Annotated in this window: 46 protein-coding genes, 3 tRNA genes and 1 riboswitch; of the genes, 28 read left to right on the top strand and 21 right to left on the bottom strand. The window is 39.6% G+C overall.

Going from position 1 to position 46,851, the window contains the following annotated elements:
- Positions 1–26 precede the first annotated feature (26 nt).
- The 3 genes from B4N43_RS12130 to B4N43_RS12120 are packed head-to-tail and all read right to left on the bottom strand — an operon-like array spanning position 27 to position 3,102.
- Positions 27–1,106 (bottom strand): DUF3810 domain-containing protein, encoded by a 1,080-nt coding sequence (locus tag B4N43_RS12130; protein WP_075993397.1) that lies wholly within the window; start codon positions 1,104–1,106, stop codon positions 27–29.
- A gap of 21 nt (positions 1,107–1,127) precedes the next feature.
- A complete protein-coding gene (locus B4N43_RS12125; protein WP_075993398.1) occupies positions 1,128–2,186 on the bottom strand; it encodes a nucleoid-associated protein in 1,059 nt (352 codons plus the stop codon).
- 10 nt (positions 2,187–2,196) lie between these two features.
- The gene (locus B4N43_RS12120; protein WP_075993399.1) at positions 2,197–3,102 is read right to left on the bottom strand and encodes a histone deacetylase family protein; all 906 of its coding nucleotides are present in this window, start codon (positions 3,100–3,102) and stop codon (positions 2,197–2,199) included.
- Positions 3,103–3,260: 158 nt separating this feature from the next.
- Between B4N43_RS12120 and B4N43_RS12115 the strand changes: the two genes are divergently transcribed.
- Genes B4N43_RS12115 through B4N43_RS12105 form a run of 3 tightly spaced genes read left to right on the top strand, consistent with a single transcriptional unit; the run spans position 3,261 to position 5,988 of the window.
- The gene (locus B4N43_RS12115) at positions 3,261–3,902 is read left to right on the top strand and encodes a YceH family protein (RefSeq protein ID WP_075993400.1); all 642 of its coding nucleotides are present in this window, start codon (positions 3,261–3,263) and stop codon (positions 3,900–3,902) included.
- Between the two features lie 6 nt (positions 3,903–3,908).
- Entirely contained in the window at positions 3,909–5,099 is a 1,191-nt protein-coding gene (locus tag B4N43_RS12110; RefSeq protein WP_286734911.1) for an MFS transporter, read from the top strand.
- Between the two features lies 1 nt (position 5,100).
- The gene (locus B4N43_RS12105) at positions 5,101–5,988 is read left to right on the top strand and encodes a DUF72 domain-containing protein (RefSeq protein ID WP_075993401.1); all 888 of its coding nucleotides are present in this window, start codon (positions 5,101–5,103) and stop codon (positions 5,986–5,988) included.
- A 113-nt stretch (positions 5,989–6,101) separates the two neighbouring features.
- Here B4N43_RS12105 and eno read toward each other — a convergent pair whose 3' ends face one another.
- From eno to B4N43_RS12060, 9 genes are all read right to left on the bottom strand, one after another.
- Positions 6,102–7,397 (bottom strand): phosphopyruvate hydratase, encoded by a 1,296-nt coding sequence (gene eno / locus B4N43_RS12100; RefSeq protein ID WP_046675452.1) that lies wholly within the window; start codon positions 7,395–7,397, stop codon positions 6,102–6,104.
- Positions 7,398–7,608: 211 nt separating this feature from the next.
- Positions 7,609–8,709, bottom strand: coding sequence for a glutamine-hydrolyzing carbamoyl-phosphate synthase small subunit (gene carA, locus B4N43_RS12095; RefSeq protein ID WP_075993402.1), 1,101 nt, complete (start codon positions 8,707–8,709; stop codon positions 7,609–7,611).
- Positions 8,710–8,935: 226 nt separating this feature from the next.
- Positions 8,936–9,247 carry a DUF2752 domain-containing protein gene (locus B4N43_RS12090; protein WP_286734907.1) on the bottom strand — a complete coding sequence of 104 codons (312 nt, stop codon included), beginning with the start codon at positions 9,245–9,247 and terminating at the stop codon, positions 8,936–8,938.
- Positions 9,247–9,603, bottom strand: a complete 357-nt coding sequence (locus B4N43_RS12085; protein WP_075993404.1) for an NINE protein — start codon at positions 9,601–9,603, stop codon at positions 9,247–9,249. Before B4N43_RS12085 ends, B4N43_RS12090 begins: the two co-directional genes overlap by 1 nt.
- Before the next feature lie 177 nt (positions 9,604–9,780).
- Positions 9,781–10,779 (bottom strand): GTPase ObgE, encoded by a 999-nt coding sequence (gene obgE, locus B4N43_RS12080; protein WP_046675449.1) that lies wholly within the window; start codon positions 10,777–10,779, stop codon positions 9,781–9,783.
- Between the two features lie 36 nt (positions 10,780–10,815).
- Positions 10,816–11,385, bottom strand: coding sequence for an adenylate kinase (locus B4N43_RS12075; RefSeq protein ID WP_046675448.1), 570 nt, complete (start codon positions 11,383–11,385; stop codon positions 10,816–10,818).
- 74 nt (positions 11,386–11,459) lie between these two features.
- Positions 11,460–11,533 (bottom strand) — tRNA-Arg (locus B4N43_RS12070).
- 172 nt (positions 11,534–11,705) lie between these two features.
- Positions 11,706–11,779: transfer RNA gene (locus B4N43_RS12065), tRNA-Arg, on the bottom strand.
- Between the two features lie 29 nt (positions 11,780–11,808).
- Positions 11,809–11,882 (bottom strand) — tRNA-Arg (locus B4N43_RS12060).
- A gap of 187 nt (positions 11,883–12,069) precedes the next feature.
- Here B4N43_RS12060 and B4N43_RS12055 point away from each other — a divergent pair.
- The gene (locus tag B4N43_RS12055; protein WP_088163631.1) at positions 12,070–12,903 is read left to right on the top strand and encodes an alpha/beta fold hydrolase; all 834 of its coding nucleotides are present in this window, start codon (positions 12,070–12,072) and stop codon (positions 12,901–12,903) included.
- Between the two features lie 104 nt (positions 12,904–13,007).
- Here B4N43_RS12055 and B4N43_RS12050 read toward each other — a convergent pair whose 3' ends face one another.
- The gene (locus tag B4N43_RS12050; RefSeq protein WP_075993406.1) at positions 13,008–13,343 is read right to left on the bottom strand and encodes a DUF3276 family protein; all 336 of its coding nucleotides are present in this window, start codon (positions 13,341–13,343) and stop codon (positions 13,008–13,010) included.
- A gap of 266 nt (positions 13,344–13,609) precedes the next feature.
- Between B4N43_RS12050 and B4N43_RS12045 the strand changes: the two genes are divergently transcribed.
- From B4N43_RS12045 to B4N43_RS12020, 6 genes are all read left to right on the top strand, one after another.
- Positions 13,610–14,491, top strand: coding sequence for a LiaF transmembrane domain-containing protein (locus B4N43_RS12045; protein ID WP_120332609.1), 882 nt, complete (start codon positions 13,610–13,612; stop codon positions 14,489–14,491).
- A 3-nt stretch (positions 14,492–14,494) separates the two neighbouring features.
- Positions 14,495–15,541, top strand: a complete 1,047-nt coding sequence (locus B4N43_RS12040; RefSeq protein ID WP_120332608.1) for a sensor histidine kinase — start codon at positions 14,495–14,497, stop codon at positions 15,539–15,541.
- Positions 15,534–16,274, top strand: a complete 741-nt coding sequence (locus B4N43_RS12035; protein WP_115050661.1) for a LytR/AlgR family response regulator transcription factor — start codon at positions 15,534–15,536, stop codon at positions 16,272–16,274. Before B4N43_RS12040 ends, B4N43_RS12035 begins: the two co-directional genes overlap by 8 nt.
- 31 nt (positions 16,275–16,305) lie before the next feature.
- A complete protein-coding gene (locus B4N43_RS12030; protein ID WP_286734900.1) occupies positions 16,306–17,736 on the top strand; it encodes a serine hydrolase domain-containing protein in 1,431 nt (476 codons plus the stop codon).
- A gap of 153 nt (positions 17,737–17,889) precedes the next feature.
- Positions 17,890–18,864: a 2-hydroxyacid dehydrogenase gene (locus B4N43_RS12025; RefSeq protein ID WP_286734897.1), complete on the top strand. Its 975-nt coding sequence runs from the start codon at positions 17,890–17,892 to the stop codon at positions 18,862–18,864.
- On the top strand, positions 18,861–19,019 hold the full coding sequence (locus B4N43_RS12020; RefSeq protein ID WP_167450500.1) for a hypothetical protein: 159 nt from the start codon (positions 18,861–18,863) through the stop codon (positions 19,017–19,019). The genes B4N43_RS12025 and B4N43_RS12020 overlap by 4 nt, the downstream gene beginning before the upstream one ends.
- Here B4N43_RS12020 and B4N43_RS12015 read toward each other — a convergent pair.
- Complete coding sequence (locus B4N43_RS12015) at positions 19,016–19,873, bottom strand: mechanosensitive ion channel family protein (protein ID WP_205400902.1); 858 nt, start codon at positions 19,871–19,873, stop codon at positions 19,016–19,018. The two genes, B4N43_RS12020 and B4N43_RS12015, sit on opposite strands and share 4 nt — an antisense overlap.
- 143 nt (positions 19,874–20,016) lie before the next feature.
- On the opposite strand from B4N43_RS12015, the gene B4N43_RS12010 reads away from it, so the two are divergent.
- The 6 genes from B4N43_RS12010 (at position 20,017) to B4N43_RS11985 (ending at position 25,713) form a co-directional block, all read left to right on the top strand.
- On the top strand, positions 20,017–20,883 hold the full coding sequence (locus B4N43_RS12010; protein ID WP_120332603.1) for a helix-turn-helix domain-containing protein: 867 nt from the start codon (positions 20,017–20,019) through the stop codon (positions 20,881–20,883).
- Between the two features lie 2 nt (positions 20,884–20,885).
- Positions 20,886–21,311 carry a DUF983 domain-containing protein gene (locus tag B4N43_RS12005; protein ID WP_046675442.1) on the top strand — a complete coding sequence of 142 codons (426 nt, stop codon included), beginning with the start codon at positions 20,886–20,888 and terminating at the stop codon, positions 21,309–21,311.
- 26 nt (positions 21,312–21,337) lie between these two features.
- Positions 21,338–22,516 carry a cysteine desulfurase family protein gene (locus B4N43_RS12000; protein WP_286734893.1) on the top strand — a complete coding sequence of 393 codons (1,179 nt, stop codon included), beginning with the start codon at positions 21,338–21,340 and terminating at the stop codon, positions 22,514–22,516.
- A gap of 81 nt (positions 22,517–22,597) precedes the next feature.
- Positions 22,598–22,924: a HesB/IscA family protein gene (locus B4N43_RS11995; protein WP_046675441.1), complete on the top strand. Its 327-nt coding sequence runs from the start codon at positions 22,598–22,600 to the stop codon at positions 22,922–22,924.
- A 252-nt stretch (positions 22,925–23,176) separates the two neighbouring features.
- Positions 23,177–24,223, top strand: coding sequence for an aspartate--ammonia ligase (gene asnA, locus B4N43_RS11990; RefSeq protein ID WP_286734891.1), 1,047 nt, complete (start codon positions 23,177–23,179; stop codon positions 24,221–24,223).
- Positions 24,224–24,459: 236 nt separating this feature from the next.
- The gene (locus B4N43_RS11985; RefSeq protein WP_236590099.1) at positions 24,460–25,713 is read left to right on the top strand and encodes a DEAD/DEAH box helicase; all 1,254 of its coding nucleotides are present in this window, start codon (positions 24,460–24,462) and stop codon (positions 25,711–25,713) included.
- Between the two features lie 476 nt (positions 25,714–26,189).
- Here the strand turns inward: B4N43_RS11985 and B4N43_RS11980 are convergent, their stop codons facing one another.
- The 4 genes from B4N43_RS11980 to B4N43_RS11965 form a co-directional block, all read right to left on the bottom strand.
- Positions 26,190–26,918: a menaquinone biosynthetic enzyme MqnA/MqnD family protein gene (locus tag B4N43_RS11980; protein WP_115050651.1), complete on the bottom strand. Its 729-nt coding sequence runs from the start codon at positions 26,916–26,918 to the stop codon at positions 26,190–26,192.
- A complete protein-coding gene (locus tag B4N43_RS11975) occupies positions 26,911–27,537 on the bottom strand; it encodes a histidine phosphatase family protein (RefSeq protein WP_088162238.1) in 627 nt (208 codons plus the stop codon). Before B4N43_RS11975 ends, B4N43_RS11980 begins: the two co-directional genes overlap by 8 nt.
- 12 nt (positions 27,538–27,549) lie before the next feature.
- On the bottom strand, positions 27,550–28,749 hold the full coding sequence (mqnE, locus tag B4N43_RS11970; RefSeq protein ID WP_286734887.1) for an aminofutalosine synthase MqnE: 1,200 nt from the start codon (positions 28,747–28,749) through the stop codon (positions 27,550–27,552).
- Between the two features lie 103 nt (positions 28,750–28,852).
- A complete protein-coding gene (locus B4N43_RS11965; RefSeq protein ID WP_120332599.1) occupies positions 28,853–30,688 on the bottom strand; it encodes an ABC transporter ATP-binding protein in 1,836 nt (611 codons plus the stop codon).
- 266 nt (positions 30,689–30,954) lie between these two features.
- On the opposite strand from B4N43_RS11965, the gene B4N43_RS11960 reads away from it, so the two are divergent.
- Both B4N43_RS11960 and B4N43_RS11955 read left to right on the top strand, forming a co-directional pair.
- Positions 30,955–32,115, top strand: coding sequence for a pyridoxal phosphate-dependent aminotransferase (locus tag B4N43_RS11960; protein WP_286734884.1), 1,161 nt, complete (start codon positions 30,955–30,957; stop codon positions 32,113–32,115).
- A 131-nt stretch (positions 32,116–32,246) separates the two neighbouring features.
- Positions 32,247–33,086, top strand: coding sequence for a prephenate dehydrogenase (locus tag B4N43_RS11955; RefSeq protein ID WP_286734882.1), 840 nt, complete (start codon positions 32,247–32,249; stop codon positions 33,084–33,086).
- A gap of 56 nt (positions 33,087–33,142) precedes the next feature.
- Here the strand turns inward: B4N43_RS11955 and B4N43_RS11950 are convergent, their stop codons facing one another.
- The 3 genes from B4N43_RS11950 to B4N43_RS11940 form a co-directional block, all read right to left on the bottom strand.
- On the bottom strand, positions 33,143–34,363 hold the full coding sequence (locus B4N43_RS11950; protein WP_286734880.1) for a tetratricopeptide repeat protein: 1,221 nt from the start codon (positions 34,361–34,363) through the stop codon (positions 33,143–33,145).
- Positions 34,364–34,412: 49 nt separating this feature from the next.
- Complete coding sequence (locus B4N43_RS11945) at positions 34,413–34,796, bottom strand: hypothetical protein (RefSeq protein WP_088162243.1); 384 nt, start codon at positions 34,794–34,796, stop codon at positions 34,413–34,415.
- Positions 34,797–34,898: 102 nt separating this feature from the next.
- Positions 34,899–37,511, bottom strand: coding sequence for a TonB-dependent receptor (locus tag B4N43_RS11940; protein ID WP_286734877.1), 2,613 nt, complete (start codon positions 37,509–37,511; stop codon positions 34,899–34,901).
- Between the two features lie 429 nt (positions 37,512–37,940).
- Here B4N43_RS11940 and B4N43_RS11935 point away from each other — a divergent pair, with 429 nt between their 5' ends.
- The 10 genes from B4N43_RS11935 to B4N43_RS11890 all read left to right on the top strand — a co-directional run bounded on the left by B4N43_RS11935 (position 37,941) and on the right by B4N43_RS11890 (position 46,716).
- Positions 37,941–38,570 carry a Crp/Fnr family transcriptional regulator gene (locus tag B4N43_RS11935; protein ID WP_075993423.1) on the top strand — a complete coding sequence of 210 codons (630 nt, stop codon included), beginning with the start codon at positions 37,941–37,943 and terminating at the stop codon, positions 38,568–38,570.
- Positions 38,571–38,630: 60 nt separating this feature from the next.
- Positions 38,631–39,476: an NAD(P)-dependent oxidoreductase gene (locus tag B4N43_RS11930; protein ID WP_286734874.1), complete on the top strand. Its 846-nt coding sequence runs from the start codon at positions 38,631–38,633 to the stop codon at positions 39,474–39,476.
- A 118-nt stretch (positions 39,477–39,594) separates the two neighbouring features.
- Positions 39,595–40,338 carry a dienelactone hydrolase family protein gene (locus tag B4N43_RS11925; RefSeq protein WP_286734872.1) on the top strand — a complete coding sequence of 248 codons (744 nt, stop codon included), beginning with the start codon at positions 39,595–39,597 and terminating at the stop codon, positions 40,336–40,338.
- 33 nt (positions 40,339–40,371) lie between these two features.
- Positions 40,372–41,622, top strand: a complete 1,251-nt coding sequence (locus B4N43_RS11920) for a hypothetical protein (RefSeq protein ID WP_286734870.1) — start codon at positions 40,372–40,374, stop codon at positions 41,620–41,622.
- Between the two features lie 125 nt (positions 41,623–41,747).
- A complete protein-coding gene (locus tag B4N43_RS11915; protein ID WP_286734868.1) occupies positions 41,748–42,590 on the top strand; it encodes a VanW family protein in 843 nt (280 codons plus the stop codon).
- A 62-nt stretch (positions 42,591–42,652) separates the two neighbouring features.
- Positions 42,653–42,745, top strand: a riboswitch (TPP riboswitch).
- Between the two features lie 81 nt (positions 42,746–42,826).
- Positions 42,827–43,630: a hydroxyethylthiazole kinase gene (gene thiM, locus B4N43_RS11910; protein ID WP_075993426.1), complete on the top strand. Its 804-nt coding sequence runs from the start codon at positions 42,827–42,829 to the stop codon at positions 43,628–43,630.
- Positions 43,620–44,252, top strand: coding sequence for a thiamine phosphate synthase (thiE, locus tag B4N43_RS11905; RefSeq protein ID WP_075993427.1), 633 nt, complete (start codon positions 43,620–43,622; stop codon positions 44,250–44,252). Before thiM ends, thiE begins: the two co-directional genes overlap by 11 nt.
- Positions 44,249–45,088, top strand: coding sequence for a bifunctional hydroxymethylpyrimidine kinase/phosphomethylpyrimidine kinase (gene thiD, locus B4N43_RS11900; RefSeq protein WP_286734863.1), 840 nt, complete (start codon positions 44,249–44,251; stop codon positions 45,086–45,088). The genes thiE and thiD overlap by 4 nt, the downstream gene beginning before the upstream one ends.
- Positions 45,075–45,731, top strand: coding sequence for a thiaminase II (tenA, locus tag B4N43_RS11895; RefSeq protein ID WP_075993429.1), 657 nt, complete (start codon positions 45,075–45,077; stop codon positions 45,729–45,731). The genes thiD and tenA overlap by 14 nt, the downstream gene beginning before the upstream one ends.
- Positions 45,732–45,972: 241 nt before the next feature.
- Positions 45,973–46,716 carry a GIN domain-containing protein gene (locus tag B4N43_RS11890; protein ID WP_075993430.1) on the top strand — a complete coding sequence of 248 codons (744 nt, stop codon included), beginning with the start codon at positions 45,973–45,975 and terminating at the stop codon, positions 46,714–46,716.
- Positions 46,717–46,851: the final 135 nt, after the last annotated feature.

The following is a 46,851-nucleotide window of genomic DNA, read 5'->3' as shown; positions in this document are numbered from 1 at the left end:
AATACGCCTTTTTTATGGGTTCATTATTATCTACATCCTCTTCTTTTAAGCTCATAGGCCAATACCAACCGCGTCATCCGATCGTACCGTGCTATTCCTTCCTGTTGATTGTTATGTTTCAGGTATTGATTATAAAACAATCCCATCACATCGTCGACCCAACCCGTGTATTGACTCCAAAAATACCGTTCTTTTTCCACGTCTTTCAATACTTTCGCGCTTAATCTTCCCTTGTAATCCTTTCCTAAATCAGGATACATACCTTGCAGTTCACGTAACATATAAAGCGTGGTCTGTAGATAAGCCGAGTATCGGTAGAAGGACTGTGGATGTTGCTGTAAGCGAACAAAAGCTATAAAATTCGCCTCGTCTTCAAAACCAATTCCCTGTTGATGCGCAAGTTCATGCACTGTAGTAAAAGGTAAAAAGGTGACTGGCATTGCTTTATTAACCTGTGCTTCATGAGTAAATGGATTAAAATAGCCCGAGACACCAAAAAAAGAGACTATTCTGCTATTTATTGGTGATTTTGCCCTAATTTGACCCCTTGACAAGAAATCAGCAAAAGCCGTATCCTGTTGTACCCATGTACTCAAATCCGTTTGAATAGTTTCTTTATGCTCTTCCCATTGGGATGGATCTACATGCTCCCGCAAGTTATTTGTACTATCCAGAAACGCATTCAAAACCACGATATAATCGGCTAACTTTAAGCTATCAACTTGCAAATTGGCATTGGTACTGATTGGTTCACGATAATAGTTCAGGCCCCAAGATAGGTAAAAGAAAAAATAGAGACCCAATAACAAATTTATGATAAGTAGAACCGGACGAAAGGAATTCTTCCATCTTCCTTTCCATAAATTTCCGATCAATTTAGCAATTGAATAAAGTAGCAACCCAACTACTATAGCATAAAATAGATCACCTAAACTAAAAGGAACATAACCAAAAATAAATCTTGGCACATGGCTATAGAAACGGTAAAAGCCGCGCGCATAAAACACCTCAATCCATTGGCTATGTTTCTCAATCAGGGAGAAAATAAAAATTCCAATCAGAAGTAACAGCAGTGTGAAAACAGCTATTTTATTGCGCTTTTCCATTCAAATAATGATATAAAACGATTAGCTTTCGTTCTCAAAATAGACCTTGTAATAATTCATGCCTTTATCCTCATCGTAACCCTTCTCAAGATATTCACGTTTACCATGAACATAGATATGAAAATTCTTATCCAGCTTTAAAACAGACTTGTAAGAAGATTCCATTTTTTTTACCGCTTTATCTGCTATTTCAAAACTTGCCTGAAATGGAGAGTCAAATTCATCTTCAAAACCAGCTTTAAAGTCCTGAAATAAAGCAATCGCCTGCGGGTTGCCCAAGACTTCCTCCTCAAACTCTTCCTGGACAAAAGTTTCCTTTTCCTTAAAGTAATTCATGGATTTGTTCATCAGATCAATCTTGTCCGCTTTCTCCAATTCAAACGTTTCGTCTAATTTTTCCTGAACAAAGTTCTTATACACTTTCAGGTAATTCCCCGTTTGATTGAAATTATCGTTACGCACGCGAAGCTGCAGAAACTCATCTTTCCAATATACAGCCTCCTGTTGACGGTTTGTCTGATCGAGAACCAGCACCTTATACCCCTCTTCTTCTTCCACATTGACAATAATACAGCCCTTGTCCAGTTTATTGATATTGATCGCCTCCTGCTCATATTCCAACATAAAAGCACCTTGCTCCGGATATACTTTCAGATAAGTCTCTTTATTCTCAGATTTGAATATACCAATCGCATCATGTTCTTCCCCTTCGATCTGCACATTTTTTAAGGCAACTACATACACCTCTCCAGCTTTAATTTTAGGATGGTTGGATACCTCATAAAGGTGTTTTGAAATTTGTTGGGAAAAATCATGAAATGGAAGCTGCTCCTTAAAATACTGTCTTGCAAAATAGAAAATCTCATTCAGCTCCAACTCTCCATTGGGATGATATAAACGATATACTTCATTCACCTTTGCAAAAGGGCTCATAAAATACTGCATCAGGAGTCCAGGTAACACGTCATCTCCTTCAAGAGATACCGGGGCATCCGACAAAATATAAAATTCATCTTGCGCTTTATTGCCTACACGATGAATAGATAACGCTTCAAAAGTTGCATCTTGGTGAAAAAACATATTTCTTATCTTATAAATTATATATATCTATTGCTATTCTAAAAGTCTGACAATGTGCATTGACAATATCTTTAATTTCAGGAGAATAACCTCCGCCCATACTTACTTGAACAGGGATATTTTGTTTATGGCACATTTGAAAGACCAATTCATCTCTTCGATGACAGGTACTGCTGCTTAAGTTCAATTTACCCAGCTTATCCGTTTCCAAAATATCGACCCCAGCCTGGTAGAAAACGAAATCAGGCTCAAATTCCCGAAATACATCAGCCAAACTTTCTTCCAATAAAGTGAGATATTCCATATCCGTAATATGATCTGCTAAGCCAATATCCAAATGGGAACGCTGTTTGACAAAGGGATAGTTTTTCTCACCATGCATTGAAAAGGTAAACACCTGGTTATGCCCTTCAAAAATATGGGCGGTACCATTTCCTTGGTGCACATCCAGGTCAATGATGAGAATACGGCTAGCATATTTATACTTCAATAAGTAGCCGGCGGCAGTCGCTTGATCATTCATCAGACAGAAACCTTCACCAAAATCATAACCTGCATGATGTGTCCCCCCTGCAATGGTAAAAGCAGCACCATACTCACGTGCATATTTAGCACTCCGGATCGTCCCATCAAGGATATATCGCTCCCGATCAACAAGGCTTTGACTTAATGGAAAACCTATTCTACGGACCATCCTGGAATCCAAAGTAAGCTCAAACAACTGCTTTACATACATTGGATCATGGACCAAACAGCATGTCTCAAAGCTCGCGAGCTCAGGACTGAAAAAACTTGACTCATCTGCCAGACCCTCATGTTTTAACTGTAAAGGAATCAACTCGTATTTCAGCATCGGAAATCGATGCCCCTCTTTGACGGGGTGGACAAATTCTTGACGAAAAGCTATCTTAAGCACCTTAAAATCTTCTATTACTCATGCGAAGATAAGAAAAAGATCTTTTGGAGTTATATGAGAAAAAGGGCATCTTTGAGAAGAAACAAACAGCAAGCCGATGTTATGTTGCCATAACAGCATACTTGTATTCGATCATAAATTTATATTCTTCAAAATAAATGGAAACAACTAATTTGCCCCAATTGTCTGCCATGGAACAACGTGTACTAGGCTCACTAATCGAAAAATCAAAAGTAACCCCAGAATATTATCCAATGACAATCAACAGCTTACAAGCTGCTTGTAACCAAAAGACTTCCCGCAAACCGGTTGTACAATATACAGAAGAAGATATTATTGCGACATTGGATATATTAAAGAAAAAGGGCTTAATCTCGACAGTTGTTGGCGGTGGATCTCGCGTAACAAAGTACAAACACAATTTTGCCATACAATTTCCACTGGTTCCCTCTGAATTAACCATTGTCTGTTTATTGCTACTCAGAGGACCGCTGACCGCCGGCGAAATTAATTCAAACTCCGGAAGACTTTATGAATTTGAATCGTTGGGCGAAATCAATGAACAATTGGAAAAATTGGCACAAGAAGGCTATCTTAAGTCCTTACCTAAACAAATGGGTCATAAAGAAGTCCGCTACATCCATTTATTAGGAGAAATCAATCTGGAGTCCTATGAAAATAGTGGTCCGGTGAGCGGCTCCTCGAACGACCAGATCTTACTCGATCGAATTGGACAATTGGAACAGGAAGTTGCAACATTGAAACAGCAATTTCAGGATCTCTGGGATGAATTACATTAATTGCTCATGTCGCAAACAATAGATTCAAAAAACGAAATATCCAAAGCAACCTTGTGGTTGATGACCATCGCCACAGGCTTAGTTGTCGCCAATAATTATTACAATCAACCATTATTGGGCTTGATTGCCAAAGACCTACATATTGACGAGGCTACGGTCAGTAATTCGGCCATGTTAACGCAGATCGGATATGCCTTTGGCCTGTTACTGATCGTTCCTTTAGGGGATATGTTTAAAAGAAAGAAAATGATCTTGATCGATTTCTTTTTCATTATTTTTTCTTTGGTAGGCATGGCCATGTCCACTTCTATCCTATCTATCTTGCTATTCAGCTTTCTGATAGGTTTCACGTCTGTTATTCCACAGGTTTTTGTGCCCATGGCAGCCGAACTTGCGAGCAAAGAAAAGCAGGCATCAGCAATAGGTATGGTTATGTCGGGTCTGCTGATCGGTATATTACTCTCTAGGGTTGTAAGCGGGTTTGTCGGCTCCTACTTTGGCTGGCGCGAAATGTATTGGATAGCGTCAGCAATTATGGTCATTACAGCCATCACCATCGCATTCAAGCTACCAGAGGTACTGCCTAATTTTAAAGGTTCTTATAAGGAATTGATGCGATCAGTCTGGAACTTTGCCAAGAAACAACCTGTATTACAGTTGGCTGCTTTCCGTGGAGCCATGGGATTTGGGGCTTTTTCTGCATTTTTTACAACGCTTGTTTTCCATCTTGAAGCCCCACCTTTCTTTGATGGCCCGGCAACTGCTGGAGCCTTTGGTCTCGTCGGTGCCTGCGGGGCGCTTGCCGCTGCTTTTGTCAATAAACTAACCATTTATATAGGCAAAGCAAAAATCATCTTGTACGCGATCCTATTGATGTTAATCAGCTGGTTATTATTCGCCCTCTTCGGCAATTACTATTGGGGCCTGATCCTTGGTGTTATTCTCATCGATCTTGGCCTACAGTCGATGCATATCCTAAATCAAAGCGATTTCTATGCGCTAAACCTCGGTGCCAACAACCGACTAAATACCGTATATATGGTCAGCTATTTTATTGGCGGATCAACAGGCACTTTTTTTGCTGCACAAGCATGGCAACACTTCCAATGGCCCGGTGTTATTTTCGTAGGCACATGTTATACGCTGTTGGCATTGTTGGCTCATCTATTATTTGATTATAAATTAAGAAAAAACTGATATGAAATTCGGCCAAGTAGAACATCCCGAGGAAATCGATTTTACCCTTCCTCCTACTACACCAGAAACCTTAACCTTATTACAGCACTTCAAAATAGACAAACCTTTTGAGGTATATGTAGGCTGTGCAAAATGGAATAAACAAGATTTAAAGGGCTTTTATCCCAGAGGTACAAAAGACGAACTTGCCTATTACTCCACACAGTTTAACAGCATTGAACTCAATGCTACATTCTACAATTCACCTGGCATAGACCAGGTAGAGACCTGGAAAAAGAAAACACCTGCTAACTTCAAGTTCTTCCCAAAAATACCACAATCCATCAGCCATTTCAGCAGACTATTAAATACGGGTGATAAAGTAAAATTATTTACGGACTCCATTGTTCATTTCGATGAAAAACTGGGAATGGCTTTTCTTCAGATGCATGACAATTATAATCCAAAGGACATGGCCCGTTTAAAACTATTTCTTCATGACTGGCCAAAAGAAGTCCCGCTAGCGTTGGAAGTCCGAAATAAAGATTGGTTTTCCAAACCCGAAGTAACAAAAGAACTCTATGCACTGTTGGAGGAAACCAATGTGACCAATGTACTGGTCGATACTGCAGGCCGGAGAGATATGCTTCATATGCGCCTGACCACCCCGATTGCTTTCGTACGGTATGTAGGTGCAAATCATGCATCAGACTATGATCGACTGGATCAATGGATCGATGTTCTGAAACTATGGCGGGAAAACGGGTTGCAAAAATTGTATTTCTTTATCCACCAGAATATTGAGGTGGAATCACCGTTACTGGCGACACATTTTATCAAAAAACTGAATACAACATTCGACTTGGATCTAACCTATCCCAACAAAAACACAGGAAATACCTTATTTTAAGACAAGTTATCAGATCCGGTCCATGATGCACCAATAGAAAAATATATTTTGCCCCAAAAAAAAGCCGAAGTAGAAGATACTTCGGCTTTTTTTATTAAAAATCAAACTTTAGCTTATTTTTTAGCGTATTTAAAGTTTTTACCGATGAAACGGGCATTACCACCCAATTCTTCTTCGATACGCAACAATTGATTGTATTTAGCCATACGGTCAGAACGTGAAGCAGAACCAGTTTTGATCTGTCCACAGTTCAATGCTACAGCTAAGTCAGCGATAGTCGCATCTTCAGTTTCGCCCGAACGGTGTGACATCACAGAAGTATAACCAGAATTTTGAGCTAAAGTAACCGCATTGATTGTTTCAGTCAATGAACCGATTTGATTTACTTTCACTAAAATTGAATTCGCTGTATGGGTATCAATTCCTTGTTGAAGACGTTTTGTATTTGTAACAAAAAGATCATCACCTACTAATTGAACATGGTCACCGATTTTATCAGTCAATGTTTTCCATCCAGCCCAATCATCTTCAGCCATACCATCTTCGATAGAAATAATAGGGTATTTAGCTGTTAATTCAGCCAAATAGCTTGCTTGTTCTTCACTAGAACGTACAGCACCTTTATCACCTTCAAACTTCGTATAATCGTATTTACCGTCTTTGTAGAACTCAGAAGAAGCACAATCCAACGCTAAACAAACATCTTGACCTGGTTTGTAACCAGCGATTTCAATCGCTTTCAAAACTGTTTCGATAGCATCCTCAGTACCTTCAAAAGTTGGCGCAAAACCACCTTCATCACCTACTGCAGTTGAAAGACCTCTGTCATGTAAGATTTTTTTCAAGGTATGGAAAACCTCAGTACCCCAACGCAAAGCCTCAGAGAATGAAGGCGCACCCACAGGCATGATCATAAATTCCTGAAATGCGATAGGTGCATCAGAGTGTGAACCACCATTGATGATATTCATCATAGGGATAGGCAACGTGTTCGCATTTACACCACCGATATAACGGTATAATGGTTGACGCGACTCTTGTGCAGCAGCTTTCGCTACAGCTAAAGAAACTCCTAAAATAGCATTTGCGCCCAGGTTTCCTTTATTTTCGCTACCGTCTAAATCAATCATGATTTTATCGATGGCATTTTGCTCGAAAACATCTACACCTTCTAGTGCTTTTGCAATTTTAGTGTTTACATTCTCTACAGCTTTCAAAACACCTTTTCCTAGATATTTTGACTTGTCACCATCACGCAATTCTACTGCTTCGTGAATACCAGTTGAAGCACCTGAAGGAACAGCTGCACGACCAACAAAACCATTTTGTGTAGTAACATCTACCTCAATTGTAGGGTTACCGCGCGAATCCAAAATTTGACGCGCATGAACATCGATAATTAAACTCATCTCTTTATTAGACTATAATTTATTTTCATTACTTAGTGTAGATAAGACACACTCTTGTCTACAGACATTTTTCACAATCAAATATAATAAAAAATGTATTTATTCCCCTATTTATTATGAATTAAATATGCCTCATCGGCATAACTGTTCAAATAAATACAATAAAAAACCCTTCAAGATCTGAAGGGTTTTTTATATAATATTGTACAATTTAGTTTTTGATCATCGCTACAAAATCATCAAACAAATAGCGCGAGTCATGTGGACCCGGTGATGATTCTGGGTGATATTGCACCGAAAATGCTTTCTGTCCTTTGATACGAATACCTTCAATAGACTGATCGTTCAAATTAACGTGTGTAATTTCGACGTTCTCAGAATTTTGGATATCTTCAGCCACAACGCCAAAACCGTGGTTCTGCGAAGTGATTTCACAACGATTAGCGATAATATTCTTCACCGGGTGATTGATACCACGGTGTCCGTTATGCAATTTGCTTGTGCGGATACCATTTGCCAATGCTAAGATCTGGTGACCTAAACAAATACCAAACATCGGTTTATTTGCATTCAAAATAGCTTTTACCGTATCGATTGCATAATCCATCGGTGCTGGATCGCCAGGACCATTGGAAATGAAATAACCATCCGGATTCCATTTCTCCATTTCCTCAAATGTTGTTTTCGCAGGAAAAACCTTTGTATATACATCACGAGCCTCAAAATTGCGCAAGATATTTTTCTTGATTCCCAAGTCCAAAACCGCTACACGTAACGAAGCATTTTCATTACCGAAAAAATAAGGCTCAGCTGTTGTTACTTTTGAAGACAGCTCAAGTCCATCCATTGAAGGAACTTCAGCCAATTGACGCTTTAATTCCTCAACATCCAATGTTTCTGAAGAAATAATCGCATTCATCGCACCTTTATCACGGATATGTCGCACCAATGAACGGGTATCCACATCAGAAATACCAACTAAATTACCCTCTTCAAAGTAGCTTTGGATAGATTCATCAGCCATTTTACGGCTATAGTTGATGTTGTAGTTCTTACAAACTAGTCCCGCAATCTGAATTTGATTTGATTCGGTATCATCCTCATCAATACCATAGTTACCAATATGAGCATTGGTGGTTACCATGATTTGTCCAAAATAAGATGGATCTGTGAAAATCTCTTGATAACCAGTTGTTCCTGTGTTGAAACAGATTTCCCCAGTAGTCGTACCAATTTTACCAGCGGCTTTACCGTGATAAACTGTACCATCTTCTAAAACTAAAATTGCAGGCAATTTGCTGTAGTTGGTCATTATCGATGTAATATTATAAAATGTGTATCCTTACTTTTATGAATTTTAAAGCGTTCTTGATTGGATATAAAAAAAGCCCTCAAATGGGCTAAATATCAATTAACAATGCATCATCACGATTGACAAACCGTTTCCTAAGGCACCTACCAATAAAGACTCTACTTTAATTTTCACGGGAGACAAAGTTACGACATATCACTTAAAAGTGAAAACATTTTTTGTTTTTTTATTCTTCAACTAATTCCTTCCTCCAAAACGTTGCAAAGTCTCTCAAAATCAGACCTGTCAATAGTGGAACAAGCATATAAATCAATGGATTCTCTAGCCAGGCTTCTCGAAACTCCAAGCGCAACAAAGCAATCAAAGCGGTAGTAAGACCACATCCCGGACAATCATAACCACTTGCAGCCTTCCAGAGGCAAGGAACAAGAATATGGATATCTGAGAAAAGATATAAGCCTATAGCAATCCCGAAATACCCCAATACCAACGAATAGATCCAATGATATTTAAGGTATTTCAGTAGGATATAAACCATTAATTATTGTTTATAGGACTCTTAATGTAGTTACCATCTGCATCCTTATATTTTCCGACAAGAATCATAATCAAATCAATCAAATACCAGATACCACAACCGCCCAAGGTAAGCAGCTGAATAACGGCAGTACCAATTTGCCCCAAATAGAACCGATGTGCTCCAAAAGGGCCTAGAAAAAAGCAAAATAACAATGCCGGCAACCATCTGTCATCCTGAAACGTGTTATTTTGTTGCTGAAAGGGTTGGTTGGCATAAAATATAGGCTGTCTTACGCCACAATAGGGGCAAACCTCGGCCTTGATATTGATCAACTTGCCGCATTCTACGCAATACTTTTCGTCTGCTGTTTTCATTTAGATTTAATTTGGTAATGGGGCTAAAAACCAGCCTTCCATCCGGGATAAAATAATAGTATGAAATTAACAAAAAAACTTATAAAATGTTCTTTTTTTAGCAACATATAGCATTTAATAGAAACAGCAAAGGCGCTTCACGGTGTGGAGCGCCTTTGCTGTTTCTATATTCAACCTTTAGGAGTTGATTGCTTTCCAGATCATATCTTTCAATGGCAATATATTTTTACCTGTCACCGAAGAAATGAAAATATAGGGTACATCTTCCGGTAGCTCCTGCTCCATTTCCTTCTCCAGTTCCTCATCGAGCATATCAGACTTGGTAATAGCCAGCAATTTGGGTTTATCTGCCAATTCTGGATTATACGCAGTCAGTTCATTCAATAGAATCGCGTACTCCTCACGGATCGTCCGATCGGTATCGGCAGGCACCATAAACAGCAAAACTGAATTTCGTTCAATATGCCGCAAGAAACGATACCCTAATCCCTTTCCTTCTGAAGCGCCTTCGATAATACCCGGAATATCGGCCATAACAAAGGAACGGTTATCCCGGTAGCTCACCATACCCAAATTAGGTACCAGTGTTGTAAAGGGATAATTTGCGATTTCTGGTTTCGCAGCCGAGACGACTGACAACAACGTTGATTTACCAGCATTCGGGAATCCAACCAGTCCAACATCAGCAAGAACCTTCAATTCGAGAATCATCCACTGCTCTTTACCTGGAAGACCAGGTTGCGAAAACCGCGGTGTCTGCTGCGTTGGCGACTTAAAATGCCAGTTGCCCAGCCCGCCTTTTCCTCCCGGAACCAATATTCTGGTTTCACCGTCTTCTGTGATATCGAACAACACCTCTCCCGTCTCTGCATCCTTCGCAATCGTCCCCAATGGCACTTCCAAGATCTCATCACGTCCAGTTGCCCCAGTACGCAAAGAACTGCCGCCAGACTCACCGTTTGACGCAATAATATGCTTACGATATTTTAAATGGAGTAACGTCCAGAGATTAGTCGTTCCTTTCAGTATAATATGCCCCCCACGACCGCCGTCACCACCATCGGGTCCACCGGTAGCTGTGTGCTTGTCACGGTGCAAATGAGCCGAACCTGCCCCACCATGTCCAGAACGACAACACACTTTCACATAATCAACAAAATTCGAACCTTGCGCCATTACAATTTATTACAGTCTAAAAAGTACTTATCTTAATTAATAATTATCGATGATATCTGTTAAACTTTTAAAGATAGAATCAATATCACCGATACCATTCACTTTAGAAAGTTTACCTTGTGCCTCATAATACGGCAACACATGAATCGTCTTTGTGAAATATTCATCAATACGCTTCACCAATTTATCAGCATCATCATCCGCACGACCAGAAATTTCCTTACGTTTAGCGATGCGTGCTTTCAATTCATCCTCATTCACATCCAGTGCGATTACTACTGAGATTGACGTATTGATACCTTCTAAAAAAGCATCCAACGCCTCAGCTTGCGCAACAGTACGAGGAAATCCATCAAAAATAAATCCTTTTGCATCCGGATTTTTCTTTACTTCCTCTTCCAGCATTGCTATCGTAATCGAATCTGGCACTAAATTTCCCTCAGCAATAATCTGGCTCACTTGTTGACCAAGTGGCGTTTGACCTTTAATATGTGCTCTAAAAATATCACCAGTTGAAACATGAACCAATTGATATTTTTCAATAAGCTTTGCAGATTGGGTTCCCTTACCTGCACCCGGAGGGCCAAATATTACAAGGTTTAGCATAGTTTTATTTAAGAAATTAAAACGAGTTAAAAAATAAAAGCCTAATCACAGATGATGACTAGGCTTTTCAGTTGTGCGCTCCAAGGGAGTCGAACCCCTAACCTTCTGATCCGTAGTCAGATGCTCTATCCAATTGAGCTAGGAGCGCAATAAACCATTACGTTTAGAACTCTGTCCCATGTGTTTTGGTGACGCAAATATAGTCAGAATTCGTTTTTTTACAAATTTTTTTTCAAAAAGAAGTTCCCTCCTTCCATCGACTGCCCTGCAATAATGCTTCTAAAAACAAAAAGCCAATCAAATTGACTGGCTTTTATCTGTGCACTCCAAGGGAGTCGAACCCCTAACCTTCTGATCCGTAGTCAGACGCTCTATCCAATTGAGCTAGGAATGCCTCTTTTAACAATACAAAAACTGTATTTGTGCGCACCAAGGGAGTCGAACCCCTAACCTTCTGATTCGTAGTCAGATGCTCTATCCAATTGAGCTAGGAGCGCTAGGCAACCAAAACAAATCCGTTATCCTTTTCCGTTTTGGTGATGCAAATATCGTTATATTTATCGATTTAACAAACATTTTTTCTCTTTTTTAAACTTTATACAACAACATTTCTTTTATCTCGTTGATAATATTATATTTAAAATATCAACTTTTTTTTTCAGACACGGACAAATGTTAGCATTCATGAGCAAAAGAGAATTAAAACTCAGTAAAATTCGCATCGGAGATATCAGCATCTCCTACTATATTCGCCCAAGCAAATTATACCCCTCTCCGAAAACAGTCATTTTCATCCATGGTTTTCCCTTCAACAAAAACACCTGGAAACAACAACTCCTGCAACTCGACGAAGATTATACAGGCATCGCCATTGATGTTCGAGGACATGGCCTAAGTACCAATGGACATGGTTTTTTCTCCGTCGATGTTTTTGCCAAAGATCTTGTGGAGTTTATTCGTAAACTCGACCTCAATCATGTCATCCTTTGTGGAATCTCTATGGGTGGCTACATCGCCCTCAGGACCTATGAATTGATCGGACAACAGCTCAAAGGACTTATCCTCTGCGACACGAATTCCCTTTCCGACGACAACAAAGGCAAACAAAAGCGTTTTGATTCCATTCAGGCTTTATTAAAATATGGCAGAAGACCATTTGCCATTGGCTTTATCGCAAATGTGTTTCACGATAAAACAATCCGTGAAAACCCCGAAGCTGTTGAACTCATCAAAAGCTGTATTCGCAGAAATGAAGTCGCCAGCATTTGCGCGACACAACTCGCTCTTGCTTCGCGAACAGATACAACCCATTCGTTGAAGACAATTATTATTCCAACACTGATCATAAAAGGTAAACACGACAAGTTGATGAGCGAAGAGCAAACAAATATCCTGATCGAAAATATACCCGACGTCCGCTATATGGAGTTTGAAGAATCCGGGCACCTGCCGAATCTCGAGGAACCCGAAAAATTCAATGCCGTGCTAAATGATTTCCTGCGAAATATACCGTTATAACCATCACCTTGGTCGTCAAGTGCAGCATCGGATATAAAACAATAAAAAAAGCCACATCAGTGGCTTTTATTTCTTTTTTTCATTAAGATCTCGTTCTACGGATACTAGAACGAAAAATCATCTTTTGACCGAACATCCGCTTCCTCAGCGTATGCATCGTCAAAGTTAGGCTCATAACGTTTCTCGATTACTTCCTGATTGGACTTGATGTAATTAACCACATCAGTCAAACCATCAGCGAATTTCTCAAAATCTTCTTTATATAAGAAAATCTTATGCTTAATAAACTGGCCATCCTCAAAGCGCTTCTTGCTTTCTGTGATAGTAATGTAGTAATCGTTCGATCGAGTTGCTTTTACATCAAAAAAATAAGTACGCTTACCTGCTCTCACCTTTTTTGAAAAAACTTCTTCACGTTCTTTGTTTTCAAAATCTCCCATTGGTTGTTATTTAAGTTTAAAGTAATCTTAATCTTTGATAAATATATAATAATTCATTTTAATACACCAAATAATATTAAAAAAAAAGACAATTACGCGTAAAAATGGCAGTTCACTTCTATTTATAGCCGAGATAAAAAATAAACAACAAGATTTTTTACCGACGAAATCATTACATTTACCGAAAATATAAGTTGTATTACCTAAAGCAAATATGTAGAATATATTTGTGCCTCTATCTTTGAGTCATAAATAGTAAAAACATTATGGAAAAAGAACCCATCATACCAAACAGCAATAATAGCCGCAATATTGTAGGAGCGATTGTGATCATCGTAGGTATATTCTTATTATTGAATAACCTAAATTTAGGAAGCTGGTTTCCGGATTGGTTATTTGGCTGGCAAACGATATTAATCATCATTGGATTGGTCATTGGTATAAATTCCCAATTTCAGAAAAAATCGGCCATTATCCTATTGATCATAGGCGGAGCAAGCCTTATTTCAAGAATGATGCGCACAGACTTTGGCTCTGTAACCGTCCCGATCATCATCATTTCTCTCGGGATTTACTTTATCATGAGCAAAAGGAAACCTCCGATGGTTCCCCCAACTTACCCTAATCCGCCGCAAGGCTCTTACGACTGGGATAAGCGAGTCAACGTACCTACGGAAGGCGTTACTGACAGCGGTGTTACTGACCAGGAATCCAGACCATTTAACGAACAATACGGTTCAAGCCAACAAGCCTTGCCTAATCAGCAGGCTTTTGGCGACAAAGATAAAGATTCCTTTCACCAGTCATTTGAGGACAACCTCAATCTGAATACCATCTTTGCAGGCCAAAAGAAAGTAATCTATTCTAAACATTTTAGAGGGGGCAATATGACCAATGTATTTGGAAGTGTAGAGCTGGATCTAACAAAAGCTGATATTCAGCAGCCTATTGTGATCGATACATTCCAATTGTTCGGCAGCGCACGTATTATTATACCTCCGCATTGGACGGTATTTAGCAACGTCGCCTCAATCTTGGGCTCTGTCGATGACCGCCGGTTCCAAACGATTTATAACCCCGATACAGATAAAAAAATCTATATAACAGGCACCTGTATTTTAGGTAATTTAACCATAAAAAATGCTTAATAGATGAAAAGTAAGCTGTTCCTCAGTGTTAAAAGTCGATTAATTGGCATTATCTGTATATCCGTATTTATCGGATATCTTGCATTACAATACCTATTGATGCTTCGTTCTGGTTTTGACCAACAACTCGCATTCAAAGATTCATTTATAAACAGCATTGTGATGATGTTTTGCTGTTATGGCATGTCATCAGCACTTAATTTCTACACCCCACAACCCCGGGAGATTTGGAAGGTACTCATCATCGGTTTAATCATGGGTGCAATAAGCATCGCATTAAGCCGATTCTTGATGAGTTACTTTATCCAATCGACCTTTACCCCTTTGCTGGATTTAACATTACCCTATCGAGGTATCGTTAACTTCCTCATTTTGACTTCTGTTGCCATTATCAACATCGTTTGGAATATTCAGGAAGACAACATCAACAATATCAAGCGGAAACAGGAATCCGAAAATTTACTTCGGGAAGCCGAACTGTATAATCTAAGACAACAGTTACAGCCGCATTTCCTATTCAATAGCCTCAACTCCATTATAGCACTTATTGGTGCCAATCCGGATGAAGCCCGAAACATGACATTTCAGCTATCGGACTTTTTAAGAGGAACATTAAGAAAAGAAAACAATCAAATTATCACACTTGAAGAAGAACTCGATCACCTTCAACTTTATCTCGATATTGAAAAAGTTCGTTTCGGTCATCGACTAAATACATCCATCTCTTCCTCAGAAGAAATTTTCAACAATAGATTACCAGCCATGATTATTCAGCCACTGGTAGAAAATGCAATTAAACACGGCTTATATAATGTAACGGATCAAGTAGAAATTAAAATAAAATGCCATTCGAATGATGGTCAGCTGCTGATTCAGATTACCAACCCCTTCGACACCGAAGAACAGTCAAAACCGAAAAAAGGCACTGGATTTGGGCTTTCGAGCATTCAGCGCAGATTATATCTCCTGTATGGAAGAAATGATCTACTGGAAACTCAAATTCAGGACAACATATTTATCAGCACCCTAAAAATACCTCAATATGATTAAAGTCGTTATTATCGATGATGAACCCCTTGCACGCTCCATTATTGCGGGTTACCTAAAAAATGAAGCCGATATATCCATCATGGCAGAATGCGGTGATGGCTTTGAAGCTGTTAAGGCTATCCATGCGCACGAACCGGATTTAATTTTTCTGGACGTACAAATGCCCAAATTGACCGGATTTGAAATGCTTGAACTCGTTGACGATCCTCCTGCAGTCATCTTTACGACCGCTTTTGACGAATACGCCTTGAAAGCTTTCGAAAAGAACGCCTTGGATTACCTATTAAAACCAGTATCACCAACACGTTTCAAAAAAGCTTTGGAAAAATTCAGGGCAAGCTACTCCGCACCAGAGAAAAAAGTCCAACCCAACTACGAAGTACTAACAGCACAAGACGAAACAAAAATCGACCGTATCGTTGTAAAAACAGGTACGCAGATTAAGATTATTCCGATTGATACCGTCAAATATCTGGAGTCTTACGATGACTATGTTAAAATTCATACCAAAGATGGCATGTACCTAAAAAATAAAACAATGGCATTTTTTGAAAAGTCTTTGGATCCGAATCAATTTGTCCGCATACACCGGTCTTTTATCATTAAGGTAGATCAGTTGGCCAAATTGGAACCTTATGAAAAGGATTCTTATATTGCTGCACTGACATCGGGAGAAAAGCTCAATATCAGTAAATCAGGCTATGCACGATTAAAACAATTGATTGGAATTTAAACATTCCGTAGATTTGTGCCCATCAATAGTTATGAAACATTTTATTACAATAGTATTGCTGGGCATCACATCTTACTCCTTTGCCCAAACGAATCCTGAGGAACAGATCAACAGAGGAGTTTACAATAGGCTGGAATTTTTTATCAATTCCCAGATGACAGACTCCGCCTATAATTTGGCCAGTGATTCTTTCAAACAACAATTTAGCCTAGCCAAATTCACCCAAGTACTACAGGAGCTCTATCCCTTAGGAAGAGTAAAAAGCTCAACGATAAAAGAATTTGAAAAAGGGCTTGCAACTTATCAGATGGACTTCGACAGCAGATCGTATGAGGTTCTTTTTGCGACGGACACAAGCTTAAAATTCAGCACATTAAAGTTCACTCCTTTGGCAATAAAGCCTCAAGTGGAAAAAACTATTGTGGTACCTGCCACACAGAAATCAGTCGATAACGACGATCTTTTTGTCGATTCGGTTGCAAATGCTTATTTAAAACAACAAAATACGCAATCACTTGCCATTGGCATTCTAAAAAATGGACAAACCAAAACCTATTTCTATGGTGAGACGGCCAAAGGCAACCAAACTCCGCCTACAAAAACGTCTGTTTATGAGATCGGTTCACTGAGCAAAGTTTTTACTGCTATACTTTTGTCAAATCTTGTCGAAGAAGGAACGATAACGTTAGATCAGCCTATCGCGCTATTTCTCCCTGATACACTCAAGAAAAATGGAGAACTTTCAAAAATAACGTTTCAAATGCTGGCCAATCATACTTCTGGCTTACCTAGACTTCCTGACAATCTTGACAAAGTCAAAGGATTTAACGAAAACGACCCCTACAAAACATACGACAAAAAAGCACTTTATAATTACCTCGCAAGCTTTAAAAACAAAAAAAATCCAGGTGAAGAATACGAGTACAGCAATCTTGGTTACGCTGTATTAGGAGACATTATATGCAGTATCTATAAAAAAAGTTATGATCAGCTTGTAAAAGACATCATCTGTAAACCACTTGAAATGAGTAATACCTTTCAAGTATTAGACCCTAAGAGAAAAGATACTTTTAAAGTATATAATAAAGAAGGCCAGGAAGTGATTCCTTGGTCATTTGACGCTTTCGGTCCAGCTGGCGGATTAAAATCGACACTCGAGGATCTGCTTAAATTTGCGAATGCGCAATTCAAAATGCCGCAGACTCCCTTGGAAAATGCGATGGCAAATACCCGGTTATTTACATTTTTTCTCCCCCCAGACACAGATCTTGGACTCGCATGGCATATGAATTTGATTGACGACCTAACGGTTTATTGGCACAATGGCGGAACAGCAGGAAGCAGCTCCTATCTAGCCTTATCGCCCGACAAAAAAAGTGGCGTAGTCATCTTGTCCAATTCAGCCATCTCTGCCGATGACAAGGGTAAAGCTATCTTGGATTACCTACTCCGTAAAAAGTAAAGTTCAAAAAACAAGGAATAATGAGCCATATTGAAACAACAATATGGCTTTTTTTGTTGTAATAGCGATGAGTGATCATTAATTTTGAAGATAGGATAAAACAAATGGATTCGGAGGAATCAACCAACAACAAGCTAAACAGCATCTATTTACATGAAGATATTTATCACTAAAAAAATTCCACAAAAAGGCATAGATCTCTTAAAATCTGCTGGACACGACATTTCTATCCACGATTCAAGTACCCCCCTATCCGAACTAGAGCTTATCAAAGCCAGCCAACAGGCCGATTACGTCCTTAACGGTGGGATGCAAAAGTTTGATGCTAATTTTTTCCAAAACTGCCCCAACCTAAAAGCCCTATCTCTCATGAGCGTTGGCTATGACAATGTGGATATCTCAGCCGCTACACAGCATGGAATACCCGTAAGCAATACACCGGGCATCCTTTCGGGAGCAACAGCAGACGTTGCTTTCCTCTTGATGCTATCGGTATCGCGAAAAGCATTTTTCAACCACAAAAGAATTTTGCAGGGCGAATGGAAAGGTTTTGATCCCACTGCAAACCTAGGCATCGAGCTCAATAACAAAACACTGGGCATCTATGGATTGGGACGAATTGGTTTTGAATTCGCCAGAAAAGCCAAAGCAGCGTATAACATGGAAATTATCTATTACAATCGTAGCCGTAATGAGGAAGCAGAACAAATTCTTGGCGCACGATATGTTAATTTCGACGATCTGCTCACGCGAAGCGATGTACTTTCAATCCATGCAGCTTTGACTGCGGAGACTAAAAACAGGTTTGACAAAAATACATTTACGCGCATGAAAAACTCCGCTATATTGGTTAATACTGCTAGGGGCGGATTGGTCAATGAATTGGATCTAATAGAAGCCTTGCAGACTGGCCAATTATGGGGCGCCGGGCTTGATGTAACAGACCCGGAGCCGATGGATCCAAAAAACCCACTCTTAACGATGGAAAATGTTTGTATCCTGCCACACATCGGCTCTGCCACCGTAGAAACAAGGGATAATATGGCACTTATGGCCGCCAGCAACTTACTGGCAGCAATCAAAGGCGAAAAAATGCCACAAATTATCAATAAAGATGTATATCAATGAAACGAAGATTTTTTCAGCTTTTAAATAGCTTAAATAAAGCCATCTTACCAAAATACGGTAAGATGGATCCGTTAAAATTAAAAAAGTACCAGCAGGCTATCATTGCCTACAGGTACTTTGTCCTTATACATGCATTGGAAACGGACCAGGACTAAGCTTTTGCAGTTCCTTGGTCACTTGAATTTGAAACAATGCTAATCTGCGTCGGATTGGAAGATAAACTAATATCGTTCCTTTCCAGCTCCAACATAATCTTTTCCTGCATCGAGTTTCGCGCAGCGACATAGTGCTCTCTCTTCGTCCAGGCACGAACGGTCAAAACCATGGCACTGTCCCCCAATTCTTTGATGAAAACAGTTGGCTCCGGACTTGTCAACACATTCTCATTCGAACGGAGAACCCTTAATATGATATCTTTCGCTTCTTTCACATTTTTATCATAAGAGATACTGATGGTATATTCAAACATCCGTTGCACAATTTTCGTATAATTTTTGATAACCGAATTGGCCAAAGGACCATTCGGGCTAAAAATGCGTACACCGTCATCACCTATTAAAGTGGAATACAAGATATCAATCCTTTCTACCGTACCTGCAGTACCATTTGCACTCGATATGGAATCCCCTACTTCAAATGGTCTAAACATCAAAATCAGCACTCCACCAGCAAAATTACTCAAACTTCCCTGCAGCGCCATACCAACAGCCAATCCAAAAGCAGACAATGCTGCGATAAACGAGGTTGTCTGAATCCCAATCTGGCTGGCGACTGTAAGAAGCAGCATCACCCACATGACAATCTTGACGATGCTAGAGATAAAAGCCCGAATGGAAGGATCTACATTCTTCTTTTCGAAACGTTTATGTAATAAGCGATCCACAAAATTGATCACATATTTCCCAAGAATCAATAGGATAATCCCCCCAATAATCCCCGGAATAGACTCAATGACAATGTCTGTCAAACGCCCAAATCTCGTTTCTAGGCTATTCAAATTACTTTCCATTTATTAATATATTTTAAAATTTTAGACACAAGGATTGTTCCAACATATCAGCCAAAGCATCAAAATGTAAAAATCATTGAAAAACACCACAAAAGACCAAATAAACACCACTATTAAAAGAATATTTGGCGTAATTTTGCTATATGAATAGAAAAAACACCATTCCTATTATTGATAGTTGTAGCATTGATCTCAATAACAAAACAACGATTCATATTGATGATCTAAAAGAATATATCATCAAGCATCAGGATATGGTGTTTCCTCACAAACATAATTTTTTTCATTTTGTACTATTCACTAAGGGATCAGGAGAACACATTATCGATTTCAATCATTACAACATTGAACCTTATCAAATCTATTTTATGGTACCGGGTCAAGTTCATACCTGGAATTTTACGGGTGATGAAGAGGGCTATGTTGTCAATTTTTCCATTGATTACTTTCAGTCTTTTCTCTTACGAACCGATTACCTGGAACGCTTCAGCTTCTTACAGGGTAAAATTGAGCAGTTGATTTTTGTTATTGCTGAACAATTTCGCAAGCAGTCTATTCACATTCTTGAACAAATTTCTACCGCAAAAGCGGCGGGACAGCCGGAAGACTATATCCGTACACTTCTGCTCCAATTTATATTGTTTATCTCAATTTCTACAGAAAAGGATCATCAAGAGCACAGTACGCCATATAATCACAAAATATTCAATAGTTTTCAGCAATTGGTTGAACAGCAATTCAAGTCTACCAAATTGCCCAGTGTGTACGCAGATCAATTATTTATTACACCCAATCATCTGAATGCGATCTGCAAATCCTACATCGGACAATCAGCAGGTGAAATTATACGAAACCGGATTGTACTCGAAGCGAAGCGACTATTGGTCAATCGAAACTTAAATATCAATGAGATTGCAGATGAGCTGCAATTCAATGACAACTCATACTTTACTAAATTTTTCAAAAAATCCGCTGGGCTCACACCAGAAGAGTTCAGAAAACAACTATAACTATGGAAGAGGTTAAATACGAATTATCTGAATTTAAAGCCGCATGGCAAGCAAAATGTCCAAGATGCAGAATCGGCCATGTATACCAAGGGCCTGCATACGGTCTGAAAGTACAAAAAATGAATAGCCATTGCGAATACTGTGGACTTCGTTACGAACGTGAGCCAGGTTATTTTTATGGTGCCATGTATGTTACCTATGCGTTCTCCATCGCCGAAATGGTTACTGCCTGTATGGCAACCTATATCCTGACAGGCAATGATTCTTCTTTTATACTCTATGCAACAGTTGCGATCATGAGCGTTGTTTTAATGTCGCCATTCAACTACCGCTATTCCCGTATCATACTGATGTATTGGTTAACACCAGGCTTACGATATGATCCGAATGTCAAAAAAAAGGAAGTTGATGTGAAGGCTTCAGCATAACCTTCATTATCCTTATCTTTATCCTGATGAAGGATATCATTTATTTGGACAACAACGCTACAACTCGAATTTTGGATGAAGTATGGAATACCATGACTCCCTATTTCATCCAAAATTATGCGAACGCATCGAGTGTCTATCACCAAATGGGACGCGAAGCCAATGCTGCCATCCAACTTGCTAGAGGACAAATAGCTGAAGTGCTGAATTGCTCACCGAAAGAACTATTTTTCAATTCAGGTGCAACAGAAAGTATTAATACCGTAATCTGTGGCATATTTGACAAATACCAATCCAAGGGTAATCACATTATCACCGTTTCAACAGAACACAAGGCTGTCCTAAGCTGCTGTGAACAATTGACGAAAAAAGGAGCTCAGATCACCTATCTCCCTGTCGATGCACAAGGAATGATCAATATAGACGATTTGAAAAATGCGATGAGCGCCCAGACCATACTTGTTTGCATCATGGCCGCAAATAACGAGACAGGGGTATGTACGTCGCTAGCACAGATCGCTACGATTTGTACAGAGAAAGATATCTTGTTCTTCTGTGATGCAACCCAGGCTGTTGGAAAAATCAACATTGATCTACAAAAAATCCCTATCGACATTTTATGTCTGAGTGCGCATAAACTTCATGGCCCAAAGGGAATCGGCGCATTATACATTCGTCGAAAATCAAAACCGATTCAGATTAGCCTATTAATTGTGGGGGGTGGTCAGGAAAGCGGATTTAGAGGCGGAACATACAACGTGCCAGCTATCGTCGGCTTTGGAAAAGCCATGTCTCTGATCAAACCAGCAGTTTATAATACGGTCGAACGAAACCGCAATCTATTGGAAGAAATTTTAAGTGAGATTCCTGAAATCATCATTCATGGAAAAAATGCACCCCGCCTACCAAACACCAGTTACATTAGTTTTAAACATATCCTGGCCAGCGAAATAATGACTACCTGTCCCACATTAGCCCTTTCCTCGGGCTCGGCCTGTGTGACCGGATCCAGGGAGCCTTCCCATGTTTTAATGGCTATGGGTATTTCCAAAGAAGACGCATTATCGGCCATTCGCTTTAGCTTAAGCATATTTACGACTCAAGAGGAAATTATTCAATGTGCCCAATTGATCACAGCAGCGGTTCACAAAATCCGCGATCAATCCCCTATCTGGCAACTTTTCAAAGCTGGCCTGATCGATTAATTTATGACATTCTAAAAACTTTATAGGAGACGAAATATAACAAGATTGTATGTATCTTTGTGTCATACAAAGGATATTACTATGATTACAGTTACTGACAAAGCAAAAACTCGTATCGAGGAAATCATGAAGGATGAGCAATATGACAGCAATTACTTTGTGCGTGTTGCTGTGGAAAGTGGCGGTTGTTCGGGCTTGAGTTATAAGCTGAACTTCGATAACGAAGAAAAAAAAGGTGATCAATTTTTCGAAGATAAAGGCGTGAAAGTCTGTTTGGATATAAAATCATTTTTATATCTAGCAGGTACAGAATTGGATTATTCCGATGGTTTGAACGGAAAGGGGTTTGAATTCCACAACCCGAATGCGAGCCGGACCTGTGCGTGTGGCGAAAGCTTCTCCGTTTAATCAATCAATCGATCCACCATAAACAAAAGAGCCCTGAAATATTTCAGGGCTCTTTTGGTAAGTAACCAAACACTTTTAGTTGCACCAACAAATTATTAGTTTTATAATTAAATATTGACCTATCTTCATTTTGTTAGAATTTTTTTATTTTTTCAACTTTTTAATGGATAAATATTAAAAATCACAACCAAACAGATTAACCAGTGATATTTTCATACTTTTGTATGAAATAACTGAATAAAAAATAAAACCATGCGTATCAATCCATGCATGGTATTTCATTTGACTCATATGGAGGGAAGAAAACTTTTAAATACCGAAGTTGCTATCAGCTTCGTTAAAGATACATTTGTCCAACAACTAAAGAAAGCATTAAATTTAATTCCGATCTCATCACCATTGGTGGTTTTAGACGGCACAGGATTAAACGATGACTTAAATGGAATTGAGCGTCCGGTATCATTTCCGATTAAATCATTGAATGAAAAAAGAGCTGTCGTGGTACATTCATTGGCAAAATGGAAAAGAGTCCGTTTAAAAGAGCTCGAAATGTTACCTGGGGAAGGCATCGTGACAGACATGAAAGCACTGCGTCCTGATGAAGATTACACCCCTATTCACTCGATCTATGTAGACCAATGGGACTGGGAAAAAGTAATCGATAAAGATCAACGTAATTTGGCTTTGCTGAAAGAAACCGTATTAAAAATTTACGATGCATTACGATTTACAGAACAACAGGTTGAAAGCAAGTATCCACAGGTAAAAGCGATTCTTCCGGAAACCATTACATTCATTTCGGCTGAAGAACTACTGCAAAAATATCCTAATCTAAGTGCAAAGGAACGTGAAAATACAATCACAAAAGAATACGGTGCTGTGTTTTTATACGGTATCGGAGGGGCACTCAGCAATGGTGTTGCACACGATGGACGCGCAGCGGACTACGACGATTGGAGTACTACCAATGAGGCTGGCCACAAAGGATTGAACGGCGATATTCTCGTATGGAACCCGATCTTAAATTCAGCGTTTGAACTTTCTTCCATGGGAATTCGTGTCGACAAAACAGCCTTGGCACATCAAATGGAAATCAGAAATTGCACTGAAAAATCCAAACTGACTTTCCATAGCATGCTTCTTAATGATCAATTACCGGAATCTATGGGCGGTGGGATCGGACAATCACGTGTCTGTATGTTTATGCTCAAGAAACAACATATTGGAGAAGTTCAAGTCAGTATCTGGGAAGAGGACAAAAAAGAAACGCTAAGACAAGAAGGTATTGATATCTTATAAAACATACTTATTAAGAATTAATAACGCGGTAACTATACCGCGTTTTCCAATATATCGATACAAATCATTGCAAGGTAATCATCTTTTATAGACCGATTACCTTGTTTTTTTAGGTATAAAATGCCTAAAAAATTTTCATTCTAGTTTGTTCCTTTCAAGATAGCGGTATTTTGTATTTTTGTCAAATGCAGCTAGAAGCTATTTTAAATAAATTAGGCATTTCATCCTTAAATGAGATGCAAGAAAAAGTAGTGGAATCGTATCAAAAAGACCATGATTTCATCTTACTTTCACCCACAGGATCTGGCAAAACCTTGGCCTTTTCATTGCTCATTTTAGCGCAATTGAAGGAAATCGTTCGGGAGGTTCAAGTACTGATTTTAGTGCCGACCCGCGAACTTGCCTTACAGATAGAGCAAGTGCTACGCAAGGTGGCCACAGGTCACAAAGTCACCTGTGCCTATGGCGGTCATAGTACCCGTATCGAAAAAAATGAATTCAAGGATGCTCCCGCAATTATTATCGGAACTCCAGGACGTATAAAACAACATATCGAAGAAGGAAATTTTGATCCGACCAGTATCCACACCCTTGTGTTAGACGAATTTGATAAATCGTTGGAACTGGGATTTCAGCATCAAATGGATTTCATTATTCGACATATACCGGCCATCAGATCCCGGATATTGACTTCTGCAACGATGATGGATGTAATCCCGCCATTTACACAGATAAAGGAGCCTATCCTTGTTGATTTTCTGAATAACTCCCAGAACATACCCCGCATTACAATAAAAAAGGTCGTTGCCCCTGTTCAAAAGAAATTGGAGGCATTGCTAAAACTCATCTGCAAGATCGGGACGAAAAAAATGATTATTTTCTGTAATCATCGCGATGCAGTAGATCACATCAGCGAACTGCTGGACAATCGCAATATTATTCACGACACCTTTCATGGCGGACTTGAACAGCAAGATCGTGAGCTGGCGCTTCTCAAATTCCGTAATCATTCCAACAATGTTTTGATCACGACCGATCTGGCTGCAAGGGGGCTCGATATTCCCGAAGTCGATGCCATTATTCATTACCAGCTGCCGCATAAAGAAGATGGCTTTATTCATCGCAATGGACGTACTGCGCGTATGCAGGCAAAGGGTGATGTCTATGTCATCTTAAAGCCTGAAGAAGCCTATCCCTATATAGCGGAAGAAATTCCTGAAGAGGAATTTCCCGAATACTATGATCTTCCGGAAAATTCACCTTTCGCCACACTTTATATCAGTGCTGGACGAAAAGATAAAGTCAATAAAATTGACATCGTAGGTTTTCTCCTGCATTTGGAAGGTGTTGAAAAAGACGACATCGGTATAATAGAAGTGAAAGATAAGGTAGCTTATGTTGCCGTTAAAAGAAAGCTTGCTTCCGTTATTATCAATAAGGCTAGTGGGCAAAAAATCAAAGGGCGTAAAGTAAAAATTGGACGTACCTAGTTATTAGCGCGTCAAGAGATCCTCCTCACCTATTTCGGTGGCGCAGGTCGGATCCATCATCAAACTGTGATTCCAATACATAAGGAGACCTGCATTGTCGTTAAAATAAGTCGATAAAAAACCGCTCAATGAGTGGTTTTTTTTATAGGAACCTAATTAACTCTTGGTTTATACCATGTTTGACTTTAACAGGGGTATTACAGGGGGTTAGCAGGGGTATAACAGGGGGTTAATACCCTGTAAAAAGGGTACTGTCACCCTTTTAATTCCAAACATGGTGTAATCGGAGTTATACGCCTTATCGAAGTCGTTATAAACAAAAGCAAGAAATAAAGGGAATTTATCAGGGGTGTAGTGCACCCGGGGAATCAATCGGCAGGTAAGCCTTCACAATGCCGTGTAAGGCTTACCTGGCGATTCTGATTTAAAATTTTTCAGGGTATGTCATGGTTCCTGTTCAGGTCAAGCGACCCAGGTTAATCCAATTCTTTTAAATACCGGAGATACAACTGCACAGCTTCGCGTTTCTTATCTGTCAAATGGAAATTAAGATGCTGTGTCAGATATTTGGTATAATCAAAGCCCTCAAATTCTGGGAGACCGGCTATCACATCGGTTGCATGTTCAACACCATAGGCTAAAGCTTCATTAAATTGTTCCACAAAAGAGTCGGGAAGCTTTTTGTTACTTACCCATAAAGCAAAAGCAAAAGGTAATCCGGTGAAGTTAAACCACTCTTCCCCCAAATCATAAACATAGGGTACTGCATTCTTCTTACCGAAAGTACGATCCCCAATTAAAACATAGGCATCTGGCTCTATAGATTCATCAGTGACCAATTCTACATCCTTTTTCCAATAATTTTTAATCAATACACGTGCTAAACCATTTGACGTGCGCGATTGCTTATCCAAACGTAAAGTTTTTACCTCTTCAATAGGCTTATTGGCAAAAATAAAGACAGAATCGACAGCACCTTCTGTGCCGATACAAAAATCGGTATTAATATAATACTCGGGAAGACTTAATAAGGCAGCTGTCGGTATAATACCGATATCAGCTTGATCATCGATTACTTTCTGTGCACAGGCACTTGGATAATCAACGCTCAAGTCGATTTGCTCCATCACTTTCGATTTACGTATTCCATTCAAAAATGGATAAGTATTGGTATACGATACGGCAGAAACTCTAATTTTATTCATTTATCAATGCTTCTAAGTGTGCAGTATTGTAATGGTCCACAATCTCAAATTGACCATTATCATACAGCAATTTATATAAAGCAGTATTTGTATGCGGGAAATCATCCATATAACGGGCATCAACACCAGTCATTAGACAAAGCATAATCCGTAAAGCACGACCGTGCATACAGACTAATATGTTTTTTTCATCTGCCTGAGCGAGCATATGATCCAAGGCGACTTGTTGACGAGCCATCAATTCATGAGGAGACTCTCCGTTTTCAATACTGACATCCAATTCTCCATTGCGCCATGCTGCGACCAATTTTTCAAAACCAGTTAGCAACTCTGGTGTTTGTTCTTTTCCTTCATAAACTCCCCAGCTTATTTCATCCAAACCAACAAGCTGTTCCCAAGGTAAATCCAAATCAAGAAATCCTTGTACAGTTTGATGCGTACGCAATAAAGTGGAAGTATATATCTTATCAAAAGGCACTGTCTTATAGTGATCAAAGAAAGCCTGAGCTTGAGCTATGCCCATCTTGTTAAGGGGAGAATTAACACCCCGTCCCTGCACAATACCTTTCAAATTTAGATCAGTCTGTCCGTGTCGTATAAAATAAAATGTCTTTTTCAACGTGTGATATGATTATGAATTGACAACAGGTAATGCATAATAGCTTTTCTTTTGATCACCTTGATCAAAAACAAAATCATTATAATCAGTCACCACATTGTAGAGGGTATCTCTTTCTATCGGATGGCGTCCAACATTTTTTATCAGCTCGACAACCTCTTGTGTGGTCATCCCCGGTTTTTGCTCTTCTGCTCCCGCCATGCTATATATTTTTGTCGTATCATCCAGTGTTCCATCGATATCATCGACTCCAAAAGCCAAGGACAACTGGGCCGTATCTCTCGATATCATTGCCCAATACGCTTTAATATGATCAAAATTATCCATGTAAATTCGAGCGATCGCATAATTCCTTAGGTCTTCGATAACGGATACCTCGGGAATATGGGACATTTGGTTCTCCTTATTTCTAAATTTTAAAGGAATAAAGGTCTGAAAACCGCCAGTCTTATCCTGCAGCTGTCTCAAGCGTTCCATGTGATCTACACGATGCCAAAACTGCTCAATATGACCGTACAGCATCGTTGCATTAGTATGCATTCCCAGCTTATGCGCTTGCTCATGAATATCCAACCATTGTTCGGCAGTACATTTATCATGTGCAATCTGCTCTCTGATTTCTGGATGAAAAATCTCTGCCCCACCCCCTGGCATAGAATCCAAGCCGCAAGATTGCAAATACTTCAGGCCATCGTAATGGCTCAATTTTGCCTTCTTAAAAATATAGTAATACTCTACAGGTGTAAGTCCTTTAATATGCAACTCGGGGCGATGCGCCTTACATTTGCGAAAGAAATCGGCATAAAATTCGAGGTTTTGTTTAGGAACAACCCCTCCAGTGATATGAACCTCAGTAACAGCCTCATTGTCATATTTTTTGACAATATCCATCATGCTATCAACTTCCATCTCCCAACCTTCTGCCCGTTCTTTTATTAAGCGGGAATACGAACAGAACTTACAGTCATAGACACAAACATTAGTCGGCTCAATGTGAAAATTACGATTGAAGAATGTATGATCTCCATGGCGTTTCTCACGAATATAGTTAGCAAGCACACCAAGATAGCCTAGCTCACCTTTTTCATATAAAAGCACTCCTTCCTCAAAAGTGATACGCTCCTCTCGCAAAACTTTCTCCGCTATATCTCTCAACTCGACAGCTAAATTCTTATCGTTAATCAAGAAATTCAATTTATCTATTGCGTTCATTAAATGTATCTCCTATCTTAAATCAAATGTACCGAAAAGGCAACAAAAGTTATAATAAAAAATGTGACAACAACTAATTTGACAAACCTCTTAGAAAAGAAAGCTAATCTGTAAATTGTTGCATCTCGATTAATTTGCGGTATAATCCTTCACGTTGTATCAGCTCACTATGGCTACCTACTTCTACAATCTTTCCAGCTTCAATTACCACAATTATATCCGCATTCTGAATGGTACTTAAGCGATGGGCAATGACAACCGTTGTTCTATTGTCCATTAATTTATATAAGGAGTCCTGTACCAATTTTTCAGATTCGGTATCTAGCGCAGAAGTCGCCTCATCAAGAAGCATGATCGGTGGATTTTTTAAGACAGCCCGTGCGATACAGATCCGCTGGCGTTGGCCACCCGATAATTTACCGCCCCGATCACCAATGTTGGTCTGATAGCCATGTTCTGTTTTCAAAATAAATTCATGCGCATTGGCAATCCGTGCAGCGGCTTCAACCTCTTCCTGGCTGGCAGAAAGATTAGCAAATGCTATATTATTGAAAATCGTATCATTAAACAAAATAGACTCCTGATTGACGACACCGATCATGTCCCGTAAAGAATCCTGGTTTAAATCCCGTAAATCAGTACCATCAAACAAAATTTGCCCTCCAGTGACGTCCATAAATCTCGGGATCAAATCAACCAAAGTTGATTTCCCTCCACCTGATGGCCCTACCAATGCAACAACCTTCCCTTTTTCTATCGTCAAATCGATGTTCTGGAGAATCTCTTTATCTTTGCTATACGAAAAATTGACCTGGTTAAATACGATATTCTTCTCAAAGCTTTTCACAAGCTTCGCGTCGGCGCGATCTTTCACTTCCGTCCGTTCATCGATCAGTTCCAATACGCGTTCGCCCGCAGCAAGACCATTATGAATACCGCTAAAAGAATCTGTTAGCGCCTTTGCCGGACGCATTACCTGTGAAAAAATAGCGATATAGGCAATAAATGCGGGAGCAGTTAAGCTCTGGTCACCTGAAAGCACCAAATGACCGCCATACAATAGAATAATAGCCACCATAATTACCCCCAGCAATTCGGAAACAGGTGAACTTAACTGTTGTCTTTTGGCCATGGAACGGCCAATATTTGCGTAACGCTCGTTCTCATTATGAAACCTGTTCTTAATAAAGGAGACTGCATTGAAAGCTTTGATAATCTTAATCCCAGACAATGCTTCGTCCAAATAGGAAATCATATTTCCATACGACTCCTGTGCTGCATGCGCTTGACTTTTGAGATTCTTAACGATTCTTGCGATAAAAAATGCAGAGACGGGAATGACCAAGAGTGAAAAGAATGTCAATTGTGCAGAGATATTAAAAAGCATCACAATATAGGCGATCAATTGCAGGGGTTCCTTAAAAACCACCTGTAAAGTGCCCGTCACAGAATACTGCACGACTTGTACATCGGACGCAACTTTAGAAACAATATCTCCTTTTCGCTGCCCCGTAAAATAGCCAACATGCAGATCCATTACACTATCAAATACTGCTCTACGCAATTTGAGCAAAGTATGAATACGGAAATTCTCCATAATACGCTGACAGAAATAACGAAACAGATTACTGATAAATACGGAGCTCACAATTGCAATACAGACCCTTTGCAATGCGCCATAGGCACCAAACTGCTCATTTGCTACCGATGCATAGTAATTGAACCAACCTAAAATATCTGTATACGTTTCAGGTTTCACGACTTCAACAGCAGCTTCACAAGCTTCTTTTCCTGTTTTAAAAAGTGTATGGAGTAATGGAGCAAGCAATGCTAAATTCAAAGTGCTAAATATAACCGTGATCAGCGTGCAAATTACATAGGGGATTGCAAATTTCTCAATGGGTTTAGCAAACGATAAGAGCCTAAAATATGTTTTCATTTATTTTGAACTAAGACAAATTACCTTTATACGAAAAGTCATTCGTCGGTCTCTCCTCTACCTTTCAGATTTTTGACGAGGAAATTGAACAAAAATAACAAATTAATCAAGAAAAGCACATATCCTGGTAAGGGACTATAAAATTGTTGCATCTCAAGACTAAAGCATTCAGCTTGTTCAGCTTGAAAAATCGATAAAAAAATCTCCTTTTATATAGATAATTCCCTAATTTAGCCTTATTCAAATACCAAATTTATTAAAATAAAATGCAAATAGACGTTGCCAAAAGATTGCAGCATACTGAAGAATATTATTTCTCCAAAAAATTAAGAGAAATAGATGAGTTAAACAAGCAGGGTGCGCGTGTAATCAACCTAGGAATTGGAAGTCCAGACTTGCCCCCACACCCGGAGGTGATCGAGACATTAAATACGAATGCCCAACTTCCAAATGTGCATGGCTATCAAAATTATAAAGGCGCCCCCGCCCTACGACAAGCCGTTGCAGATTGGTATCAACGTTATTATAACGCGACTTTTAATCCCAATACAGAAATATTACCCTTAATAGGATCAAAGGAAGGTATTGTGCACATCTGTATGACCTATCTTCAGGAAGGAGACCAAGCACTTATACCCAATCCTGGCTACCCAGCTTATGCTGCTGCAGTGAGATTGAGTGGTGCTGAAGCGATCACCTATAATCTTACACAAGAGAAAAATTGGCTTATTGATCTAAATGAGCTCAAAAAACAAGACTTGTCAAAGGTTAGACTGATGTGGATAAACTATCCTCATATGCCAACAGGTGCCTCGGCACCCGATGCATTTTATCAAGAGCTGATTCAATTTGCCAAAGAGCATAATATCCTGATTTGCCACGATAATCCGTATAGCTTTATTTTGACAGATACGCCAAGAAGCATTATGAGTATCCCTGGCGCGAAAGATGTAGCCATTGAGTTGAATTCGCTGAGCAAGTCTTCCAATATGGCGGGATGGCGAATTGGTGTGCTCGTGGGTGCCGAAGAACGTATAAACCAAGTACTCCGTTTCAAAAGCAACATGGATTCAGGTATGTTTTTACCTGTTCAGCTAGCTGCGGCAAAAGCCTTACAACTTGATGCCTCCTGGTATGCTGATCTAAACAAAATTTATGCTGAAAGACGTCAACAGGTGTATGAAATTATGGATTTGCTGGACTGTTCTTATCAAAAGGACCAAGTAGGTCTATTTGTATGGGCACGCATCCCTGAAAAATACAAGGATGGTTATGCCCTAAGCGATGCTGTTTTGGACAAGTCACGGGTATTTATTACACCGGGTGGAATTTTCGGAGACAAAGGCGATCAATATATACGCATCAGTCTCTGTGCCACAGTAGAGGTACTCAAAGAATCAATCCAGCGCATTAAAGATAATTTCTAAGACATTCGATATCGGGGCAGCTTAACTGCTTTGAAATTATCGATAGAATAATTGATCGACAAACAACCAGGGTATAAAGCGTTCGGTGTATAACATTTGAACAAAAATACGCTTAATATAATTGTTTACATATGAACATTGCCATTGTAGGCGTAGGCTTGATCGGCGGCTCAGTCGCCATTCGCCTAAAAGAAACAAAATTCTGCGACAAAATTATCGGTGTAGATAAGAGTCAAAAGAACTTAGATAAAGCGATGCACATCGGCTTCATTGACGAAACAGCAAGCTTAGAAGATGCGATTAAGAGCTGTAAAGTATTGGTGCTCACAATTCCTGTCGATGCCATTTTACATGTTGTTCCTCAAATCTTGGATCTGGTTACAGATCAGGTCGTCATTGACATGGGATCGACAAAAACAAATATTCTCAACAAAATCAAGGATCACCCTAACCGGGGGCGTTACGTTGCAGCCCATCCCATGGCCGGCACCGAGTATTCGGGGCCTGAGGCTGCAATACCGGGCTTATTCAAAAGCAAGATGATGGTCTATGTCGAAGCATTTAAAACTGATGAGGATGCTTTCGAGATCGCCGATGCCATCACCGACCAATTGGAGATGCGCAGCTGTTTTATGAATGCGGACGAACATGATGTACACACTGCTTATGTATCACACATCTCTCACCTAACCTCTTTCGCCCTCGCCTTAACGGTATTGGAAAAAGAGAAATCTCAGGGACGTATCTTTGAGCTGGCAGGATCGGGATTTGAATCTACAGTACGCCTGGCCAAAAGTTCGCCCGATATGTGGACACCTATTTTCAAGCAAAATCGCGAAAATGTACTCGAAGTACTCGAAGAACATATCAAGCAGCTTCAATCCCTGCACGATTCTATTGCCACGGAGGATTATGACAAATTGCACAAACTTATTACCCGTTCCAATAAGATAAAAAGGATCATTAAATAAAGGGTGCTCTAGTTAAAGCAGTAGATAAAAAAAGTCCACTTTTTGGTGGACTTTTTTTATTCATCTTCCAATTCATTGAATTTATCCAGGTCGGCTTTTGCCCCGATAGGATCTCCCAATTTTTCGCGAATTGCTGCGCGATATGAATACAAATCAGAATAATATGGATTCAAATCGATCGCTTTCGAGTAATCTGCCAGTGCGCCTGGTAAATCCTCCAACTTTTCATTCAAATCGGCTCGTAATGAATACACATAAAAATCTTCCGGATTGAGCGTAACAAGGCGGTCAAAATCCAATAATGCTTCCTCAAAATTTCCCAACCGCTCAAACAAAGATGCCCTTTCTTCGTATACGATCGATGAATCACGATCTATTTCCTCCGCTTTGGCATAGTCTTCCAGCGCACTTTGGTAATTACGATAGGATTCAAACACTTTAGCGCGAAATATATAGGCGGCAGAACGATTCTCATCAAGAGCAATAGCCTGATTGAAATCAGACAATGCCAATTCAAAACAGGTCAATTTCAGATACAAACTTCCTCTAAAAACAAACAGGTTGCTATCCTTGTTATCGGATTCCGCAATAGCAGCAGAATAAAGACCGATTGCTTTTAGATAGCTATAGCAATGAACATATTCAAGTCCCAATGAATTTATTTCGTCAGTACTCAGCTGCTTTGGCTTCGATTCCAGCTCTTGAATAACCAAATTATCGGCCTCAAAGTAAGTGAGTTCAGCTTGATTCTCCGCCCATTCCAATACACTATGGTAATTAAAATCCAGTCTCTTGGCAATCTGATAATCATAGAAAGCACCTTCGTCTTCATCGATGAGTCGATAAACTAAACAACGGCTCGCATAAAAAAATGGCTCCTCTTTATACTGTTCGATTGCGCTTGTAAACGTTGCAATAGCTTGGTCATATGCCGCTATTTTAAAATAATAAAGCCCCAAATAGCTATAGGCAAGTGCATGATTGGTCAAAGCAATCGCCTGCTCAAGTAAAGCGACAGGATTGCCATCGCCACTGATTCCGACATTAAATCCTTCCAATGTAGATCTAATCGCGCTCTGTTGGACGGTATCTAGCCAATTAGCGGAAAAAGATGAACTCGCTTCCGGAAAAAATGATGAAATAGGTAAAAAAGAAAACTTAGCAAGAAGTACGGGTACTGGCAGTGTAAAATCTGATTCCACAAAAGTATTATTTTGTAGAATAACAGCTAGATTTGAAAACATATGCTTCATACCCAAAACTAAGCTAAATTTCATTACAAAAGAAATCTAACGGGAGATCAAGTATTATAATCGGGTATTCTTATCAACTAATTTCACCTGTCAGGTATAAGTATTTATAACGGACAATATCCCTCGAATTTGTAAATTTGATTAATTTTTCCTTTTTGAAAACATAATTGGAAACCTTCTCTTCCATCAAACGCAGGAACTCAACAAATTCAGCAAAAAAGTCTTGACGTTCTCCTGGTGTAAACTGGCTGTTTTTTACAATCCAAAAGAATTGCTCTTCATTTACATGGAAAGATACCTCATTCTTCTTTTCTTTTCGAAAAATGAAGATTGGGTCATTTTCTTGGTTAATAAATAAAGCAAAGCCTGTATTTCCACCATCCAAATTAACAACAAAAGCAGAAAAATGGACAGTACCGATCTGTAAATTTTCCAGACAAATTAATTTATGCAACATCAGGTTGACAATTAGATCACCTAAAATTATTAAGTTTTTATTAAAAAACAAAAAAAGGCCCACAAAATAATTGTGGGCCTTTTGTATTCGACGTAAATCTTATTAGAATGTAAATTTCACAGATGCATTCCAGGTTCTGCCTTGTCCGATCAACACAAAATTAGACGTGTCAATACCGTTCCAGCTGTTATTTACATCAGTAACTAAATTACTCGAAGTAGCTTCCGAAATATAGAACTTATTCAACACATTGTTCATGTTGACACGGAAACTCATGCTGTTCTTATCACTTACTTTGACATTGTAAGAAAGACCGGCATCCAAAAGATTGAAAGACGGTAATTTCATATAGCGTCCATAAGTTTGGCCATCTATTACTTCTCTACGATAATTCGATGCATACAAACGCTCATAGTATCTGTAGTTTGCGTCAACAGACAAACCCTTAAATACTTTATATTTAGCACCAAATCCATAAGAAGTTTGCGCTGCGTTACCAACATGTTCACCGGTTAAGTTAACCTGAGAACGTCCCAATTCGACGCGGTTATCGTTACGTATAACAGAGTTTACTGCACCATCGTATTTCCAGTCACCTATCGATAAAAACCCTGTTAGGCTTAATTTTTCGATTGGGCGGGCCTCAAAATCAACTTCTACCCCTCTATGCACCTGTTTTACACCGTAATTAGTTGTATATAAATAGGCACCTTCGACCAAAATACCAGGATCATTTGTTGGATTGTATTTTTTCACATCATCTGCCGTCGCCAAACTCGAACTACCCGTAACACGGTTTTCCCAAGTTGTGCGGTAAACATTCACATTCACATCCAAGAATCGAGAAGCAAATTTATAACCAGCCTCTAAACCAAGGATTTTTTCATTTTCAGCATTTTCATTAATATCATTTGCAAAATTCATGAAAATATTGTTTTGATAAGGCTGACGGGAATAGTACCCCGCATTACCAAAAACACTATGATGTCCCAATGTATAACTTACACCACCCTTCGTATTGTAGCCAAAGTTGTTTACGTCTTTAGAATCCTCATTACCTGGCGTGTATTGAAAATAATCAGAACGTTTGTTTTGTTGTTCGGAAACCGATCCTTGGAAAAACGCTGTAAAGCCATTTTTCGCATATTCCAATTGACCGAACAGACCTCCGTAACGGATGTATTGATTGTAATCCCAAGCTAAACGATCTTCACGTGAATCAGGCTTACTTGAGAAAGCTTTCCAAGGGTTCGTTGAGTATGTATTGGTAACCAATGGCTTATTAGGAAAATTAACATTACCGCCTAATACAACACCATTTGTATTTCCAAGTGGATCAGTCAATTTACGATAGTGTGTACCTTTATAGTCCCTTACATCAAAACCGACATTGAAATTCAAGGATTCTGAAAGTTTACGGTTATAGTTAGAAACTATACCAAACCATTGGTGATTGTTCACATCAGCAGCTAAATATTTGCCTGTATTATATTTATCACTTCTTAGCGATTGGCCACCCCCAGCAGCTAACGATGCGTAAACGACAGTTGACAAAGATGATTTATCATCAATCGTCCAGTCCCAGTTCAAGTTGGCTACTGGCTTATGATAAAAGTTCTTTTGTGCATTCATCATCACGCCGTTTGCATCCTTATAATTGTCGTTATAACGTCTGCCATTAGCGAGATAGTTAGACAATTTTGAGGTATAGCCTTGGTTGTGCCATTGTGGTGCACCCGTTACCATAAAGTTCAGGTTGTGCTTTTCATTCGCTTTATATCCAACAGACAAGAAATAACTTTGTCCAGCACCTTCTGTATGATCCATATAACCGTTACCTGACCACTGTGTAAACATAGCCGAAACAGCAAAACCGTTTTTCATCAGACCGGTATTGTAACCTACCGTTGCCTTCATAAACATATCGTTACCAACAGTGGTACGAACAAAACCACCCTCTTTCATTGCAGTGGATTGTGTCACGTAATTTACGGTTCCGCCGACAGATGAAATCGCTAATTTAGACGATCCCAAACCACGTTGAATCTGCACTAAAGAGGCAATATCTGTAAGTCCCGACCAATTTGACCAATATACACTTCCATTGTCCATACCATTGATAGGCTGACCGTTCAACAAAAATGCTGTATTGGACTGATCAAAACCACGTGTTGTCATAGAAGACTCACCAAAACCTTTTGCCTGACCAGTGATATAAACCGAAGGGGTATTAGCTAATGCTGAAGTAATATCCTGTGCTCCTACCCGTTCCTCTAAATCCTGCTTACGGATCGTCGAAACGGCAATCGGTGTCTTTCTTCCTGCCGCAATATCGATAACCCCATGACCGACAACAACAACCTCATCCAAATTTGTTGAAGATCCAGCCGTAAAAATTGGATTGATATTCAACGATTCCCCCGATTTCAGCATGATGTTTTCGAAAACAACAGGCGTTTCGCCAATGTAAGTTACCTCTACTTTGTAGGGGCCTCCTTCTTGAAGATTTGAAATTTGAAATTTTCCTTGGGCATCGGCTGAGCCACTTACTACTTGTCCACTTGGGATGTGGGTAATTTTAATGGTTGCTCCTTTAACCGTTTGTCCAGTAGCTTCTTTGACAACTCCTGAAACCGAACCAGTATTTGCTGTTTGACCTTGAACGGCACTATAACTAGCAAAAACAAGGGCAAAAAAAAGTAAAGACTTTTTCATGTTAGATGTGATTGTTTTGTTTTTGTGCCGCAAAATTAGGAATTGATTGTCTTTTTAACTAATTTTAACAATACCAATATGATGCAGTATCTCTATATAGAAAGAATAAATTTTAATCTTCCACAGAAAAACAGCAAATTTCAGCAAAAAGAGGCAATAAAAATACAGCATACATAAAATAAATACAATACATCCATCCTATTCATGAAAAAACATCAAAAATAGTCAGAATAATATTTTGTCTGTTTTGAATAAATCAAAACTTATCAATTTTACGATTTTTATGAATTGCATACAAGATTTTATAGCTTATCCCCATGCGGTGCTAAAAATTGTTTCTTTCAATCCGTCGTTTCCACCTACCTCCTTTTCTTCCCACAACAGCTGAAATAAGCCTATAAATAATTAACTTTAACTAATTTAAAAAATATGTTATCCATAGAACAAGCTTATACAGGCATTCTTGAACCGGAATTAATCGCTGAAATAGCGGAAAACGCGCATATAAAAACGTTCCGTGAAGGTGATCTCATCATTGATACCAATCAATATATCAAGGCGATGCCTCTCCTCTTGGATGGGGCAATAAAAATTGTCCGGGAGGATGAAGATAAAGGCGAATTGTTGCTCTACTATCTGGAAAAAGGTCAAACCTGTACAATGTCGATAGCCTGTTGCCTCGGGAATAAAAAAAGTGAAATTCGTGCGCTCGCAGAAAAAACAACGACTGTAGCCATGATTCCAAATGAGCTTGTCAACCTTTGGATGGGAAAATACCCTTCCTGGCGAAATTTCATCATATCAAGCTATTCAAGCCGTATGGACGAAATGTTACAAGCTGTTGATAGTCTAGCTTTTTCCAATATGGAAGAACGCATCATCAACTATTTAAAAGCCAAAGTGAAGCTGAATGACGACCGAATACTCACCCTTACGCATCAGGATATCGCTTCCGATTTAAATACATCCCGAGTCGTTGTCTCCCGAATTTTAAAAAAACTGGAACAGGAAGATAAAATAGTGCTGCTACGTAACGAAATTAGGGTATTGGTGGAATGAGCAAAACATTTGTATCTTTAGTTATACGTAAATTTCAAGAGCAATTAATGTAATTTTTAGATGAAGATAGAAAAATTAGGATTTATAGGATTAGGAAACATGGGGTATCCCATGGCTAAAAATCTAGAAAAAGCAGGATTCCCCCTTTCTGTTTACAATAGAAACAAGGCTAAAGCAGCAGGCTTTGAAGAGCAATCAATTATCAGAGAAGATATAGGTGAATTAGTCGATCATAGCGATATTATATTCTCCATGCTCACAAATGATGAAGCGGTCAACGAAGTTTATGAAAAAATCCTCCAAAGGGAGATCAAGGGCAAATTATTTGTCGATATGAGTACAATATCTCGTGAACGCTGTATTTCAATAGCCACTAAGCTAAAAGAAAAAGGCGCTGCTTTTATCGATGCTCCCGTTGCCGGCAGTACCAAACCAGCGACTGAGGGTACACTTATTATTATGGTGGGTGGTGATCCCGAAGACCTTCATCGCGCCCGACCATACCTCGAGCAGATGGGAAAATCGATCAAACATCTCGGCGCAAATGGCCAGGGAATCGCAGCCAAACTTGCGATCAACTATTTCCTTTCGACGATCTACCAAGGTCTCGCGGAGACGATCCTATTTTCAGATAAACTGGGAATTCAACGAAGCGATATGCTCGAAATCATCAACGATAGTGCCAGCGGCAGTGGGGCAACAAAAGTGAAAACACCATTATTGGTGGAAGAAAACTACAGTCCTGCATTCGCGCTAGACCTTATGCTGAAAGATATTCGACTGGCTCAACAAGCCGGTGCTGACTATCCCCTCCTCAAGACCTTACTCGAAACCTACGGGAAAGCACAGGATCAAGGTCTCGGACAGCTCGATGTCATTGGTATCATTGAATCCATCAAGTCGTAGCTTCAGGTTGGCGATAGTGAAAAAAATGTACATTGAAAATTATATTTAGTTGAGATGGACTCCAAATTAGGTTCATTTCTGATCACACAAAATAATAAGCGGAACAAATTATTTACAGATGAAAACAGTTATGACACTATTGGTGCTTACTATGGTCACCATGACTACGCAGGCCCAACAATTAAAACAGGTTTCTTACCAGGATGGTGAACAAAAACTCAATGGCATAGTAACCGCCAATAGGGCAAAAAAAGGCCCTGCTGTCTTAATTCTTCCGGCATGGAAGGGAATTGACAACGAAGCGAAACAAGCTGCATTGCTTCTTGAAAAAGAAGGTTACATCGCGTTCATTGCCGACATCTACGGTGAAGGAAATATTCCCTCGGACAACACCGCAGCTTCGAAAATTGCCGGTCACTACAAGACAGACTATAAAGCTTATCAGCATCGCATAATGCTCGCATTGGAACAACTGAAAAAAGAGGGTGCGGATCCGACGAAAATTGCTGTCATCGGCTATTGTTTTGGAGGTTCAGGAGCCTTAGAAGCAGCGAGAGCCGGCTTCCCCGTCAATGCAGTGATCAGTATCCACGGAGGCCTATCCAAAGCTGCCGACAGACCCAATGGTTCGATCAAAACAAAAGTACTCGTTGAGCACCCAGCAGCCGATAAAAGCGTATCAAAAGAAGATTACGATGGGTTGGTCAAGGAATTAAATGAAGGAAAAGCAGACTGGCAAATAATTACCTACGCAAATTCGGGACATACGTTTACGAATCCCGAGTCAGCCGAATATAACCCCGTAATGGCTAAACGTGCCTGGGAGCACACCTTATTATTTTTGAAAGAAGTATTAAATTAAATAGCAAAGTCAACAACAGCAATATCGACCCAAATGAATTATAACGCGAAACTGCACATTTATCCGATTATCATTCAGTTGTTGATATTGCTGTTATATAGTCCCAGCGCAGCATCGCAAACAGTAAAATCGCTAACAATAGCTAGCCCAACGCATGCAGTTCTTTTTCTAACCAATGAGTCCGATAAATCAACTGATTTTATCATGCGTCTACACGAAAAAAATGCTGCTGAGATTTTCAAATTAGTACCTTATAGCACAACAAAGTTACTGGTCACAAAAACCGATGCAAAAAAACTCACATTCATCGTTAAAAATCACCAGTGGACCATCGACGTATTGTCATTGAAGCAACGTCATGCCATGATCTTGTTTGATGGATTAGCCAAACCCAAGATCATATACGATAGTAATACCTATCTGGCAGCAGCCAAACCGATATTAAACACCAGCACACAAATTGCGTCAAAGAAAGCTTCTGCACAATATAATGCCTCACATTTCTTTGACTCAATCGCACAAGTTCAATTTATTCCATCCGGGCAATATGCAGCGGCTATTATCGCAAATTCCGCTCTTCCTCTTTATTACAGTCAGCGTAAAAATAAATGTGACGGCACTTATGTAATGCAGCAGTTTTCGGACGAAAATGCGGTGCAATCCGGTGCAATTATGACGACTGTATATGAAGAAGGCAAAGAGATCACATCGAACAATCTTTCCGGGGGAAATAATTATTACAACAAAAGATGCTATAATCAATTCGGACTTATCGACTCCATACAGTACCTTCGAAATAGTAAGTGGAGCAGCAGTACAATTTACCGGTATCTCCCAAATACCATTGTTTCCTACGATCCTACATTTGAATCGGCGATGATTTATCACTTGAACAGTAAACTCCAGGTTATAAAAAGTGAATCCATTCATTTTGTCTATCAACGGAGAGACTGGACCATTTACACTTATGATCAACAGAATCGAATTACTGAAGAGATTTCGGGCAGAAATGATCAAAGAGAAAGTCGCGTCCGCTATCAATATGATAGTCCGGAAACAAGTGACTACTCGCTGCGCCAAACCTTCGATCAAAGCGATCGACTGACAGCCGAAATCAAGCGATCGTACCGAGCCAACGAAACGATTGATGAGTTTTATTATGAGGGTGTATTACAACAAAAATCTATTGTAAAAGATCTCGGAAACTGTGCCTACGAAAGCTTGATCTATAACAAAGAGGGAAAGTTAACAGCGAAATATATACAGGCAAAGAAAACCAACTAAACGAACTGAAAAACTGCACTAAGCTCAGACAATAAGATTCTTGATTTTGACAAAAAAATATTCGACGAAATTCGGCAAAAAACACATTTCTGCACTAATTTTGATAGCGATACATAAACGTCAAATTGAGAAAAAGAAAACTGATCAGTCAACTTCATCCCATACTCTATTTTATTGCAGTATGGGCGAGAAGAGTGCAGCGCAAAGCCGTTTGGCTATTTGATAATAAGAAATACAGCACAGCTAAATCAACTGAAAAACTTCCCTTTCGTATTAAAAAGCATCAGTCTGTCTTATTAAAAAAACTAGGCGAAAATAATATGCAATTGCAGATTAACAAAGTTACCAACCTGAAAATTGCAGCAGCACAGATTAATAGCATTCTGATCAGACCGAAGGAAACCTTTTCATTTTGTAAACTCGTTGGACTACCCACTGTAAAAAAAGGATATCTGCCCGGCATGGAGTTATCCTTTGGTGAAGCAAGAGCGGGTATTGGCGGTGGAATCTGTCAAATATCCAACCTCATCCATTGGCTTGTTATCCATAGTCCACTCACCGTCAATGAACGTTATCACCACTCTTTTGATCCATTTCCGGACGATGGCCGTGTTTTGCCATTCGGTAGTGGAGCTACCGTCTTTTATAATTACCGCGACTATCAATTCACCAACAACACGCCTTACACCTTTCAAATAAATCTCTGGTTCACAGACAAATGTTTAGAGGGCGAATTAAGAATTGATCAAGAACTGGATTTTGCGTACCATGTCGTTGAAAAAGAACATCAATTTCTTAAAATAGACAATCAGTTCTTTCGGAAAAATGAGATTTGGCGCGAGAAATTTTTAAAGTTTCAGGGTGGAAAGATTTTGGAAACCGAACTTTTGACCAAAAATTTTGCCCGGGTTACCTATCCCCCTGTTGAATACATTGAAATTAGTGCCGATCAAAATCCGGCCGATTAATTCAACAAGCTAATGATCGAAAAATGACGGATATGAAAAGTCCTCTTTTTTGTTTAAGTTTGGTCTGGCTTTGGGGGTATTCTGTATAGAATTGAGATAGTCCCTTTGAACCTGATTCGGTTTATACCGGCGTAGGGAAAAGCAAAAATCCACTGTACAGCATACTCCTTTACTGCACAGGCTATCGCTCTTCTTCCCTCCAAGGCCGCACAGTATATCTTAGCATATGTAAAAAAATGGAAGATTCAATTATCAATTTATTAGAGCAGCTGAGGGTCGAAAAACCCCTTGTACACAACATCACAAACCTAGTCGTGATGAACAATACTGCCAACGCACTTTTAGCCCTAGGAGCGTCCCCTGTGATGGTACACAGCCCATTAGAAGTACGCGAGGTTGTCGATATTGCACAAGCTCTTGTCATTAATATCGGCACCTTGAGTGAAGATACTGCCGAAGCTATGCTGGTTGCTACCGAACATGCCAATACCATTGGACGGCCATGGGTACTTGATCCTGTTGGTGCTGGGATATCAGCATTCCGCAATGATTTATTATCCAATCTACTGGATCTCAAACCCACGGTTATTCGTGGAAATGCATCAGAAATCATGACGCTGTACAATTTCAACCAACCGAACACAAAGGGAGTCGACAGCACGACAGCGAGTAAAGATGCCCTCCGATTTGGCCAATTATTGCAAGAGCAAACCGGCTCCATTATCTGTATTTCTGGAGAAGTAGACTATATCCTTTCACAGCAATACCGGGTTGAAGTTTTTAATGGCAACCCTTTAATGACACAGGTAACTGGACTTGGCTGTAGTGCTACTGCGCTTATTGGTGCATTTCTAGGTGTTACAGACCAATATTTTGAAGCAGCTGTTGCCGGTGTATCCATTTTGAGCTTAGCGGGAGAACTCGCTGCCCAAACAGCAGCTGGACCGGGCACCCTGCAATTGAATCTCTATGATGAACTCTATCAGCTCAATGCAGAACGTCTAAAATCAAAGCTCAAGATCAAACGCTATGCGCATTAATCCGCTTTTTCCCTACCCTTTATATTTGGTAATTTCTGAGCGGGACTGTTATCCTCAAAATTGGCTCAATGTTGCCGAAGAAGCCATTATTGGCGGAGTCGATCTTATACAATTGCGCGAAAAGGCTGACGATCCGGCCACATTTTTGGATAAAGCCATCCGTTTGAAAAAACTGACCGATCATTATGGTATTCCGCTCGTGATCAATGATGCCGTAGCAATCGCTGCCCAAATCGAGGCATGGGGAGTACATGTGGGTCAAAATGATTTGCAGCCGCTCGCTATTCGCGAAAAATATGGTGATAAATTAACCATAGGCTGGTCCATAGAAGACATGCAACAACTGGAAAGTGAACAAATGTACACCGTCGACCACCTTGGTGTAAGCCCCATTTTTTCTACGAAAACAAAAGTAGATACGGTTACTGAATGGGGAATTGCGGGTTTAAAACAACTTCGGAGTAGGACGGAAAAACCATTGATCGCTATCGGAAGGATGAATTTACAAACAGCAGAAGAGACCTGGAATGCCGGTGCAGACTCCATTGCAGTCGTTTCGGCCATATGCCAAAGTCAAGATCCCAGAGCTGCCAGTGCACAACTAAAAGAACTATTAAAATGACAAAAGATAAAAAATACCGCGTCCCTACCGTACTCAGCATTGCGGGGTTCGATGGTAGCGGTGGTGCAGGTATACAAGCAGATACCAAAACCATATCTGCATTAGGTTGTTATGCCATGAATGTGTTAACTGCCTTACCCGTTCAGAACACACAAGGTGTAAGACGTATTTATGAAATTCCTACAGCAGCCGTCCAGGACCAATTGGATGCTATTTTTGACGATATCTATCCCGATGCAATCAAAATAGGAATGGTACACAATATTGAACTTGTGGAGCTTATTAGCAGCTATTTAAAAGAATATAAAGGGCCTATCGTATTTGATCCAGTCATGGTCTCGACCAGCGGGCACAAGCTCATTCACGATGATACAATTCAGGCCTGCATAGAACTTCTTTTTCCTTTAGCAACGCTGATTACACCAAATTTAGACGAGGTAAGTGTTTTAGTAGACGAAGTTATTGACAATGTCGAGAAGATGAAAAAAGCGGGAAATAGCCTATTGGCGAAAGGTTGTCAATCCGTTTTGATTAAAGGCGGGCATCTCCAAAGTCAAGAATTAACATCCCTGTTGTTCCAGCACAAGAATCCACCAATTGAATTCAAATCTCAAAAAATTAACAGCAAAAATACACATGGTTCCGGTTGTTCGCTTTCTTCAGCAATTGCGAGCCATTTGGCACAAGGCGTTGGTCTCGAGAGCGCGGTTGAATTCGCATTGGCCTATATACACGCAGCAATAGCTGGTAGCAAAGACCTCGTCATTGGCAAAGGAAATGGGCCATTAAATCACTTCCATAATCCGATTAAACTTATTCAATATGAACTGGACTGATCATGCCTGGGAATCCATAACAGCTATTTATTCTGATATACTTACTATGCCATTTATTGTTCAGCTTAGTGATGGTAGTCTTCCCCTGGATAAATTTCAATTTTACATGCAGCAGGATGCTTTCTATTTAGAAGAATTTGGCCGTGTGCTCGCCTTTATAGGTGCAAAAAGTGCGGATAACCAACAAGCATTGGACTATTTCGAATTTGGTCGCAATGCGCTTCTTGTTGAACGGGCATTACACGAAAATTACTTTCGGGAATTTGGTTTAAGTCCTGCCGACAAGAGCAACAAAATCGAACCAACCTGCCATCATTATGTCCATTTTCTTAAAAGCGTAGCCGCTTTCGAGAGCATTGAGGTCGCTATGGCGGCAACACTCCCCTGTTTTTGGATTTATAAGGAGGTCGGAGATCACATTGTATCGACAGCAAATACACAGGGAAATCCCTATTCCAAATGGATAGAAACCTATAGCGGTGAGGATTTTGCACAGGGCGTTATCAAGGCGAAAAACTACGTTGACAAAATTGCTGCAGAAACTACTGCAACAAAACGGGAGAAGATGCGACAAGTATTTATAACAGCTTCCCAATTAGAGTATCAATTCTGGTTAGCAGCCTACAAACGAAGGGTATGGTAAACAAACTATTGTCCGATACCGAACAGTTGATGTTCAAAAATGAGCATTAACGAAAATAGCACTCAGGAACAAAACTAGTGTTAATCAGTATTTTAAACGGATTTAAAGTTTTGGCATTACTATTATACTATAGGTGGCAGTTAACAATAGAGCGTGTGCATAAGCACATAAGAAACGATAAAAAGGGAAATTAAAATGAAACTTTCAGTAACAATAAATTTAAATTAATAATAGAAAAATAATGAAAAGAATCTTAACCATTGCCTTTATTTCATTTTTATATGTAGCTCAGGCACAAGAACGCGAAACACGCAAGATCACTGCTCCAGATGGCATTTCATCGGCAACTTCATTACGTGTAGATTATATTCACTCTAATCGCAACGAGGTTGTTGTTGAAGCAGATAATCCGGAGCATTTATCCCTTATCGAAACGACTGTAAAAAACGGTACACTCTATGTACAGTATAAAAGAAACAGTTCTGTCAGAAATGCGAGAAACAATCGCGTAACTGTTTACTCAAGCAAGATACCAACACGTTTTTCGGCATCTTCTAGCAGTTCAATTCATACCGATGAAACAATTAAGGCCGATAAAATTTCTGTTGACGTATCTTCTTCAGCAAGCATATCCCTTAAAAGATTAATTGCGGATGATATAAGCCTTTCAACAAGTTCTTCGAGTAGTTTAACAACGAATGTGAGCAGTAAAAATTTGCAGGTATCTGCAAGTAGTTCGTCCAGCCAAGACATTTCGGGAAGTGCTTCAAATTTAAATTTGAACACCAACTCATCGGCATCGGTTGATATGAGCCGTTTCTCAACAACAAATGCCCAAATACAAGCGAATTCGTCTGCAAATGTAACGCTCAGCGTGAAAGAAAACTTACAGGGAAAGGTTTCTACATCTGCCAGAATTGCGTTAAAAAATCAACCAAAAAATGTCCAAGTTGACAAATCAACTAGCGGCAGAGTAGTACTATAATTTTTAGTGTGGTCTTTAATAAAGACTGTTTGTTTATGTTTAATGTTTAGTTAGCTTAAAGGTGATACATACCCCAGTATCACCTTTGCTTTTATCAACCTTTTTGCTCACACTTCTCCTTCTCCTTCTCCTTCT

Source organism: Sphingobacterium sp. UBA1897 (assembly GCF_002337775.1).
GTDB classification, from domain to species: Bacteria; Bacteroidota; Bacteroidia; order Sphingobacteriales; family Sphingobacteriaceae; genus Sphingobacterium; species Sphingobacterium siyangense.
Note: the sequence above shows the minus strand (reverse complement) of the source record. Positions and strands in the feature narration are given on the sequence as shown.

Coding starts and splice junctions, on each gene's coding strand:
- B4N43_RS12130 (WP_075993397.1), bottom strand. CDS start 1,106: ATGGAAAAGCGCAATAAAATAGCTGTTTTCACACTGCTGTTACTTCTG.
- B4N43_RS12125 (WP_075993398.1), bottom strand. CDS start 2,186: ATGTTTTTTCACCAAGATGCAACTTTTGAAGCGTTATCTATTCATCGT.
- B4N43_RS12115 (WP_075993400.1), top strand. CDS start 3,261: ATGGAAACAACTAATTTGCCCCAATTGTCTGCCATGGAACAACGTGTA.
- B4N43_RS12110 (WP_286734911.1), top strand. CDS start 3,909: ATGTCGCAAACAATAGATTCAAAAAACGAAATATCCAAAGCAACCTTG.
- B4N43_RS12105 (WP_075993401.1), top strand. CDS start 5,101: ATGAAATTCGGCCAAGTAGAACATCCCGAGGAAATCGATTTTACCCTT.
- eno (WP_046675452.1), bottom strand. CDS start 7,397: ATGAGTTTAATTATCGATGTTCATGCGCGTCAAATTTTGGATTCGCGC.
- carA (WP_075993402.1), bottom strand. CDS start 8,709: ATGACCAACTACAGCAAATTGCCTGCAATTTTAGTTTTAGAAGATGGT.
- B4N43_RS12090 (WP_286734907.1), bottom strand. CDS start 9,247: ATGGTTTATATCCTACTGAAATACCTTAAATATCATTGGATCTATTCG.
- B4N43_RS12085 (WP_075993404.1), bottom strand. CDS start 9,603: ATGAAAACAGCAGACGAAAAGTATTGCGTAGAATGCGGCAAGTTGATC.
- obgE (WP_046675449.1), bottom strand. CDS start 10,779: ATGGCGCAAGGTTCGAATTTTGTTGATTATGTGAAAGTGTGTTGTCGT.
- B4N43_RS12075 (WP_046675448.1), bottom strand. CDS start 11,385: ATGCTAAACCTTGTAATATTTGGCCCTCCGGGTGCAGGTAAGGGAACC.
- B4N43_RS12055 (WP_088163631.1), top strand. CDS start 12,070: ATGAGCAAAAGAGAATTAAAACTCAGTAAAATTCGCATCGGAGATATC.
- B4N43_RS12050 (WP_075993406.1), bottom strand. CDS start 13,343: ATGGGAGATTTTGAAAACAAAGAACGTGAAGAAGTTTTTTCAAAAAAG.
- B4N43_RS12045 (WP_120332609.1), top strand. CDS start 13,610: ATGGAAAAAGAACCCATCATACCAAACAGCAATAATAGCCGCAATATT.
- B4N43_RS12040 (WP_120332608.1), top strand. CDS start 14,495: ATGAAAAGTAAGCTGTTCCTCAGTGTTAAAAGTCGATTAATTGGCATT.
- B4N43_RS12035 (WP_115050661.1), top strand. CDS start 15,534: ATGATTAAAGTCGTTATTATCGATGATGAACCCCTTGCACGCTCCATT.
- B4N43_RS12030 (WP_286734900.1), top strand. CDS start 16,306: ATGAAACATTTTATTACAATAGTATTGCTGGGCATCACATCTTACTCC.
- B4N43_RS12025 (WP_286734897.1), top strand. CDS start 17,890: ATGAAGATATTTATCACTAAAAAAATTCCACAAAAAGGCATAGATCTC.
- B4N43_RS12020 (WP_167450500.1), top strand. CDS start 18,861: ATGAAACGAAGATTTTTTCAGCTTTTAAATAGCTTAAATAAAGCCATC.
- B4N43_RS12015 (WP_205400902.1), bottom strand. CDS start 19,873: ATGGAAAGTAATTTGAATAGCCTAGAAACGAGATTTGGGCGTTTGACA.
- B4N43_RS12010 (WP_120332603.1), top strand. CDS start 20,017: ATGAATAGAAAAAACACCATTCCTATTATTGATAGTTGTAGCATTGAT.
- B4N43_RS12005 (WP_046675442.1), top strand. CDS start 20,886: ATGGAAGAGGTTAAATACGAATTATCTGAATTTAAAGCCGCATGGCAA.
- B4N43_RS12000 (WP_286734893.1), top strand. CDS start 21,338: ATGAAGGATATCATTTATTTGGACAACAACGCTACAACTCGAATTTTG.
- B4N43_RS11995 (WP_046675441.1), top strand. CDS start 22,598: ATGATTACAGTTACTGACAAAGCAAAAACTCGTATCGAGGAAATCATG.
- asnA (WP_286734891.1), top strand. CDS start 23,177: ATGCGTATCAATCCATGCATGGTATTTCATTTGACTCATATGGAGGGA.
- B4N43_RS11985 (WP_236590099.1), top strand. CDS start 24,460: ATGCAAGAAAAAGTAGTGGAATCGTATCAAAAAGACCATGATTTCATC.
- B4N43_RS11980 (WP_115050651.1), bottom strand. CDS start 26,918: ATGAATAAAATTAGAGTTTCTGCCGTATCGTATACCAATACTTATCCA.
- mqnE (WP_286734887.1), bottom strand. CDS start 28,749: ATGAACGCAATAGATAAATTGAATTTCTTGATTAACGATAAGAATTTA.
- B4N43_RS11965 (WP_120332599.1), bottom strand. CDS start 30,688: ATGAAAACATATTTTAGGCTCTTATCGTTTGCTAAACCCATTGAGAAA.
- B4N43_RS11960 (WP_286734884.1), top strand. CDS start 30,955: ATGCAAATAGACGTTGCCAAAAGATTGCAGCATACTGAAGAATATTAT.
- B4N43_RS11955 (WP_286734882.1), top strand. CDS start 32,247: ATGAACATTGCCATTGTAGGCGTAGGCTTGATCGGCGGCTCAGTCGCC.
- B4N43_RS11950 (WP_286734880.1), bottom strand. CDS start 34,363: ATGAAATTTAGCTTAGTTTTGGGTATGAAGCATATGTTTTCAAATCTA.
- B4N43_RS11945 (WP_088162243.1), bottom strand. CDS start 34,796: ATGTTGCATAAATTAATTTGTCTGGAAAATTTACAGATCGGTACTGTC.
- B4N43_RS11940 (WP_286734877.1), bottom strand. CDS start 37,511: ATGAAAAAGTCTTTACTTTTTTTTGCCCTTGTTTTTGCTAGTTATAGT.
- B4N43_RS11935 (WP_075993423.1), top strand. CDS start 37,941: ATGTTATCCATAGAACAAGCTTATACAGGCATTCTTGAACCGGAATTA.
- B4N43_RS11930 (WP_286734874.1), top strand. CDS start 38,631: ATGAAGATAGAAAAATTAGGATTTATAGGATTAGGAAACATGGGGTAT.
- B4N43_RS11925 (WP_286734872.1), top strand. CDS start 39,595: ATGAAAACAGTTATGACACTATTGGTGCTTACTATGGTCACCATGACT.
- B4N43_RS11920 (WP_286734870.1), top strand. CDS start 40,372: ATGAATTATAACGCGAAACTGCACATTTATCCGATTATCATTCAGTTG.
- thiM (WP_075993426.1), top strand. CDS start 42,827: ATGGAAGATTCAATTATCAATTTATTAGAGCAGCTGAGGGTCGAAAAA.
- thiE (WP_075993427.1), top strand. CDS start 43,620: ATGCGCATTAATCCGCTTTTTCCCTACCCTTTATATTTGGTAATTTCT.
- thiD (WP_286734863.1), top strand. CDS start 44,249: ATGACAAAAGATAAAAAATACCGCGTCCCTACCGTACTCAGCATTGCG.
- tenA (WP_075993429.1), top strand. CDS start 45,075: ATGAACTGGACTGATCATGCCTGGGAATCCATAACAGCTATTTATTCT.
- B4N43_RS11890 (WP_075993430.1), top strand. CDS start 45,973: ATGAAAAGAATCTTAACCATTGCCTTTATTTCATTTTTATATGTAGCT.